The 57,219-nt window shown below is 60.1% G+C and carries 54 protein-coding genes (1 of these 54 running past the window's edge); 23 read left to right on the top strand and 31 right to left on the bottom strand.

All coding sequences use genetic code 11. The annotated features are described in order from the left end of the window. Window positions 1–30: 30 nt before the first annotated feature. Window positions 31–984, top strand: a complete 954-nt coding sequence (locus AAY24_RS13715) for a cytochrome-c peroxidase (protein ID WP_046860174.1) — start codon at window positions 31–33, stop codon at window positions 982–984. Window positions 985–1,062: 78 nt separating this feature from the next. Here the strand turns inward: AAY24_RS13715 and AAY24_RS13710 are convergent, their stop codons facing one another. From AAY24_RS13710 to AAY24_RS13690, 6 genes are all read right to left on the bottom strand, one after another. Beyond that, window positions 1,063–1,842: an amino acid ABC transporter ATP-binding protein gene (locus AAY24_RS13710; protein ID WP_046860173.1), complete on the bottom strand. Its 780-nt coding sequence runs from the start codon at window positions 1,840–1,842 to the stop codon at window positions 1,063–1,065. Between the two features lie 33 nt (window positions 1,843–1,875). After that, entirely contained in the window at window positions 1,876–2,976 is a 1,101-nt protein-coding gene (locus AAY24_RS13705) for an amino acid ABC transporter permease (protein WP_046860172.1), read from the bottom strand. A 3-nt stretch (window positions 2,977–2,979) separates the two neighbouring features. Then, entirely contained in the window at window positions 2,980–4,170 is a 1,191-nt protein-coding gene (locus AAY24_RS13700) for an amino acid ABC transporter permease (RefSeq protein WP_046860171.1), read from the bottom strand. 141 nt (window positions 4,171–4,311) lie between these two features. Beyond that, entirely contained in the window at window positions 4,312–5,331 is a 1,020-nt protein-coding gene (locus AAY24_RS13695) for an amino acid ABC transporter substrate-binding protein (RefSeq protein ID WP_046860170.1), read from the bottom strand. After that, the gene (locus AAY24_RS19250; protein WP_199930383.1) at window positions 5,328–5,483 is read right to left on the bottom strand and encodes a hypothetical protein; all 156 of its coding nucleotides are present in this window, start codon (window positions 5,481–5,483) and stop codon (window positions 5,328–5,330) included. The genes AAY24_RS13695 and AAY24_RS19250 overlap by 4 nt, the downstream gene beginning before the upstream one ends. Before the next feature lie 268 nt (window positions 5,484–5,751). After that, complete coding sequence (locus AAY24_RS13690) at window positions 5,752–6,573, bottom strand: alpha/beta fold hydrolase (protein WP_046860169.1); 822 nt, start codon at window positions 6,571–6,573, stop codon at window positions 5,752–5,754. 201 nt (window positions 6,574–6,774) lie between these two features. Between AAY24_RS13690 and rpe the strand changes: the two genes are divergently transcribed. The 5 genes from rpe (at window position 6,775) to trpD (ending at window position 11,475) form a co-directional block, all read left to right on the top strand. Then, the gene (rpe, locus tag AAY24_RS13685; protein WP_418064568.1) at window positions 6,775–7,461 is read left to right on the top strand and encodes a ribulose-phosphate 3-epimerase; all 687 of its coding nucleotides are present in this window, start codon (window positions 6,775–6,777) and stop codon (window positions 7,459–7,461) included. Then, window positions 7,458–8,138: a phosphoglycolate phosphatase gene (locus AAY24_RS13680; RefSeq protein ID WP_046860167.1), complete on the top strand. Its 681-nt coding sequence runs from the start codon at window positions 7,458–7,460 to the stop codon at window positions 8,136–8,138. The genes rpe and AAY24_RS13680 overlap by 4 nt, the downstream gene beginning before the upstream one ends. A 207-nt stretch (window positions 8,139–8,345) precedes the next feature. Continuing rightward, window positions 8,346–9,839 (top strand): anthranilate synthase component I, encoded by a 1,494-nt coding sequence (gene trpE, locus AAY24_RS13675; RefSeq protein ID WP_046860166.1) that lies wholly within the window; start codon window positions 8,346–8,348, stop codon window positions 9,837–9,839. A 2-nt stretch (window positions 9,840–9,841) separates the two neighbouring features. Next, window positions 9,842–10,423 carry an anthranilate synthase component II gene (locus AAY24_RS13670; RefSeq protein ID WP_335337175.1) on the top strand — a complete coding sequence of 194 codons (582 nt, stop codon included), beginning with the start codon at window positions 9,842–9,844 and terminating at the stop codon, window positions 10,421–10,423. Window positions 10,424–10,452: 29 nt separating this feature from the next. Next, on the top strand, window positions 10,453–11,475 hold the full coding sequence (gene trpD, locus AAY24_RS13665) for an anthranilate phosphoribosyltransferase (RefSeq protein ID WP_046860165.1): 1,023 nt from the start codon (window positions 10,453–10,455) through the stop codon (window positions 11,473–11,475). A 74-nt stretch (window positions 11,476–11,549) separates the two neighbouring features. Here the strand turns inward: trpD and AAY24_RS13660 are convergent, their stop codons facing one another. Beyond that, window positions 11,550–12,434 carry an HDOD domain-containing protein gene (locus AAY24_RS13660; RefSeq protein ID WP_082117156.1) on the bottom strand — a complete coding sequence of 295 codons (885 nt, stop codon included), beginning with the start codon at window positions 12,432–12,434 and terminating at the stop codon, window positions 11,550–11,552. A gap of 220 nt (window positions 12,435–12,654) precedes the next feature. Between AAY24_RS13660 and cysK the strand changes: the two genes are divergently transcribed. The 4 genes from cysK to AAY24_RS13640 all read left to right on the top strand — a co-directional run bounded on the left by cysK (window position 12,655) and on the right by AAY24_RS13640 (window position 17,580). Then, window positions 12,655–13,566, top strand: a complete 912-nt coding sequence (gene cysK / locus AAY24_RS13655; RefSeq protein WP_046860164.1) for a cysteine synthase A — start codon at window positions 12,655–12,657, stop codon at window positions 13,564–13,566. A gap of 233 nt (window positions 13,567–13,799) precedes the next feature. Next, window positions 13,800–15,002, top strand: coding sequence for an HD-GYP domain-containing protein (locus tag AAY24_RS13650; RefSeq protein WP_046860163.1), 1,203 nt, complete (start codon window positions 13,800–13,802; stop codon window positions 15,000–15,002). Window positions 15,003–15,013: 11 nt separating this feature from the next. After that, window positions 15,014–16,285: a putative bifunctional diguanylate cyclase/phosphodiesterase gene (locus AAY24_RS13645; protein WP_082117155.1), complete on the top strand. Its 1,272-nt coding sequence runs from the start codon at window positions 15,014–15,016 to the stop codon at window positions 16,283–16,285. Between the two features lie 23 nt (window positions 16,286–16,308). Beyond that, window positions 16,309–17,580 (top strand): HD-GYP domain-containing protein, encoded by a 1,272-nt coding sequence (locus tag AAY24_RS13640; protein WP_199930382.1) that lies wholly within the window; start codon window positions 16,309–16,311, stop codon window positions 17,578–17,580. Window positions 17,581–17,609: 29 nt separating this feature from the next. On the opposite strand, the gene AAY24_RS13635 is transcribed toward AAY24_RS13640, so the two are convergent. Further along, window positions 17,610–18,038 (bottom strand): acyl-CoA thioesterase, encoded by a 429-nt coding sequence (locus tag AAY24_RS13635; protein ID WP_046860161.1) that lies wholly within the window; start codon window positions 18,036–18,038, stop codon window positions 17,610–17,612. A gap of 297 nt (window positions 18,039–18,335) precedes the next feature. Between AAY24_RS13635 and AAY24_RS13630 the strand changes: the two genes are divergently transcribed. Beyond that, window positions 18,336–18,554 carry a tautomerase family protein gene (locus AAY24_RS13630; RefSeq protein WP_046860160.1) on the top strand — a complete coding sequence of 73 codons (219 nt, stop codon included), beginning with the start codon at window positions 18,336–18,338 and terminating at the stop codon, window positions 18,552–18,554. A 111-nt stretch (window positions 18,555–18,665) separates the two neighbouring features. On the opposite strand, the gene greB is transcribed toward AAY24_RS13630, so the two are convergent. Next, window positions 18,666–19,166, bottom strand: coding sequence for a transcription elongation factor GreB (greB, locus tag AAY24_RS13625; RefSeq protein WP_046860159.1), 501 nt, complete (start codon window positions 19,164–19,166; stop codon window positions 18,666–18,668). 103 nt (window positions 19,167–19,269) lie between these two features. On the opposite strand from greB, the gene trpC reads away from it, so the two are divergent. After that, window positions 19,270–20,070, top strand: coding sequence for an indole-3-glycerol phosphate synthase TrpC (gene trpC / locus AAY24_RS13620; protein ID WP_046860158.1), 801 nt, complete (start codon window positions 19,270–19,272; stop codon window positions 20,068–20,070). Window positions 20,071–20,110: 40 nt separating this feature from the next. Here the strand turns inward: trpC and AAY24_RS18595 are convergent, their stop codons facing one another. Further along, the gene (locus AAY24_RS18595) at window positions 20,111–20,647 is read right to left on the bottom strand and encodes an invasion associated locus B family protein (protein WP_052761246.1); all 537 of its coding nucleotides are present in this window, start codon (window positions 20,645–20,647) and stop codon (window positions 20,111–20,113) included. Window positions 20,648–20,870: 223 nt separating this feature from the next. On the opposite strand from AAY24_RS18595, the gene AAY24_RS13610 reads away from it, so the two are divergent. From AAY24_RS13610 to AAY24_RS18590, 4 genes are all read left to right on the top strand, one after another. After that, window positions 20,871–22,919, top strand: coding sequence for an elongation factor G (locus AAY24_RS13610; RefSeq protein WP_046860157.1), 2,049 nt, complete (start codon window positions 20,871–20,873; stop codon window positions 22,917–22,919). Between the two features lie 38 nt (window positions 22,920–22,957). Then, window positions 22,958–23,776: an Hsp33 family molecular chaperone HslO gene (hslO, locus tag AAY24_RS13605; RefSeq protein ID WP_046860156.1), complete on the top strand. Its 819-nt coding sequence runs from the start codon at window positions 22,958–22,960 to the stop codon at window positions 23,774–23,776. A 90-nt stretch (window positions 23,777–23,866) separates the two neighbouring features. After that, window positions 23,867–24,547 (top strand): SIMPL domain-containing protein, encoded by a 681-nt coding sequence (locus tag AAY24_RS13600; protein ID WP_046860155.1) that lies wholly within the window; start codon window positions 23,867–23,869, stop codon window positions 24,545–24,547. A gap of 195 nt (window positions 24,548–24,742) precedes the next feature. Then, window positions 24,743–25,786 (top strand): GGDEF domain-containing protein, encoded by a 1,044-nt coding sequence (locus AAY24_RS18590; protein WP_052761245.1) that lies wholly within the window; start codon window positions 24,743–24,745, stop codon window positions 25,784–25,786. A 40-nt stretch (window positions 25,787–25,826) separates the two neighbouring features. Here AAY24_RS18590 and msrA read toward each other — a convergent pair whose 3' ends face one another. After that, window positions 25,827–26,399: a peptide-methionine (S)-S-oxide reductase MsrA gene (gene msrA / locus AAY24_RS13590; RefSeq protein WP_082117153.1), complete on the bottom strand. Its 573-nt coding sequence runs from the start codon at window positions 26,397–26,399 to the stop codon at window positions 25,827–25,829. A 74-nt stretch (window positions 26,400–26,473) separates the two neighbouring features. Here msrA and AAY24_RS13585 point away from each other — a divergent pair, with 74 nt between their 5' ends. Then, window positions 26,474–27,817 (top strand): TAXI family TRAP transporter solute-binding subunit, encoded by a 1,344-nt coding sequence (locus tag AAY24_RS13585; protein WP_046860153.1) that lies wholly within the window; start codon window positions 26,474–26,476, stop codon window positions 27,815–27,817. 68 nt (window positions 27,818–27,885) lie between these two features. Here AAY24_RS13585 and AAY24_RS13580 read toward each other — a convergent pair whose 3' ends face one another. Genes AAY24_RS13580 through AAY24_RS13570 form a run of 3 tightly spaced genes read right to left on the bottom strand, consistent with a single transcriptional unit; the run spans window position 27,886 to window position 29,362 of the window. Next, window positions 27,886–28,110, bottom strand: coding sequence for a hypothetical protein (locus tag AAY24_RS13580; protein ID WP_046860152.1), 225 nt, complete (start codon window positions 28,108–28,110; stop codon window positions 27,886–27,888). 36 nt (window positions 28,111–28,146) lie between these two features. Beyond that, window positions 28,147–28,503 (bottom strand): TraR/DksA family transcriptional regulator, encoded by a 357-nt coding sequence (locus AAY24_RS13575; protein WP_046860151.1) that lies wholly within the window; start codon window positions 28,501–28,503, stop codon window positions 28,147–28,149. Further along, window positions 28,490–29,362, bottom strand: coding sequence for an HpcH/HpaI aldolase/citrate lyase family protein (locus AAY24_RS13570; RefSeq protein WP_046860150.1), 873 nt, complete (start codon window positions 29,360–29,362; stop codon window positions 28,490–28,492). Before AAY24_RS13570 ends, AAY24_RS13575 begins: the two co-directional genes overlap by 14 nt. 198 nt (window positions 29,363–29,560) lie before the next feature. On the opposite strand from AAY24_RS13570, the gene AAY24_RS13565 reads away from it, so the two are divergent. After that, window positions 29,561–30,538 carry an ACP S-malonyltransferase gene (locus AAY24_RS13565; RefSeq protein ID WP_046861312.1) on the top strand — a complete coding sequence of 326 codons (978 nt, stop codon included), beginning with the start codon at window positions 29,561–29,563 and terminating at the stop codon, window positions 30,536–30,538. Window positions 30,539–30,588: 50 nt separating this feature from the next. Here the strand turns inward: AAY24_RS13565 and AAY24_RS13560 are convergent, their stop codons facing one another. The 10 genes from AAY24_RS13560 to AAY24_RS13515 all read right to left on the bottom strand — a co-directional run bounded on the left by AAY24_RS13560 (window position 30,589) and on the right by AAY24_RS13515 (window position 43,419). Beyond that, window positions 30,589–31,035 (bottom strand): YiiD C-terminal domain-containing protein, encoded by a 447-nt coding sequence (locus tag AAY24_RS13560; RefSeq protein ID WP_046860149.1) that lies wholly within the window; start codon window positions 31,033–31,035, stop codon window positions 30,589–30,591. Between the two features lie 2 nt (window positions 31,036–31,037). Then, the gene (gene can, locus AAY24_RS13555; protein ID WP_046860148.1) at window positions 31,038–31,676 is read right to left on the bottom strand and encodes a carbonate dehydratase; all 639 of its coding nucleotides are present in this window, start codon (window positions 31,674–31,676) and stop codon (window positions 31,038–31,040) included. 69 nt (window positions 31,677–31,745) lie between these two features. After that, on the bottom strand, window positions 31,746–32,144 hold the full coding sequence (mce, locus tag AAY24_RS13550) for a methylmalonyl-CoA epimerase (protein ID WP_046860147.1): 399 nt from the start codon (window positions 32,142–32,144) through the stop codon (window positions 31,746–31,748). A gap of 63 nt (window positions 32,145–32,207) precedes the next feature. Continuing rightward, window positions 32,208–33,203: a methylmalonyl Co-A mutase-associated GTPase MeaB gene (gene meaB, locus AAY24_RS13545; protein WP_046860146.1), complete on the bottom strand. Its 996-nt coding sequence runs from the start codon at window positions 33,201–33,203 to the stop codon at window positions 32,208–32,210. Window positions 33,204–33,209: 6 nt separating this feature from the next. Further along, complete coding sequence (gene accC, locus AAY24_RS13540; RefSeq protein WP_046860145.1) at window positions 33,210–35,192, bottom strand: acetyl-CoA carboxylase biotin carboxylase subunit; 1,983 nt, start codon at window positions 35,190–35,192, stop codon at window positions 33,210–33,212. 149 nt (window positions 35,193–35,341) lie between these two features. Further along, window positions 35,342–36,874, bottom strand: a complete 1,533-nt coding sequence (locus AAY24_RS13535) for an acyl-CoA carboxylase subunit beta (RefSeq protein ID WP_046860144.1) — start codon at window positions 36,872–36,874, stop codon at window positions 35,342–35,344. 81 nt (window positions 36,875–36,955) lie between these two features. Then, a complete protein-coding gene (scpA, locus tag AAY24_RS13530) occupies window positions 36,956–39,106 on the bottom strand; it encodes a methylmalonyl-CoA mutase (RefSeq protein WP_046860143.1) in 2,151 nt (716 codons plus the stop codon). 311 nt (window positions 39,107–39,417) lie between these two features. Next, window positions 39,418–41,313, bottom strand: coding sequence for a propionyl-CoA synthetase (locus AAY24_RS13525; RefSeq protein WP_046860142.1), 1,896 nt, complete (start codon window positions 41,311–41,313; stop codon window positions 39,418–39,420). Between the two features lie 493 nt (window positions 41,314–41,806). After that, on the bottom strand, window positions 41,807–42,547 hold the full coding sequence (locus AAY24_RS13520) for an OmpA/MotB family protein (RefSeq protein ID WP_046860141.1): 741 nt from the start codon (window positions 42,545–42,547) through the stop codon (window positions 41,807–41,809). Continuing rightward, window positions 42,547–43,419: a motility protein A gene (locus AAY24_RS13515; protein WP_046860140.1), complete on the bottom strand. Its 873-nt coding sequence runs from the start codon at window positions 43,417–43,419 to the stop codon at window positions 42,547–42,549. The genes AAY24_RS13520 and AAY24_RS13515 overlap by 1 nt, the downstream gene beginning before the upstream one ends. Before the next feature lie 302 nt (window positions 43,420–43,721). Between AAY24_RS13515 and AAY24_RS13510 the strand changes: the two genes are divergently transcribed. Further along, window positions 43,722–44,153 (top strand): CBS domain-containing protein, encoded by a 432-nt coding sequence (locus tag AAY24_RS13510; RefSeq protein ID WP_046860139.1) that lies wholly within the window; start codon window positions 43,722–43,724, stop codon window positions 44,151–44,153. A gap of 70 nt (window positions 44,154–44,223) precedes the next feature. Further along, on the top strand, window positions 44,224–44,895 hold the full coding sequence (locus AAY24_RS13505; protein ID WP_046860138.1) for an endonuclease I family protein: 672 nt from the start codon (window positions 44,224–44,226) through the stop codon (window positions 44,893–44,895). 17 nt (window positions 44,896–44,912) lie between these two features. Here the strand turns inward: AAY24_RS13505 and AAY24_RS13500 are convergent, their stop codons facing one another. The 6 genes from AAY24_RS13500 to AAY24_RS13475 all read right to left on the bottom strand — a co-directional run bounded on the left by AAY24_RS13500 (window position 44,913) and on the right by AAY24_RS13475 (window position 50,428). Further along, window positions 44,913–45,539 (bottom strand): DsbA family protein, encoded by a 627-nt coding sequence (locus AAY24_RS13500; RefSeq protein ID WP_046860137.1) that lies wholly within the window; start codon window positions 45,537–45,539, stop codon window positions 44,913–44,915. Window positions 45,540–45,542: 3 nt separating this feature from the next. Then, window positions 45,543–46,865 carry a hypothetical protein gene (locus tag AAY24_RS13495; protein WP_046860136.1) on the bottom strand — a complete coding sequence of 441 codons (1,323 nt, stop codon included), beginning with the start codon at window positions 46,863–46,865 and terminating at the stop codon, window positions 45,543–45,545. Between the two features lie 31 nt (window positions 46,866–46,896). After that, complete coding sequence (locus tag AAY24_RS13490; protein ID WP_046860135.1) at window positions 46,897–48,000, bottom strand: bifunctional chorismate mutase/prephenate dehydrogenase; 1,104 nt, start codon at window positions 47,998–48,000, stop codon at window positions 46,897–46,899. A 207-nt stretch (window positions 48,001–48,207) separates the two neighbouring features. Then, window positions 48,208–48,822 (bottom strand): flavin reductase family protein, encoded by a 615-nt coding sequence (locus AAY24_RS13485; protein WP_046860134.1) that lies wholly within the window; start codon window positions 48,820–48,822, stop codon window positions 48,208–48,210. Then, on the bottom strand, window positions 48,812–49,993 hold the full coding sequence (locus AAY24_RS13480) for an alkaline phosphatase family protein (RefSeq protein ID WP_046860133.1): 1,182 nt from the start codon (window positions 49,991–49,993) through the stop codon (window positions 48,812–48,814). Before AAY24_RS13480 ends, AAY24_RS13485 begins: the two co-directional genes overlap by 11 nt. A 3-nt stretch (window positions 49,994–49,996) precedes the next feature. Then, a complete protein-coding gene (locus AAY24_RS13475; RefSeq protein ID WP_046860132.1) occupies window positions 49,997–50,428 on the bottom strand; it encodes an FKBP-type peptidyl-prolyl cis-trans isomerase in 432 nt (143 codons plus the stop codon). 296 nt (window positions 50,429–50,724) lie between these two features. Between AAY24_RS13475 and AAY24_RS13470 the strand changes: the two genes are divergently transcribed. Beyond that, window positions 50,725–51,327, top strand: coding sequence for a TrmH family RNA methyltransferase (locus AAY24_RS13470; protein WP_046860131.1), 603 nt, complete (start codon window positions 50,725–50,727; stop codon window positions 51,325–51,327). Between the two features lie 3 nt (window positions 51,328–51,330). Here the strand turns inward: AAY24_RS13470 and AAY24_RS13465 are convergent, their stop codons facing one another. After that, on the bottom strand, window positions 51,331–52,956 hold the full coding sequence (locus tag AAY24_RS13465; protein ID WP_082117150.1) for a PAS domain-containing protein: 1,626 nt from the start codon (window positions 52,954–52,956) through the stop codon (window positions 51,331–51,333). Between the two features lie 222 nt (window positions 52,957–53,178). On the opposite strand from AAY24_RS13465, the gene metH reads away from it, so the two are divergent. After that, on the top strand, window positions 53,179–56,886 hold the full coding sequence (gene metH / locus AAY24_RS13460) for a methionine synthase (protein WP_046860129.1): 3,708 nt from the start codon (window positions 53,179–53,181) through the stop codon (window positions 56,884–56,886). Window positions 56,887–57,096: 210 nt separating this feature from the next. Then, window positions 57,097–57,219, top strand: partial view of a peroxiredoxin gene (locus AAY24_RS13455; RefSeq protein WP_046860128.1) — the start only. The gene runs 342 nt beyond the window's last position; only the first 123 of its 465 coding nucleotides appear in the window; its start codon is at window positions 57,097–57,099; its stop codon lies off the right edge, out of view.

Below are 57,219 nucleotides of genomic sequence, written 5' to 3'. Positions count from 1 at the left end.
CAACGTGTAATCAGCTGCAGTATTGCTACGATGACCGCTGTTGCCGGTGTAGCCATGGCCAATGAGCCGATCTCACCCATTGCACCGGTAAAAGAGATAAACCTCGCACAAGTAGAACTCGGAAAAAAACTCTATTTTGATCCACGCCTCTCTAAATCTGGATTCATCTCCTGTAACTCCTGTCACAACCTGAGCATGGGCGGCACGGATAATCTTAAAACTTCAATTGGCCATAACTGGCAACAGGGTCCAATCAACGCACCCACTGTACTTAATTCAAGCATGAACTTGGCCCAGTTCTGGGACGGCCGCGCGGCCGACCTGAAAGAGCAGGCCGGTGGCCCGATCGCCAACCCCGGCGAGATGGCATCCACCCACACCCTGGCCATCGATGTAATCAAATCCATTCCGCAGTACGTCGTTGAATTCAAACAGGTATTCGGTGATTCGGAAATCAACATTGACCGGGTAACGGAAGCAATTGCTGAGTTCGAGAAGACCCTGATCACGCCCAACTCCCGGTTTGACCAATGGCTGCTTGGCGATAAAGATGCCATCACCGCCACTGAACTGGAGGGATACCAGCTGTTCAAGACGAGCGGTTGTGTCGCCTGTCACAACGGCCCCGCCGTGGGTGGCAGCTCATTCCAGAAAATGGGTGTTGTAGAGCCGTACAAGGCAACCAGCCCGGCCGAGGGTTTGGCCGCCGTCACCGGCAAGGATGCAGATCGGTTCATGTTCAAGGTGCCGACCCTGCGTAACGTGGAGATGACCTATCCGTACTTCCACGATGGTGAGGCGGAAACCCTGACTGAGGCTGTGGATATAATGGGCCGCCTGCAGCTGGGCAAGAAGTTTACCGACGAAGAAAACGCTAAAATCGTCGCCTTCCTGAAGACCCTGACCGGTGATCAGCCTTCATTCCTGATGCCGATACTGCCGCCTTCCACGGATAGCACACCACGGCCACAACCTTTCGATTAATAGCGGCCACACACAAAACAGGCCCGACATTGTCGGGCCTGTTTTTTTATGGGCAATATAAAACTGCAGTGAAAGGTCTCAGTGCTGCAGGATCTGACTGAGAAACAGTTTAGTGCGGTCTGACTGGGGATTGTTGAAGAACTCGTGAGGTTCATTCTCTTCGATGATCTCGCCGGCATCCATAAAGATCACCCGATTCGCCACCGTTTTGGCGAACCCCATCTCATGGGTCACACAGAGCATGGTCATGCCACTTTCCGCCAGTTCGATCATGGTATCCAGTACCTCTTTGATCATCTCCGGGTCCAGCGCTGAAGTAGGCTCATCAAACAGCATAATTTGTGGATTCATGCAGAGGCTGCGGGCAATCGCCACACGTTGCTGCTGACCACCGGAGAGTTGACCGGGGTATTTCTTCGCCTGCTCCGGGATCTTCACCTTCTCCAGGTACTGCATGGCCACGGCCTCCGCCTCCTTGCGTGGCATCTTGCGCACCCAGATAGGCGCCAGGCAGCAGTTCTCCAGAACGGTCAGGTGCGGGAACAGGTTGAAGTGCTGGAACACCATGCCTACCTCCTTACGCACCTGATCGATATGTTTCACATCATCGGTAAGCTCGGTGCCATCGACGATAATCTGCCCCTGCTGGTGCTCCTCCAGCCGGTTGATACAGCGGATCATGGTGGATTTACCGGATCCTGACGGGCCGCAGATCACAATCCGCTCACCCCGGGTTACCGACAGATTAATATCTTTCAGGACATGGAACTGGCCATACCACTTGTGCACACCTCGCATCTCGATCGTAAGGTCGGCGGAATCCGCTGCGGGGCGGGTTGCTTTGTCGGTCTCAGACATAACGTGTCTCCAACTTATGGCTATTCATTGTGGTTATCGGGCATGGCCGGTATGCAGTTTCTTTTCCAGCGCCATGCTGTAACGCGACATACCGAAGCAGAAAATCCAGAAGATACTGGCGGCGAAAACGTAACCCTCGATGGAGAATCCAAGCCAGTCCGGATCGGCGAACGCCTGCTGGATAATCGCCAACAGATCGAACAGCCCGATGATCAACACCAGGGTGGTATCCTTGAACAGGGCGATGAAGGTGTTCACGATGCCCGGTATAACCAGCTTCAACGCCTGGGGCAGGATAATCAGCCCCATGCTCTGCCAGTAACTGAGGCCCAACGCCTCGCCCGCTTCATACTGGCCTTTCGGTATCGCCGCCAGACCGCCCCTGACCACTTCGGCCATATAGGCCGACTGGAACAGGGCAATACCGATCATGGCCCGTAGCAACTTATCGAAATTGGTACCTTCGGGTAGGAACAGGGGCAGCATCACCGAGGACATGAACAGCACCGTGATCAGCGGTACACCACGCCAGAACTCGATAAATACCACCGAGACGGATTTGACAATGGGCATCTTGGAACGCCGGCCCAACGCCAGCACGATACCCAGTGGCAGCGACGCGGCGATACCAACACCGGCCAGAATCAGGGTCAGGCTGAGGCCGCCCCATTTGCTGGTCTCAACCGGCACCAGACCAAAGTAGCCGCCGGAAAAGAGCACGAAAATAACGAACGGATAGACCAACAGAATAAAGAGTGCCAGCTTACCCTTGTGGTTAAATTTCTTGATGAACAGCGGTATGGCCAGCAGGATCAACAGACCAAAAGCGAGATTGATTCGCCAGTACTCCGATTCGGGGAAAAAGCCGTACATGAACTGATTCATGCGCACCTTCACAAACACCCAGCAGGCACCGGTGGTTGCGCTACAGGCCTCCCGGGTATCGCCCACCCAGGTGGAGTCGACGAAAACCCAGTTGATGATCGGCGGTACCGTCAGATAGATCAGATAGATGGCAAACAGGCTCAGCAGGGTATGCAGTGGCGAAGAGAACAGATTGCTCCTCAACCAGCCAAGCACGCCGACACTCAGGGTAGGTGGCGGCAGATCGGGATGGGGGGTATGCACGCTCATGGATTACCTCTCCACCAGTTGGATACGTTTGTTGTACCAGTTCATGAACAGGGAAATGGTCAGACTGATCGCCAGGTAAACTGCCATGGTCATGGCGATCACCTCCACCGCCTGCCCGGTCTGGTTCAGGGTGGTACCGGCAAAGACCGCCACCAGATCGGGATAACCGATTGCGGTGGCCAGGGATGAGTTCTTGGTCAGATTCAGATACTGACTGGTGAGCTGCGGAATAATCACCCGTAACGCCTGGGGGATGATCACCAGACGCAGTGTGGAAGCGGGGCGTAGACCGAGGGCATGGGCCGCCTCGGTCTGTCCATGACTGACCGCCAGGATACCGGAACGTACCGCCTCAGCGATAAAGGCACCCGTGTAGATACTCAATGCCACCAGAAGCGCCGCCAGCTCGGGAATAATCACCATACCGCCGGCCATGTTAAAACGCTGCAATACCGGGAAGTCCCAGCTCAGCGGACTGCCTGCCAGTAAGAAAATCAGCATGGGCAAGCCGATCACCAGCCCGATCGATGCATAGATAGAGTGGAACTGCTCCCCCGTCGCCTCCTGCCGTTTACGTGCCCAGCGGATCACCAGGATACTGGCCACAATCGCCACCGCCAGCCCGACCATCACCATCCAGAACCCCTCGCCGAATACGGGACTGGGCATATAGAGACCGCGATTGCTGAGATAGAAGGTGTCGTTCAGAATCAGGCTTTGCCGGGGACCGGGGAGGGGACGCAGTACGGCGAAATACCAGAACATGATCTGCAACAGCAGGGGGATATTTCGAAACACCTCTATATAGATGGTGGCAAGGCGAGAAATGATCCAGTTACGCGACAGGCGCGCAACACCCATGATGAAACCGATGATGGTGGCAAAGAAGATGCCCAGCGACGCGACCAGCAGGGTATTGAGCAAGCCGACCAGGAAGGTGCGGCCGTAGGTATAGGTCTCGTCGAAGGGGATGAGGGTCATCAGGATACCGAAGCCGGCTTCATTATCCAGGAAGCCGAAACCGGTGCTGATACCGCGCTGCTCCATGTTATGGAGGGTGTTCTGGAAGATGGTGTAGCCGAAGAAGCCGATACCTGCGACCAGCAGAATCTGAAAAAACAGCGACCGGACTGCTGGCCGTCTCCAGAGCGCCGGCTTGGCTAGCTCCGGCACTTTCCGATGTTCATCCGCCATATAAATACCTTTCGGGCAGTTAAGGCAAGTTAGCTACAGGGCGGAGAGCGATGCCCTGTAGCTTCCACAGCGCCCGGGAGGCGGATTCAGCGTCATCCAGTAATCTGGTCCGCTCAAACCCGTCCTCGCCGGGCACACTGACTAGCGGATAGGTGGAGCGTACTGCAGACCACCCTTGTTCCAGAGCGCGTTCTGTCCACGAGCAATCTTAAGCGGACTACCCTGGCCTACGTTACGCTCGAAAGCTTCTCCGTAGTTACCCACCTGCTTGATGATGTTCACAGCCCAGTCATCGGCGAGACCCAGGCCACTACCCTTGATACCTTCGAGTCCCAACAGACGCCGGACATTCGGATCATCACTGGACATCATCTTGTCCACGTTGCCGGAGCTTACACCCAGCTCTTCAGCATTAATCATAGCAAACAGTGACCAGCGAACGATTTTGTACCATTCATCATCACCCTGTGCGGTAACCGGACCCAGTGGCTCCTTGGAGATCACTTCGGGCAGTACAATGGCACCGTCTGGATTACCCAGTTTGATACGCAGTGCATAAAGCTGGGACTGATCCGAGGTGAGCGCGTCACAACGACCGGAGTCAAACGCCTTGACGGTTTCATCCGACGAATCAAAGGTCACCGGGGTGTACTTCATGTTGTTGGCGCGGAAATAGTCAGCCAGATTCAACTCAGTGGTGGTGCCCGCCTGGATACAGAACGAAGCGCCATCCAGTTCCAGGGCGCTCTTCACACCCAGGTTCTTGTTAACCATGAAGCCCTGGCCATCATAGTAATTGACACCGGCAAAGTTAAGTCCCAGTGATGAATCACGGGTCAATGTCCAGGTGGTGTTACGGGACAGCATGTCGATCTCGCCAGACTGCAACGCAGTGAAACGTTCCTTGGCGGTCAGTGGTGTGTATTTAACCTTGTCGGCATCGCCGAACACGGCAGCTGCGACAGCGCGACAGACATCCACATCCAGGCCAAACCAGTTACCTTTCTCATCAGCGCTGGAGAAACCAGGCAGACCGGTACTCACTCCACACTGTACAAATCCTTTCTTCTTCACCGAATCAAGGGTTGCGCCGGCAAAGGCGTTGGTTGACATAACCGCAGTCAGGGTGACTGCAGAAGCGATTGCATGAATTTTCTTCATGGTACGGTTTTCTCCTTGTGAGAGATATTGTTGACATCGGTAATGATGTGTTCCGGCACGTGCAGCTTTTCTGCCCAGTCCCGCGCCAATCCCTCCGGCGACGGTGACATCGCACCACCCTCCACGCCAAATATGATCAGACGTTTATCCAAAAACGTTAAAGTACTGATCTATGGCATGGCAAAGTCAAATAAACTCTAGCCCGCTGGCGTGAGATCTGCAAGCTTATTCGCAAATTCAGCCGACAACAGACGTTGAACACGCAACAATCGTTGCGGAGAGCTTAGCCCAAAGTATCAACGCCCGCTCTGGACACCAGGAATCCAGACCAGCAGTTCCCAAGTGCCCGATTCAATTTCCAGCGCGTCCCTGCGCCAGCCGTATCCCATTGAAGCGTTCCGGTTACAACTGAAATAAACCCTAGTTTGTGTTTACGTTAACGTCAAGATTATTTTGCTGCACCTGCACATCAGCCGCTATCCGCCCTAACCAGGCACGCACTTCAGCCAGCAAGGTATCATCCAGACCGGTAAAAAAATGGTCCGCCCCGGCAATCTGGCGTTGTCTGTAGCCCGGATTCTCTGCTAACCGGGCCGCTCTGGCCCGCTCCGGGCCACTCTGCAGCACCGCATCCAGATCCTGACTACCGTAGATATCCAGCAAAGGCAGTTGCAGTTTTCCCAGGGCAGCAAGGGTGCTGTCTCCCGGCCCCTCTTTTCTGGCAGAGAGCCCGATCGCCACGTATGCCTTCACCTCCTCAGGCACCGTCTGGGCCAGATATTCGACACCCATGCGTGCACCCAGGCTGTGGCCGACCAGCACGATATTGGTCACGTCCTGCTGTTTCAGGTATTCCACTGCGGCGGTGATGCGCGGAAACGCCTCGGGAATCAGCTCGGTATAGACCCAACCGGAAGCGTCGGCGGCGGCGATGGGCAACTGGATGGAGAGCGTCTTCCAGCCATAGCCGGGCAGTCCGACACGTAACGGATGGATCACATCGGCCCAGTCAGGATGGGCTCCCCGACCATGCAGGAGAATCACCGCGCCGTGGCTGTAAGTGGACTGTTCCTGGGTATAAAGGGTGAAGAAATCATTGCCGTCTGCCTGCAACATCACAGGTTCCCCCACCACCAGTCCATCACGAATCTCTGCGGCGATGCGTCCCTCCCGCGCCAGATCTGACGCCCAGAGCGGACAGGCCAGCAGGAGCAGAATGGGCAGTAAACACTTGATCTGCATAGTACCTCCGTCAGGTAGTAAAACGACCGGCACGCCCCCGGACCGATCACAAAAAAGTTCTTAAGATAATTTTATAGACACTATAAATATTGCTTCTCAATCAATATCTTACAAATTTTTCTGGTGAAATCTCGCGACGCTTGCGGTAGAGTGCCTCCATTCATAATTCGACAGGCCATCAGGCCACACGGGAGATTGTCCATGACCGATTACAAAATAGCGCCCTCCATCCTCTCCGCTGATTTCGCCAGACTGGGAGAGGAAGTTGACAATGTACTGGCTGCCGGCGCCGATATTGTGCACTTCGATGTCATGGATAATCATTATGTACCCAACCTTACGATCGGCCCGTTGGTATGTGAAGCGCTGCGTAAACACGGTGTCACGGCGGATATCGATGTGCACATGATGGTCAAACCGGTGGATCGTATCATTCCCGACTTCGCCAAGGCCGGCGCCACTTACATCACCTTCCACCCGGAAGCGAGCGAACACGTGGACCGCTCACTGCAACTGATCCGGGATCACGGCTGTAAGTCGGGACTGGTTTTCAACCCGGCCACACCACTCAGCCACCTGGACTATGTGATGGACAAGATCGACATGATCCTGATCATGTCGGTCAACCCGGGTTTTGGTGGTCAGAGTTTCATCCCTGCCGCGCTGGACAAATTGCGTGCCTGCCGGCAATTGATCGATGCATCCGGCCGGGACATCCGCCTGGAGATCGATGGCGGCGTCAAGGCGGACAACATTCGTGAGATCGCCGCTGCCGGTGCCGATACCTTCGTCGCCGGCTCCGGCATCTTCGGCAATGCCCAGGCGTCCGATCCCCATCACTATGACACCATCATCGGGCAGATGCGCGAAGAGCTGGCCAAGGCATGAGCTCCGGGCTGCTGAAAAGACCCCGGCTGATTCTGTTCGACCTGGACGGCACCCTGGTGGACAGCGTACCGGACCTGGCCTACTGCATCGACGGCATGATGGGGCAGCTCGACCGTCCCGTCTGGGGTGAAACCCGGGTGCGGGAGTGGGTCGGCAACGGCGTGGAGCGGCTGGTCAAGCGCGCCTTGGTCGGCCAGTTGGAGGGGGAACCGGACGACAGCGAATATGCCCTGGCACTGCCCCTGTTCATGGACCTCTACAGCCGCCACAACGGCAAGCGCTCCCGGCTCTATCCGGGCGTAAAGCCGGCCCTGGAACGATTGAAGAGCGCCGGTTACACCCTGGCTTGCGTCACCAACAAGGCGGACCAGTTCACCCGGCCACTGCTGCAGGCCTTGGGCATCTACGACTATTTCAGCCTGATCACCAGCGGCGACACCCTGCCCCGCAAAAAGCCGGATCCGTTGCCGCTGCTGCACAGCGCCGAACAGTTGGGGGTCGGCCCGACGGAGAGCCTGATGGTCGGCGACTCATCCAACGACGTAAAAGCGGCCCGGGCGGCCGGCTTCGCCATCGCCTGCGTACCCTACGGTTACAATCATGGCGTTGACATCCAGCTCTCCCAGCCGGATAGGGTGATCGATTCGCTGGAACAGCTCGGCGATCTGTTCGAATAGGGATGCAGCGGGAGCGGCCAACCTACTCCCGCTGCATTCGCACTGGATAGTTACGTCATAATCGATTATCGTAAGCCCACGAATTGAGACAACAACAAATCCTTCCGCATGCTCCACCACGAAACAGACAAGACAGGAACACGATGGCGTTGGTAATGCAGCGCACCCCTATTTCTGTCTTTTAGTTTTGCTTGTGTGGAGAGGCACATGACACCCGAACAGTTTGAACAGCTGGCCAACCAGGGCCACAACCGTATCCCACTGATGTGCGAGGTACTGGCCGACCTGGACACCCCCTTAAGCGTCTACCTGAAACTGGCCGATGCCCCCAACTCCTACCTGTTGGAGTCGGTGCAGGGTGGCGAGAAATGGGGCCGTTACTCCATTATCGGACTTCCCTGCCGCACCCTGTTGCGGGTCACCGGGCACACCATCACCATCGAGACCGATGGTGAAGTGGTGGAGTCCCACGAGGTGGACGACCCTCTCACCTTTATCGAATCGTTCCAGCAACGTTACCGGGTGGCCAGCCATCCCGACCTGCCCCGTTTCACCGGTGGCCTGGTGGGCTATTTCGGCTATGACACCATCCGTTATATCGAACCCAAACTGGCCCACTGCCCCAACCCGGACAACATCGGCACCCCGGATATTCTGTTACTGCTATCGGACGAAGTGGTGGTGTTCGACAACCTGCGTGGCCGACTCTACGTCATTGTGCATGTGGACCCGACCAGTGGCGGCACTTTCGAATCCGGCCGCCAGCGACTGCGCTCGGTGGTGGAGCGGATGCGCGAGTGCCTGCCGGAGCAGCCATTGCGCCAACGTCACCAGATCAACGAGGCTGACTTCATCTCCGGCTTTACCGAGCAGGGCTTCAAACAGGCGGTGGAACGGATCAAGGCCTATATCCTGGACGGCGACTGCATGCAGACGGTGATCTCCCAGCGCCTGTCGATCCCCTATCACGCCGAACCGCTGGATCTCTACCGGGCCCTGCGCGGACTCAACCCGAGCCCCTACATGTACTTCTATAACCTGGGCGATTTCCATATCGTCGGCTCCTCACCGGAGATCCTGACCCGGCTGGAGGATGGCGAAGTAACGGTACGCCCGATTGCCGGCACCCGGCCCCGGGGCCGCACCGACGCCGAGGACCAGGCCCTGGAGCAGGAGCTGCTGGCCGATCCCAAGGAGCTGGCGGAGCACCTGATGCTGATCGACCTGGGCCGCAATGACGCCGGCCGGGTGGCCAAAACCGGCAGCGTCCGGCTGACTGACAAGATGATCGTGGAGCGCTACTCCCATGTCATGCACATCGTCTCCAATGTGAGCGGCAAACTGAAACAGGGCATGAACGCCATCGATGTCCTGCGTGCCACCTTCCCGGCCGGCACCGTCAGCGGTGCGCCGAAAATCCGCGCCATGGAGATTATCGACGAACTGGAGCCGGTCAAGCGGGGCATCTATTCCGGCGCCGTCGGCTACCTCTCCTGGAACGGCAACATGGATACCGCCATCGCCATCCGCACCGCCGTCATCAAGGGTAAGCAGCTGCATATCCAGGCGGGTGCCGGGATCGTGGCGGACTCCCAGCCACAGCAGGAGTGGGATGAGACCATGAACAAGGGACGGGCGGTGTTCCGCGCCGTGGCGCTGGCCGAAGCGGGCCTGGAAAACAACCGTTGCGGGGAGGCATAGCCGTGTTACTGATGATCGACAACTACGACTCCTTCACCTACAACCTGGTCCAGTATTTCGGCGAGTTGGGGGCGGACGTGCAGGTACGCCGCAACGACGACATCACCCTGGACCAGATCGATGCCCTGCAGCCGGATCATCTGGTGATCTCCCCCGGTCCCTGCACCCCCACCGAGGCGGGTATTTCGGTAGCCGCCATTCAGCGCTTCGCCGGGCAGATCCCGATTCTCGGCGTTTGCCTGGGACACCAGTCGATCGGCCAGGCATTCGGCGGGCGGATTGTCCACGCCAACGAGGTGATGCACGGCAAGACCTCGCTCATCTACCACGCCAATGTGGGCATCTTCAAGGATCTCACCAACCCCTACACTGCCACCCGTTACCACTCGCTGGTGATCGACCGGGAGAGCCTGCCGGACTGCCTGGAGATCACCGCCTGGACCCAGGATGCGGCCGGCGGGGTCGACGAGATCATGGGTATCCGGCATCGGGAGCTGAACGTGCAGGGTGTGCAGTATCACCCGGAATCGATCCTGTCCGAACACGGCCACGATCTGCTGCGCAATTTTCTGGACAACAAGTAAGAGCAAAATTCATACAGAGGGGAAACGCTATGGAGATGCCACAGGCGATCAATCAGGTACTGGCCCACAAAGACCTCTCCACCGAAGAGATGTCCAGCGTCATGCGCACCATCATGACCGGTGGCGCCACCCCGGCGCAGATCGGCGGGTTCCTGATCGGACTGCGCATGAAAGGCGAGTCGGTAGGTGAGATTGCCGCAGCCGCCGCAGTGATGCGGGAACTGGCCAGCGGAGTCAGTATCGCCGACCTGCCCCACACCGTGGATATCGTCGGCACCGGGGGCGACTGCTCCGGCACCTTCAACATCTCCACCGCCTCCATGTTTGTCGCCGCGGCAGCCGGCTGTAACGTGGCCAAGCACGGTAACCGCTCGGTCTCCAGCAAGTCCGGCGCGGCCGATGCCGTGGAGGCGGCCGGTATCCGGCTCGACCTGACACCACAGCAGGTGGAGCAGTGCGTACGCCAGGTGGGGGTCGGTTTCATGTTCGCCCCGGGCCACCACAGCGCCATGAAGCACGCCATCGGCCCCCGTCGGGAGATGGGCACCCGGACCATTTTTAACGTGTTGGGCCCGCTGACCAATCCGGCCGGGGTTCCGAACCAGCTGCTGGGTGTATTCAGTGAAGAGCTGTTGGAGCCGATCGCCCAGGTGCTGCAAAAACTGGGCAGCAGGCACGTGATGGTGGTCCACTCCCGGGACGGCCTGGATGAGATCAGCATCGGCGATCGTACCGAGGTGGCGGAACTGAAAGAGGGGCAGGTGCGCCGTTACAGTATTCAGCCGGAGGACTTCGGCCTTAAAAGAGCCCCCGTTGATCAGCTACACGCGACTGATGCCGCTGCCAGCCTGGATATCATCCGCAAAGTGCTGGACAACCAGCCCGGCCCGGCCCGGGATATCGTGCAGCTGAATGCCGGCGCCGCCATCTACACTGCCGGGGTCGCCGACACCCTGCAGGCGGGCATGGAGAAGGCGGCCCAGGCGATCGCCAGCGGCGAGGCGAGAAACCGGCTCGACCGGCTGGTGATACTGAGCCAGAGCTTCGACTGACGCCTGGCAGGGTTCCCACACCCCGACAGCTGGTTGGGAAAACTCCGCCCGCCGTGGCGGAGTGGATTGCCGATCTACTCGCTGACCGCAAAGATCCGGTACATCGCCTCGATCATCTCACCCGACACCGTATCGGTCACCTGCACCACCTGGGGCCGGGAGAGACCCACCAGATCCCAGGCAGCCGGAGCAATTTTCCCGAAGATCTCCTCCATCAGCAGATCGGTATTCAGCCCGTGGGTGATCCAGGCGGCCAGGTGCAGAACAGCCACCTGCCGGGCCAGCGACTGTCCCTCTTCCGGGTGTTGAAGCAATTCAAATGAAGTGACAAAACTCTGCGGCAGTTTCCAGGCTTCCATCAACCGGGCCCCCAGCTGATTGGCGTCGCAGCCGATCAGTTCACGCTCCAGGCGATAATAATCCAACAGATCATCACCGGATCCGGCCAGTGCCTGCCGGCACGCCTCGGGAAAACGGTTGAACAGGATCAGATGGCCGATATCCAGCAGCAACCCCCGTACAAACAGGCTCTCGGTCTCCCGCATGCCGCTGGCCTTGGCCAGCTCACGGGCCAGAAACCCACACATCACGCTGCGATACCAGAAGGTACTCATGTCCATCAACTCGTTGGGCACCCCGTCAAACGCCTGGGCCACGCTGGTGGCCAGGGCCAGGTCGTGGATCTGGCTGGTACCGAGAATATTCACCGCGCGGCTGATGGTCTCCACCTGCGAAGGCAGACCGTAGTAGGCGCTGTTGGCAATGCGTAACAACCGGGCGGCCAGTGCCGGGTCCAGCGACACCACATCCGCCACATCCTTCATGCTGCTATCCTCTGCGGACATCACCTCCCGCAGACGGGTATAGGCGGCCGGCAGGGAGATCAGGGTCAGGGAGTCCTGAACCAATTGATCAGCGGTGTGGAGCGCATGGGGTAGTGCGCCGCTACTCATTGACATGATTATCTCCTGCTCTGGTTTCCGGAATTCCAACCTGGGTTATCGGCCAACTGCGACAAATCCTTTGTGCAGGCGGTCGCACTTTTATACTTTCGTAGCAATATAGCACCCCACCACTACCGCTCCACAGAAAACCCGCTATTTTCCCATGGACTGATCCCCGGACAGATACCCGGGAAATAGGCTATTATCCCTGGCTCGTTAACAGCCGGCCATCCCGATGAAATACGACAATATTCTGCAAACTATAGGAAATACCCCCGTTGTTCGCCTGAACAGCTTCACCGACACCCTGGCGGCTGAACTCTGGGTCAAGCTGGAGAGCTTCAACCCCGCTGGCTCAGTCAAGGATCGACCGGCCCTGAACATGATCGAGTGTGCCGAACGGCGCGGCGACCTGAAGCCCGGCGACACCATTATCGAACCCACCTCAGGCAATACCGGCATCGGCCTGGCCATGATTGCAGCCCAGAAGGGTTACCCCTCGGTGTTCGTGATGGCCGAAGACATGAGCGAAGAGCGCAAGACCATTCTGCGCGCGTTCGGCGGTAAACTGGTGCTGACACCGGCGGAGCAGGGCACCAAGGGGGCCATCGAGGAGGCCCGGAGACTGGCGGCGAAAAACGGCTGGTTCTTTGTCGGCCAACATTTCAACGCGGACAATCCCGAAGCCCACCGAGGCACCGCCGATGAGATCTGGGCCGACTTTGGTAATCAGCTGGATGCCATTGTCTGCACCACGGGAACCGGTGGCACCATCTCCGGTATCGGCAAGTACATGCGCCAGCACAACCCGGACATTGAGATTATTGCCACCGAACCGGCCGATTCCCCCATTCTCTCCCAGGGCATCGCCCGCAAACATAAGATCATGGGCACTGCCCCCGGCTTTATTCCGGATATCCTGAACACCAAAATCTATAACCGGATCTACCCGATCACCACCGAGGAAGCCTACCAGACCACCCGGAACCTGGCCCGCCAAGCGGGTATTTTTGCCGGCATCTCCTCCGGCGCAGCGGTGGCCGGGATGCTGAAAGCGGCACGGGAAGAGGCATTTCGCGGCAAAGTGCTGCTGGCCATGCTGCCGGACACCGGGGAGCGTTACCTGAGCACCGATCTCTGGAGCTGACCGGGCGCCACAACCCGCACCATAACAGCACCTCGCCTGGCTCCACTCTAAGTGGTGACCAGAATTTATTTCTGCGCTAGAATAGGGCAACCCGAGCGGAGACACAGCACCCCACAGCAACAGCTCCTGGATCAAGTGCCACCGGAATTCACTAGCAACCCAGCACCAGGACGCCCAAACAGACGATGACCTCACTGGTCCTAAAAGTCCGCGTAAATGACCTTCAGCCAGGCATGTTTGTCTCCAGTCTGGACCGCCCCTGGCTGGAGAGCCCCTTTCCCGTCCAGGGGTTTCCCGTCAAATCGACCCGGGACCGTGACGAACTGGGTGAGTTCTGCAACTCTGTCTACGTCGATGTCAGAAGGAGCCGGATTGCCTCAATACCAAAGCATATCCTCAGCCAGAGCGAACCGGTCGATCCTGCATCCAATTCGGCGCAGATCTATGCATTGACCCGCCGCCGGCGTCCCACCCCCTATCCCAAGGCTACTTCCAGAAAAGAGGAGATGCGCCGGGCAAAAACACACTGCCAGGCCATGGAGTCGGTCTACCTGACGCTACAGCACGATGCGCGCAACAACAGGGGAGTCAACCTGCCGGAACTGAAAAGCGCCATCGAGCCCATGGTCCGGAGTGTTGTACGCAACCCGGATGCCTACATCTGGCTGACACATCTGAAAAGCATGGATAAGTACGATTATCACCATGCACTCAGCTGCGCCGTGTTGGCGGTCGCCTTTGGTCGGCACCTGGGTCTGCCGATGGCCCAACTTAACGCACTGGCCACGGGTTGTTTTCTGTTCGATATCGGCAAGGCAAAACTGCCCGGGAAACTACTGAATAATACACGCCGCCTGACCAGAGATGAGTTCGAACGGGTAAAACAGCACGTGAATTTCAGCCTGGATATACTCGGACAGACCAGGGGCATCGACAATCAGATACGGGCCATGATCCAGACCCACCATGAGCGCTACAACGGCGGCGGCTACCCGGCCGGCCTGTCCGGCGACCAGATCCCCCTGTTCGGGCGTATTGCCGGCATGGTGGATGCTTATGATGCGATCACATCGCAACGTCCGTACTGCCAACCCATACCCGCCTATACAGCCATTGACCTCCTCTATCAATGGCGCGGAATCGATTTTCAGTCCGAGCTGGTGGAACAGTTTATTCAGGTGGTGGGTATCTATCCGGTTGGCAGCCTGGTGGAGCTCAGCAATGGCACTGTTGGTGTCGTGATCTGTCAGAATGAGCACCTTCGCCTGCACCCCCAGGTGATGATCCTGCTCGACAGCAAAAAGCAGCTGCTGGAGGAGTTTTACGAGATCGATCTGCGCAACGGACTGGATGATCAGGATCCGCACACCCTCAGCATCACCCGGGGCCTGCCACCGGGCGCCTATAAGCTGGACCCCCGTCTCTACTATTTCTGATTCTGAGTCTTGTGAAACAGTCAATATTAAATCCGTTGCAACTGCTCGGTCGCCTGGACGTGCTGATCGACTCCGCGCCCCGACAGGGGGCATTGATCCTGATCCGGCTGCATGGACTGAAGCGCATCAGCAGCATTTTTGGCGCCCGGGCTGTTGAGCAGATCATTGCCGATCTGGCAAAACAGATGAAACGGTCGCTGCGGCCGGACGACAACCTGCTGAGATCAGGGAGATTCGAGCTGGTTGTGCTGATTGCCGGGTTGGTTAATCAGGGACATGCCAAGCTTGCCGCCAACAAGTTGGCCCGGATTCTGGAGACACCCGTCGAAATCGGCGAGACAGTGCGTAAAATTCCCTTTTCAATTGGCGTCTCGCTGACACCGGACCAGACCCGCGAATCTGAACAGCTTTTGCGCTATGCCGATATTGCCAGCATCGCGTCCAAAATCACCCGAACCCCCTACCAGCTATACAATCACGACGACCTGGAAGGGATTGTCACGGACTGGGACATTGAGGGGGATCTGGCAAACGCCATCGCCAGGCACCAGCTGAGCCTCGACTACCAGCCCAAGATCAGATCCGACACAGGTCGATTGATCGGTGCCGAGGCGCTGATGCGCTGGCACCATCCGGTCCACGGGCCGATTCAACCGGACCGCTTCATCCCGGTAGCGGAAAATATCGGAATCATGCCGAAACTGACCTGGTGGTGCCTCAACACCGCCCTACGGGAACGCCTCGAGTGGGGTGAAGCAGCCAGCCACCTCTCGGTGGCGGTCAATATATCGGCCCTGGATCTGACGGATGAACGATTTATCCGGTCAGTACGCAACGCCCTGGGAATCTGGGACACGCCTCCCGAACTGCTGACCCTGGAGATCACCGAGAGTTCGCTGATGAAGGACCTCGCCTCCAGCATCGACATTCTGAATCGGCTCCGCTCCTGCGGCGTTCGCATCTCGATCGATGATTTTGGCACCGGTTACTCCTCCCTGGCCTACTTCAAGCAGCTCCCGGCTGACGAACTGAAGATCGATCGATCCTTCGTCATCAACATTCTGGAGGACGACCTGGACCAACACATTGTCAGCACCATTGTGCAGATGGCCAGGAAGCTTGAACTGGATATCGTCGCCGAGGGAGTGGGCTCTGAGGCGATCCAGGCGCGGCTGATAGAACTTGGTTGCAACCTGATTCAGGGCTACCATATTGGAAGACCGATGCCACAAGTGCAATTTAACGCCTGGCTTCGTGACGGGATCGATTGGCAGTTCTTGTGAACCTCGGGAGTGATCAGACCGGCATGCCCGAAACCAACTATCTACAACAGGTTGCCGAACTGGGTGAAATGCAGACGGTGGTCTGCACTGAACACATCCAGTCCGTCGATGGCGCCAGGTTGCTGCCCAAGGGCGCCAAACTGAACCGCCAAGTCATCAAACACCTGCTGAACCACAAACTGCTCAAACCAATCGATCTCACCACGCGGATCGAGGACGCGGTAGACCAACAGACCCTGATCACCCTGGGACGCAGCCTGATGGAGCGTGACTCCGAAATGGGTACACTGCTGCGGATGATGCGGGGCGAGAAGTTTGTCCGGCAGAGCTGCGCCAGAGTCCACCTGGAACCCCCCATCCAGAATAAACTGACCGTGGCACAGAAACTCCATCCGGAGCTGCTGGAACACAGTTTACGGGTGATGCTGGCGGTTACCGTTATCGGTGAACAATTGGGACTTTCCGAACAGGAACTGGAGGTACTGGCAACCGCCGGTCTGCTGCATGACCTGGGGGAACTGCATCTGGGTATCGTGGATCTGCCACTGGAACAGAACTTGAACCTGGAGCACTGGCAACAGGTCCGCAGTCACCCGATCGTTGGTGCCATGATCCTGCAACAGTTTCCGGCCTATGCAAACCATGTGGCCCGGACCGTACAGGAGCACCATGAACGGACCGATGGCAGCGGTTATCCTTACGGGCTCAATGGCACCGCCATGAGTCGCACCGGCCGCCTGCTCTCTTTCGCCGAACTGGCCATCGGCGCCCTGAAAAAATACTCACTGAGGCAGTTGAGCAACATTATCAAATCCAACCTGGATGCACTGGATCCACAACCGGTTGGGGTATTTCTCAACGCACTGCGCCAGTTTCAAACGCAGATCACGGTCGCGCCGAGTGAAGCGAGAGATGAGAACATTGTCTCCCTGTTCAAGCTGGTGGCACAGCTGGTATCCAGCGCTGAAACCATTTCCGAATCCTTCAAGTCCACGCCTGGAAGCATTCAAACCTGTCTGCTGGGGCCGGTGGTGGGGAACATCCACCAAACCCTGCGACGTGCCGGCTTCGACCTGCACAACACGGAAGCCACCCTGGCCATGATCAACAACGACCAGGAGACCTTCATCGAGCTGGAAGAGCTGCTCATGGAATCGGTCTATCAACTGCGCAAGGCGCTGTTGGAGATGGAACGGCATAACGGCGGCCGGGATGGGGACAATCAGGCCATTATCCGGCAATGGGTCGCCGATGCGGAACAGCATCTCGACACGGCCGCCAACTTACTGAGCTGACCGCAGACTGCCTGGTCGGTCAGCCCATCTCAGCAATCCCGCAGCATCGCCTCCCGTATCGGTTCCGGCACCGGCATCGGCTGTTGGGTCTGACGATCCACATAGACATGCACCCAATGGCCGGTGGCCGCCGCTTCATCCTCGCCCTGACGGAACATGGCCATGGCGTAGATCACACTGGTGCGTCCCACCTTCATGACCCGAACCCCCAGATCCAGTACATCGGGGAAGCTGACCGCCCGCAGAAAACGGCACTGGCTCTCGGCCGCGTAGGGGATCACCGGATCCTGCATCCAGTCCAGCCCGGCATCGGTCAGATACTGCACGATCAACGCCTCGAACAGACGATAATAGATAACGTTGTTCAGATGTCCGAACTGGTCATTGTCATTCCAGCGGGTCGGGATGGTGTAGAAATAACGGTAGTCGTCGCGCTTCAGCCATTCATTGTTGATCATCGGGGATTCTGCTCGCTTGCTGCCATCCTGCGATTGCGGCACCGCGTCGGGCAGCCGAAAACCGCATGAAACAGGGGTTAATTATGGTTTTCAATCGGCCGGACAGAATAGTCTCATCCCCTACCGGCTGGCAAGGGCGACCGGCAATCAGGGACCATCTGTTCCGGTCGGGATGGGTACCGCAGTACCGTAGCAACGGATAGAATTTCTCCTACCAGCCCCTTTGGCAGTGTGCCACCATGGGAAACCACAGTTCCATCAGCTGCGCGCTGATGCCACCAAAGCGAGGAACCAGCCATGCCTTATGTGAATATCAAGATCACCAACGAGGGGGCCAGCGCCGAACAGAAGGCAGCCCTGATTGAAGGCGTAACCCGGCTGTTACAGGAGACCCTGAACAAAAACCCGGCCACCACGGTAGTGGTGATCGAAGAGGTACCGACCGATAACTGGGGCATCGGCGGGCGGCCGGTTACCGAGTTGCGCCGGGAACAGCGACAGGCCGGCCAGCCATAACGCGATCAGCGGCCACGCAACAGATCAGCGTGAAATCCCCACGGGTAGCCGCCGCTATCTGCTGTTTGCCCCTGCACATATCAGCCGGGCCAGGTGCGGCCGGCGACCAGGCTAGTTAAGCGGATAGCTCACCGACACCACCCAGTAGCGCCGCTCGCCGCCGGGGGTCTGTACCTGCACCTCGTCATCCACAGATCGCTTCAGCAGCGCCCGGGCCAGCGGGGCGTCCATGCTGATCCAGCCACGCTCCGGATCAAACTCATCCGGCCCCACAATGCGGTACTGATACTCTGCACCAGCCTCGTCCTCCAGGGTCACCTGGGCTCCGAAAAAGATCTGTTCGGGATTGGACGGAACCGAATCCACCACCTGCAGATCCGGCAGGCGTTTCTGCAGATAACGGATACGTCGATCCAGCTCCCGCAGCTCCTTCTTGCGATAGATATACTCGGCATTTTCTGAACGGTCCCCCTCGGCCGCCGCCGCCGCCAGTGCCTTGGTTACCTCGCGACGGCGCACCCAGAGGGCTTTCGATTCGGTTTCCAGGCGCAGATAACCCGCCCGGGTGATATAGGGGGACTGTTTCGGTTGGGGCGGTCGATAACGACCCATGGTAGTCTCACCTCCAACAACGACCCGGCAGTGCCGGGGTTAATTCAAATTCGAGAACGTGTACACTAAGCGGCCCGATACTGTTTACCAGAGAAGATTGCCCATGAGCAATACACCCGACATCCTGAAAAAGATCGTTCAGCGCAAACGGGAAGAGATCAGCCAGCGCCAGGCAACACTGCCCCTTGAGCGCCTGATCGAACAGTTGGCCGAAAGCGACAACCCGACCCGGGGCTTTGCCCGGGCCATCGCGGATAAAATCGACCAGGGCGGGGCGGGGGTAATTGCCGAGATCAAGAAGGCATCACCCAGCAAGGGGGTGATTCGGGCTGACTTCCGACCCGCCGAGATCGCCGCCAGTTACCAGCAGGGGGGGGCTGCCTGTCTGTCGGTACTGACCGACGTGGATTTTTTCCAGGGCAGCGACGCCTACCTGCAACAGGCCCGTGCCGCCTGCAGCCTGCCGGTGATACGCAAGGATTTCATTATCGATCCCTATCAGGTCCATGAAGCACGCCTGATCGGGGCCGACTGCATCCTGTTGATTGTCAGCTGCCTGGACGACGACACCCTGCAGGAGCTGAATACACTGGCCCACTCGCTCGGTATGGATGTGCTGGTGGAGGTGCATGATGCGGCGGAACTGGAGCGGGCCCTGACCCTCAACAACCGCCTGATCGGTATCAACAACCGTAATCTGCGCACCTTTGACGTCTCTCTGGACACCACTCTGGAACTGCTGGCACAGATTCCGCCCGGGCACATCGTAGTCACCGAAAGCGGCATCCACACACCGGACGATGTACAGCGTATGCGCCGGCACGGTGTTCACGCCTTCCTGGTTGGCGAGGCCTTCATGCGCGCCGACGATCCCGGCGAGAAGCTGGGCGCCCTGTTCCGCTAGGCCCGCGGCTGGTTTTGCGGATCAGGAACGCCCCGGGATCCTATTTCTTCAACGAATCACTGGCCTCGCTGAAGCCCTTCAGGGAGACCTGCATGCCCAGCGCCTTGTTCTGGGAGTTGGCAAACGCGACCTTCAGTTTGTCACCCGCTCTCATCGCCTGCAGCAGTTCATCACTCACCGACAGGCTGGCACGGCAACCATCCGCGACGCAGATATTATAGGCCACCTTGGTGGCCTCACCCACATCATCCACCTGCACCTCCATGCCCGCCATCAGGGAGACACCGAGCGGCGTGGTGAACACCAGAACCGGCCCGCTGGCGAGAGGTGGATAGCCAAAACTGACATGGAGTATGGTCTGATTGTTCTCTTTCAGGCGCAGACGCTGGAAGATGAGACACAGCTCTTCACCATTCGGCAGTGTCTCGCAACGCCGTCCCCAATCATCGAAAGTCTGTCCCGCCTGAGCCCCGTCCGTTGTCGCATCGGCCTGGTTCTCCTGGGCCAGCGCCCCGCCGAAGGGCAGCAGAGCCGCTACCAGGGTAATAAATAGAATCGCACGTCCGCGCTGCATCATAAGCTGTTTCTCCCAAACTGCCGTGTATCCTGAATAATCAAAGCCGTATCCGGTTGAAATCGGCGTTATTACATCATACTGCATCTGGGTTAATTGAGGGGTGAAATTATCTGGCCGCACGCATTCCGGAAAAAATTAATACCGATTCTGGGCTCAGATATTCCACATTGCCGCCGAGTCGTTTAGTCTTGCCTGGGTAATTTCACTCGCTGCAGCCGGTCCCATGAAAAACAGCCCTTCCATCGATAAAGTCCGCAATATCGGCATTGCCGCGCACATTGATGCCGGCAAGACCACCCTGACAGAGCGTATCCTGTTCTACACCGGCGCGCTGTACAAAATCGGCGAGGTGCATGATGGGGCGGCCCACATGGACTATATGGCCGAAGAGCAGAGCCACGGCATCACCATCACATCGGCCCTGACCAAGGCGACCTGGAACGACTGCCTGATCCAGATTATCGACACCCCCGGACACGTGGACTTCACCATCGAGGTGGAGCGCAGCATGCGTGTGCTGGACGGCTGTGTAATCGTGCTGGATGGCGTGCGGGGGGTTGAACCGCAGACCGAAACGGTCTGGCGACAACGCTCAAAATTCAATCTCCCCTGCCTCTTTTTTGTTAACAAGATCGACCGGCCCGGGGCCAGCTTTGAACATGTCCTGACCACGATCAGCAAACGGCTTGGCGCCCGTCCCCTGCCGGTGACCGTGCCGCTGCCGGAACAGAACGCGGTAATTCACCTGATTGAAGGCACCCTGATCCGCTTCTCCGGCCAACATGGTGACCAGCTGGAAACCAGTCCCTGCGATGGGGCGCTCTGGGCGTCCGTGGCAGACCACCGGGAGACCCTGCTGATGGGGATTGCCGAGACCGATGATCTGTTTGCCGATCAGGTGCTGGCCGGCGAAGAGCCGGCCCCGGAGCAGATCTGGGCGGCCCTGCGTAGCGCCACCCTAAGGGGCGAAGTGTGTCCCTGTTTTGGCGGCTCCGCACTGCGTGACCTGGGTATCCAACCCCTGATCGACGGCATGACCCGGTTGCTCCCCGCCCCCCTGGAACGGCCCGCCGCCACGGCCTGGCTGCCGGATGGCTCCACCACCACCATCGAGATGGAAGACGATCAGCCCCTGGTCGCCCTCGCCTTCAAGGTACAGATGTGGGATGGGCGCCGGCATGTGTTCGCCCGCATCTACCGGGGCACCCTGAAACCGGGCGACCAGGTCCGCTTCAGCCGGGCCGACGGCAGCATGGTACAGGAGCACGTGGCACGGATTTTTGACGTGGATGCGGCCCGGAAAACCCGTATCGACATCGCCCACGCCGGGGATATCGTGCTGCTGGCCGGGTTGCGCCACGCCGCCACCGGCGACACCCTGTGCCACCCGGATCACCCGCTGCTGCTGGAGCGTATCGACACCCGGGAGCCGGTACTCAGCCTGGCGGTGGAACCGGCCTCATCCAGTCAGGAGGAGAAGTTCCTGGAGGTGATGGGCAAGTTGCAGGAGGAGGATCCGACGCTGCAGTTTGGTGAAGATCCCGACACCGGCCAGAACCTGCTCCGGGGCATGGGGGAACTGCACCTGCAGATCATCATTGAACGACTGCAACGGGAATACAACCTGGAGGTCAGAACCGGCAAACCGGCGGTGGCGCTGCGGGAAACCATTACCCGGCAACAGGAGCTGACCCAGCTGTTCCAACCGCCCGCCGACCCGGCGCGCAAGGATTCACTAAAGGCCCAGGTAACGGTGCTGGTCAAGCCCCTGCCGCGTGGCACCGGTCTGGTCAGGCATTGCCAGCCCACCGTCCTACCGGAGGGCAGCCAGCTGACCGCCCAGCAGCAGGAGGCGCTGGAGCAGGGTATTCAGTTCGCCCTCGGCGGCGGCCCACTGGAAGGGGCACCCCTGCAGGACCTGGAGGTGAGCATCACCCAGGTGGAACTGTTCGGTGCCCAATCCACACCGGAAGCCCTCACCTCCGCCACCGCCCGCGCTCTGCGCAAGGCCCTGGAGAGTGCCGGGCCGGCGCTGCTGCAACCGATCATGAAAGTGGAAGTGATGGTGCCGGAGGAGAATCTGGGTACGGTACTGGGGGATCTGCAGTCCCGCCATGCCCTGATCCAGGATACCGACCGCACTATCGATCAGGCCACCATACACTGCGAAGCCCCACTGGCCAGTCTGCTCGGCTACACTACCGAATTGCGCAGCATGACCCAGGGCCGCGGACAGTTCAGCACCCTGTTCGAACGCTTCGACATCGATTAAATCACCCTCTCAGCAGCGGATCACTTAACATAGCCAGCATGAACAGCCAGGATCAGCTCCACCGTTTTCTGTTTGAGTCGCTTAATATTCGTGGCGAAATCGTCCAGATGGACGCTAGCTGGAAGGCGGTACTGGAGCGCTATGCCTATCCTGCTACGGTCCGGGACCAGTTGGGTCAGGCCATGGCCGCTGTCATCCTGCTCTCCGCCACCATCAAGTATGATGGCTCTCTGATCCTGCAGGCCCAGGGCAAAGGGCCCCTGCATACCCTGGTGGCCCAGGCCACCCGGGAACGGACTGTCCGGGGTCTGGCGCGCTGGGAGGGAGACCCGCCAACCGGTGATCTGGCCTCACTGTACGGTAACGGCCAGATGATGCTGACCGTGATCAACCAGGGCGGTGACCGCTACCAGGGCATTGTCGGTCTGGAAGGCAGCACCCTGGCGGACGCCCTGGAGCGCTATTTCAACGACTCCGAGCAGCTCGCCTCACGCTTCTGGCTGGTGGCGGATGGCGAGCGGGCGGCCGGCCTTTTTCTGCAACAGCTGCCAGCGGAAGGCGACAGCCAGGAAGGGTGGCAGCGCATCGGCCTGCTGGCTGATACGGTTACCCCGGAGGAGCTGTTGAATCTGCCCGTCCAGACCCTGCTGCACCGACTGTTCCATGAAGAGCAGGTGCGCCTGTTCGAGCCGGAACCGGTCGCCTTCCGCTGCACCTGCTCGCGGGAGCGGATTGGCGACTCCCTGCGCGCCATGGGCCGGGAGGAGCTGCTAGCCATCCTGGAAGAGCAGGGAGCGATCGATGTGGACTGCGATTTCTGCAACAAACACTACCAGTTTGATGCCGTGGATGTGTAACAGCTGTTTATTGAGGGTGTGCCGATCAGCACCCCCGACCAATCCCAGTAACAGCACCATCTCCGGCTGACACCCCAGCAAGGAGCCAATATGAACTTCCGATTTCTCGCACTGCTACTGACCCTGATCGCCGGCCCGGCATTCGGTGACCAGCCTGCCCTGACCTATGACCGGATCAACCTGGCGGTTTCAGCCGGTGAAGAGGTGGATAATGACACCCTTAGCGCCACCCTGTTCGCCCAGCAGGAGGGGAAAGATCCTGCCGAGCTGGGCAAGCGGGTCAACAGCGCCATCAAACAGGCGGTGGAGAGCGCCAAACAGCATGCCGGCATCAAGGTCCAGACCCTGGATTACCAGACCACGCCGATCTATCGCAACAATACCCTGACCGCCTGGCGGGTGCGCCAGTCAATCCGTCTGGAGAGCCGGGATGCGGCGCTGATCGCCCAGTTGATCGGCCAGTTACAGAGCGGACTGAGCATCGGCAGTATCAGCTATGACGTATCCCCCGAACAGCGCCAGCAGCTGGAAGCGCGCCTGATCAGCCGGGCCATCCAGCTGTTCCGGGAGCGGGCGTCACTGATCAGCCAGGAGATGGGACACAGCCACTACCGGCTGGTGCAGATGGATATCAACACCGGCGGCGTTTCACCCCGACCCTATCCGATGCGGACCATGGCCCTGAAGGCAGAGTCGGCCCCCACCCTGGAGGCTGGGACACAGCGGCTAGAGGTGCATATCAACGGTACCATCGAGCTGAAAACGGAGTAGGGTAAACCTCCCGGCCTGGCCCGTCGCCAGGATACAGCCGACGGACCGGTTGCCGGGCTATTCAACATCAATGGCTGTTTTGTGGGAGAATGCCTCCCCTCTAGCAGTAATCCACGGACCGGATCATCCTGGCCAGGGCAGGCGCTTAGCAGACTCGCGGTTTACCGCAAGCACCACAACCGGGCAGGTGAGCCGATGGATACGCAAAACGAGATGAATCCCTATACGGATGATTTTGACAAGGCGTCAGAACATCTGCGCCAGGCCCTGGCCCTGCTCTCCAAACATAAGATCCCTCCGTCGCCGCTGAACTACCGCATCGGCTACGACGCGGCGGCCGGGCGAAACGAACGGCTGCGCCAGGAGTTTGAAAACCGGCTGAACAGTCCCGCCGGGATCTCCCAGGAGGCCCTCTGGCAACTCTATGCCAACCATTTTCTCCAGGATGACGAGACCCTGGAGCAGTTGCGTAAGGATCTGCGCATTCTGATCACCTCACTACAGCAGGAGTTCAGCCGGGCCGGCGGCAACATCGCCGGGTATGCGGACACCCTTAACCGGTTCGCCGGCATTCTGGAATCGGAGTCCTCTATTGTCCAGATTACCGCCGAGGTACACCGCGTCATCGAGGATACCCGGCACATGGAGCGGTCCCAGACCCGGCTGGAATCCCAGATGTCCGGGGTGATGCAGGAGATGGAGAGCATGCGCCAGGAGCTGGAGCAGGTCAGACAGGAGTCACTGGTGGATGGCCTGACCGGCGCAGCCAATCGCAAAGCGTTTGACCAGGTTCTGAATCAGCGCCTGGAGGCAGCCCCGGAGCAGAACCTGGCCACCTGCCTGCTGCTGGCGGATATCGACCACTTCAAGCAGTTCAATGACAACCACGGCCACCTGGTGGGCGACAAGGTGCTGCGCTATGTCGCTTCCATCCTGCTGCGGTGTGTAAAAGAGACCGATACGGTGGCCCGCTATGGTGGGGAGGAGTTTGCCCTGATCCTGCCGGACAGGGACATTGACGCAGCCAGGCAGGTGGCAGAGCAGATCCGCCGGGAAGTCTCCTCCGCCAGCCTGGTCAACAAAAGCCGTGGCGAGAACTACGGCACCATCAGCATCTCCATCGGTATCGCCCTGCTGCAACCGGACGACCAGCCTGAGGATCTGATCCAGCGGGCGGATCAGGCCCTCTACCTGGCCAAGAACCGGGGCAGAAACCGGGTTGAATATGTAGAGACCTGAGTCCCGTCAACCCCGCTCAACCGATCCGTCCGGGCTCCCCTTAAACCCACTCCGGACACGCCACCCCGGTACCCCCCAGGCCGCAATAACCACCGGGATTTTTTGCCAGATACTGTTGATGATACTCCTCGGCATAATAGAATACCGGGGCCTCCAGGATCTCCGTGGTTATGGCGCCGAAACCCCGCGCCGTAAGCACTTCCTGGTAGGCATCACGGGAGGACTCCGCCGCACTTCGCTGGGCGGCAGTGGTGACATAGATACCGGAGCGGTACTGGCTGCCGATATCGTTGCCCTGGCGCATCCCCTGGGTCGGGTTATGGCTCTCCCAGAACAGTTTCAGCAGCCCGCTATAGGGGATCTGTTCGGGATCAAACAGCACCTGCACCACCTCCGCATGGCCGGTGGTCCCGTTACAGACCTCCTTGTAGATCGGATCAACCGTATGTCCGGCCGCGTAACCAACAGCGGTGCTGTAGACCCCCGGCGTCTCCCAGAAACGCCGCTCTGCGCCCCAGAAACAGCCCATGCCGAACAGGGCACGCTCCAGCCCATCGGGAAACGGTGGCAGCAGCGGATGACCATTGACGAAGTGTTTATTGGTTATCTGCATGGTGACCTCGGTAATCTGGGTTATAGTGGACGACAGAACGATTAACAGCCCTGGATTGATATCAGGATAGTGTCTTGAGTAAACAACGCAAGCCCGGAAAGGGCAAGGATCAGCTGGGTATTTTCGGCCCGGCCGTACTGCTGGTCATACTGGGTTTCATACTGGCCTACCAGTTCGTCCAACCGGCCCCCCCGGACCATATCCGGCTGGTAACCGGCCAGACAGACGGCGCCTACTATCTGTTCGGCCAACAGTATCGCAAACGGATGCAGGCGGAGGGTATCCAGCTGGAGGTGCTAGCCAGCGCCGGATCGATAGACAATATCAAGCAGCTCGCACAGGGTGATGCGGAAGCGGCCCTGGTGCAGGGCGGCACCACCGGCAATACACCGGAGGAGGCCCACCTGGTATCCCTGGGCAGCCTCTACTTTGAACCGATCTGGCTGTTTCACCGCAAGGAGCTGCCGATCACCCGGCTGACCGATCTGCAGGACAGGTCAGTGGCCATCGGCTCGCCGGGCAGTGGCACCCGCGCCCTGGCCCTGCAACTGCTAGCCGACAATGACATCAACCCGAGCAACAGCCCGCTGCTGGAATTGACCGGCCGGGCGGCGGCGGACGCCCTGCTGGAGGGGCGTATCGATGCCGCCTTTCTGGTCGCCTCGCCCATGTCCCCGGTGGTGCGCGCCCTGCTGGATGCGGAGGATATCCGCCTGATGAGTTTTGCCCGCGCCGAAGCCTATACCCGGACACACCGCTTCCTCTCTGCCGTGGTTTTGCCGGAAGGGGTGATCAATCTGAAGCGCAACCTGCCGGATCGTCCGACCACTTTATTGGCCGCCAGTGCCAACCTGGTGGTCCGGGACGATCTGCACCCGGCGCTGGTGGATCTGCTGCTGCAAGCCGCCCAGGGGGTTCATGAACAGGGCGGCTGGTTTGAACAGAGCGGCCAGTTTCCGGCCCCGGAGTACCTGGTCTACCCCTTGAGCAGCGCCGCCGAACGCTTTTACAAATACGGCCCCCCGCTGCTGCAGCGCTATCTGCCGTTCTGGGCCGCCACCCTGGTGGATCGCCTGAAAGTGATGCTGCTGCCGTTCCTTGCCCTCATGCTGCCGCTGGTGAAGATCATGCCACCCATCTACCGCTGGCGCATGCGCTCACGCATCTATCGCTGGTACAAGGAGGTGCTGGCAATTGATCACCAGTTATTCAAACCGACGGCAGATCTGAACCAGGCCCGGGCGGCATTGGCCCGCATCGAGTACGAGGTCTCCCATATCGAGATCCCGCTCTCCTACGCCGAAGAGCTGTACGACCTGCGGCTGCATATCAGCCTGATTCAGCAGAAACTGGAACGACTGGCAGTGGAGGGAGAGAACGCCCCCGCAGCGGGGGAAGTGGAGAGCCAGTCGATCTGAAAGCTGTCCGCCACGGGCCACCACCTGATGACCCAGGGATGGCCCGTGGCGTTGCATAACAGCCGGGCTTATTTGAGTTCCGGCCCCAGTACGAAATCCAGGGAACTGAATCCCTTCGCCTCCAGTGCGTCCTCAATATCGTCCCAGGTGAACTCGGGATTGGCCTCCTCGGCGGCGGCGATCACACCGGTGGCGTGGCGAAACGCCTCATGGGACTCCATATCTTCAGGAATTTTCACCAAACGGATCTGCCCCGGCTCCTTGCTTGGCAATACCATTACATTGCAATTCATCAAACAACGCTCCTCTGATTATCGGGTCCGGCACACTCAGTCAGGCGCCTTTTCCCGCTCACTGGCACAGCGGATACAGAGCAGTGCCGCCGGATCGATCTCCAGGCGATTCTGCGCAATATCTTCGCCGCACTCTACACAATAGCCATATTCATCGTCATTGATACGACGCAATGCCTGCACAATACGCTTCAGCTCGCCCGCCCGCCGCCGCTGGTTCTCCTGGGACATCGCCTGCTGTTGCAGAGCGTCCATGCGCGACAGGCGTCCCACCCGGGTCTGATCCAGCTCCACCGTACCCGCTGCGGCCTCTGCCGTATCCGCCACCGTCAGCAGTTCCGCCTGGCGCTCCAGCAGCAACTGGCGGAAATGCGCCACATCAGGAGCGGGCATGGATCACCTCGTGCATGGCCAGCAGCCGTTGCGCCTCTTCCACGTGCAGATTCTCCACCAGCCGGCCATCCACCACGCAGACCCCCCGGCCGGCCTGCTGTGCCTCCTGCCAGGCGGTAATAATCTGCCGCGCCTGCTGTAATGCATCGGGGCTGATACCAAAGGCCCGGTTAGCCGGTTCAACCTGCCTGGGGTGGATCAGGGTCTTGCCATCAAAGCCCATGTCCCGCCCCTGTTCACAGGCCGCCACAAAACCGGCCTCATCCTGCAGATCCAGGTAGACCCCATCCAGGATCTCCCGGTCATAGGCGCGGGCCGCCAGTACACAACGGCCCAGGGTCAGTAGCAGGCCCTCCCGGCCCGGGGTGTGCCGGACCCGCAGCTCCTTGGCCAGATCGGAAGTGCCCATCACAATCACCTGCACCCGGGGATGGGCCGCGATGGCGTCAATCTGCAGGATGCCCCGCGGCGTTTCGGCCATCACCCAGAGCGGCAGATCGGCCGGCCCACCAGCGCTCTCCAGCGACGCCGCCACCCGGTCGATCATCTCGGGACTCTCCACCTTGGGCAACAGGATCGCATCGGCACCGGCAGTGGCCAGGGCGGCGATGTCCGCCGCCCCCCAGGGGCTCTCCAGGCTGTTGATGCGTACGATGCGTTGACGATAGCCATAATCATGCCCGGCCAGGGCGGTCCGTACAGTCTCCCGCGCCTGCTCCTTGGCATCCGGCGCCACCGCATCCTCCAGATCGAGAATCAGGCCATCGATCGGCAGGGCAGCAGCCTTCTCCAGGGCGCGACGGTTGGAACCCGGGGCGTAGAGCACGGAACGGAGCGGAGTGTAGGATCTGGATGTCATTACCAAGCCTGTTGGATAGAGAGATCATGGGATTAAACGGGAGAGCCGCTGCGGTCTGATGGGTAATCGGCCCCGCGCCACCCGACGTGCGCTCTATCCTACCCGAACCCCTACTGGTGACAAGGGCAATGCTTGTCCTGATTTACGGAAATGTCTATCCTTCCCGCTCCCGATTCATCCACTGAAAAGAGAGACAGCATGTCAGACACCGAACAGCGCACCCTATTTATATTCCCCGGCCAGGGCTCCCAGTACACCGGCATCGGCAGCGACCTGTGCGCTGAATTCGCCTCCGCCCGCCAGGTCTATGAAGAGGCCAGCGAGGTGTTGGGCTATGACATGGCCAAGCTCTCCCTGGAGAACCCGGACGACCGGATCAACCTGACCCGTTACACCCAGCCGGTGCTGCTGACCCATCACATCGCCTGCCTGACGGTCTACCGGGAGCTGGCGGAGACGCCGCTGCAGCCAGTGGCGGCCGCCGGCCACAGCCTGGGGGAATACAGCGCCCTGGTCACCGCCGGTGTGCTCAGTTTTGCCGATGCCCTGAAACTGGTGGCGCGGCGGGGTGAACTGATGGGCGATTTCGGTGAGGGTGAAATGGCCGCCCTGACCGTGGACCTAGAGACCGCCCGCCCCCTGGCGGACAAGCACTTCTGCGGCATCGCCGGTCTCAACCTGCCGGACCAGACCGTGGTAGGCGGCGCCGGGACCGACCTGGACGCCCTGGCGGCGGAGATGGCGGAACTGCTGCCCAAGAAGAAGGCGGTACGACTCAAGACCGAGGGCGCTTTCCATACCTACTACATGGTGGAGGCGGCCCGACGCTTCCGGGAGGCGTTGGCCGAAGCCACCTTCTCCGCCGCCAACCTGAAGGTCCTCTCCAACTACACCGGCGGCTTCCACGAAGACGATGCGGAAACCATCAAGTCCCGGCTCTTCTTCCAGCTGTTCCACCCGGTCAACTGGGTTGGTTGCATGCAGAGCGCCCTGGATGACGGCATCAATCTGTTCGTGGAGTTTGGTGGCGGCATTGGCAGCGGCGAGGGGCCGGCCGAGAAGCGGCCCAATCTGGAGGGGATTATCAAGAAGTTTACCCGCCGGGCCAGCCCCCGGCCTGACTATATAGCGGCCATCAACCTGGCCACTATCCGCACTGCGGCAGGGGTTGAATGAACGGCTAACCGGTTGCCCGGCCGGCCGGGCGACCGGCTGGGCCGGTCGATTCAGACGGCGGCGGAGTAACTGCCGACAAAGCGTACCGCGACTTTCTCGCCCACCAGGATCTCCGCGGTCAGCTCCAGCCGGCTCCGTTTGCCGGCCCGCAGACTTTCAATAAAGGTCTCGTAACTGCCATCATCCGGCAGACGGCAGCGCGCCTTGATCTCGCCCCGCACCGGCAGGCTGTAGGTAATCCGGGCATCCCCCAACACGCTGTGGGCCGGCACCCCCTCATCCTCGAACTTGAGGTGCAGCATACCCCAGCAGACCACCGCGCAGATGCTGTAGAGACTGCCACCGAAAGCGGTACCGTGGATGTTGATATTGGGCTCGAAGTCGGCCAGAAACAGCAGCTCCCGACCGTCGTGCTCCTCCACCCGGACCCCCATGGTGCGGGTCAGGGGGACTTCACGATGCAGGGTCTCTTCAAGCAGGGCAAGGCGTTGTTGCATGATTACTTCACCGATTTGTGGCGGTAGACAGCCGGCAACTGGCCCGCCGCATCGTAGCTGACATCCAGGTCGCGCAGGATGCCATCCCGAATACTGTAGATCCAGCCGTGCACCGCGAGCGGCTGACCGCGACTCCAGGCGTCCTGCACAATGGTGGTGTGGGTCAGGTTGGCCACCTGCTGGATCACGTTCAGCTCGCACAGGATGTCCACCCGCTCCTCCTGGTCGAGACAGTTTTCAAACCGCTCCTGGTGCTGGTAATAGATATCCTTGATATTGCGAATCCAGTTGTCGATCAACCCCAGGGGGCGGCTCTCCAGCGCCGCCGCCACACCACCGCAGCCGTAGTGCCCCACCACCATGATGTGCTTCACCTTCAGCACCTCCACCGCGTACTGCACCACGGTCAGGCAGTTCAGGTCGGTGTGCACCACCATGTTGGCCACGTTGCGGTGGACAAAAATCTCCCCCGGCAGCAGGCCGGTGATCTGATTGGCCGGCACCCGACTGTCGGAGCAACCGATCCAGAGATACTCCGGTGACTGCTGCTTGGACAGCTTGTCAAAGAAGGCCGGATCTTCCTCCTTGATCCTGGCGGCCCATTCGGCGTTATAGTCAAACAGCTGTTCAATTTTGGGCATGGTTATCTCGGCTCTGGCTGGTAATGGGGGCCAGTATCGATGAGTCTGGCAGGCTGGGCAAGACCAAACTCAGGCCTGCTCCAGTTCCACCAGGGTGCCGCAGAAATCCTTCGGATGCAGAAACAGCACCGGCTTGTTGTGGGCACCGATCTTGATATCGCCCAGCACCCGTGCTCCGGCCTGTTTCATCCGTTCGGCAGCCGCCTGAATATCTTCTACCTCGTAACAGACATGGTGTACCCCGCCACCCGGATTCTTCTCCAGGAACCTGGCGATGGGGGAGTTTTCACCCAGCGGATGGAGCAGCTCGATCTTGGTGTTGGGCAGCTCCACAAACACCGTAGTCACCCCATGTTCCGGCAACGCCAGGGGTTCAGAGACCCGGGCGCCCAGGGTATCCCGGTAGATGGCGGTGCCCGCCGCCAGGTCCGGCACCACGATGGCCACATGGTTCAGTTTTCCAATCATCTGTATAACCTCGCTATAAAATGGGGGAGCGGATACCCGGTAGATTCAAACCCGCGGGACCGGTCAGTCCGACAGACGGTCGTCGTGCAAAAAGGCTTCCAGCAGTTGCGCCGCCGCCAGGGTGGGGGGCAGACTCCCCGCCACCACCGCCTGCTCCAGACGGGGGATCAGCTGCGCCACCCGTTGGTCCTGGCGCAACGCGGCCAGCAGGCTCTCGGCGGTCTCATTCCACATCCAGGACTTGGCCTGCTGGGCCCGACGCTGGGCCAGTTCACCACTCTCGGTCAGTACCTGACGATAGCGGCAGACGATCTCCCACGCCTCGGCGATGCCACGCTTCTCCAGGGCCGAGCAGGTCTTTACCGGCACCTGCCAGTTGCGGGTGCGGGGGTGCAGCAGTTTCAAAGCATGAATATAGTCGCTGGCGGAGTGGTTGGCGGTGGCCGCCATCTCCCCATCCGCCTTGTTCACCAGCACCAGGTCGGCCAGCTCCATGATGCCGCGCTTGATGCCCTGCAGATCATCCCCGCCACCGGGCAGCAATAACAGCAGGAACATGTCGGTCATGTCGGCCACCGCCGTCTCCGACTGGCCGACGCCGACGGTCTCCACAATCACCACATCGAATCCGGCCGCCTCGCACAGCAGCATGGTCTCCCGGGTACGCCGGGTCACACCGCCCAGGGTCTTGCCCGCCGGCGAGGGGCGGATAAACGCCTCCCGGTGCCGGCTGAGCTCCTCCATGCGGGTCTTGTCCCCCAGGATCGAGCCACCACTGATAGCCGAAGAGGGATCCACCGCCAGCACCGCCAGTCGGTGGCCCTGTTTCAGGATATGCAGCCCCGCCGCCTCGATAAAGGTCGACTTACCCGCCCCCGGCACGCCACTGATACCGATGCGGATGGAGTTGCCGGCGTGGGGCGTCAACCGCTCCAGCAGGGCATTGGCCAGGATCCGGTGATCGGGCCGGGTCGACTCCACCAGGGTGATGGCCCGGGAGAGGGCTCGCCGCTGGCCCGCCAGGATGTCACGGGCCAGACTCTCTGCATCAAACGCCATCCAGGATCACTCGAACTCGATAATGACCTGGTCGACCTGCAGGCTGTCACCCACTGCCGCCTTGATGGCGGATACCTTGGCATCCTGTTCGGCGCGCAACACGTTCTCCATCTTCATCGCCTCGATCACCGCCAGCTCTTCGCCTGCCTTGACCTCCTGGCCCTCGGAGACCGACACCTTGACCAGCAGACCAGGCATGGGTGAAAGCAGGAACTTGGAGAGGTCCGGCGCCTCTTTTTCCGGCATCAGGGCATGCAGCTTAGCGGCACGGGGGGCCAGCACCAGGGCATCGGTCTGATTACCCCGATGGAACAGCCGCAGCCAGGCCCCTTTACGCTCAACCTGGAAACAGACCGACTGGCGGTTGATGGTTGCATGCAGCAGCAGTTGGCCCAGCTGCCACTCGGTGGTAACGGTGTAACTCTCCCCCTCGTACTCCACCTGGAAGCCCCCATCGGCCGACACCACCGTCACCGGGTGCTGCTCGCCGTTAATGACCACCACCCAATCATCGTGTACCCGGCGCTCATGGCCACGCAGCTGGCCACTGATACGGGCAGCCCGGTCCATGTACTGGCGATGCACGATGGCGGCAATCACCACCACCTTGGCCGGATCATCGTGTGGCACATAGGAGGCGTCAAAACCGTCCGGAAACTCTTCCGCAATAAAGTTGGTGGTGAGCCGGCCCTCGATGAAACGCGGATGCACCATCAGGGCGTTCAGGAAGCTGATGTTGTGCTGTACACCCCGGATACAGTAGGCGTCCAGGGCGTCCTGCATGCGGGTGATCGCCTCGTTGCGGTCGGCGCCATAAGTGATCAGCTTGGCAATCATCGGGTCATAGAACATGGAGACCTCGCCCCCTTCAAAGACGCCGGTATCCACCCGCACATTATCACCCACTGGCGGTTCATACTTGACCAGTCGGCCGATGGAGGGGAGGAAGTTGCGGAACGGATCTTCCGCGTAGACCCGCGACTCCATGGCCCAACCGGTCAGCTTCACATCTTCCTGCTTGAGCGGCAGCTCCTCACCGTCGGCGACCCGGATCATCAGTTCCACCAGGTCCTGTCCTGTAACCAGTTCAGTGACCGGGTGCTCCACCTGCAGACGGGTGTTCATCTCCAGGAAATAGAAGTTGCGGTCGGCATCCACAATGAACTCCACCGTGCCGGCGGAGCGGTACTGCACCGCCTTGGCCAGCTGGACCGCCTGCTCGCCCATCTTCTGCCGGGTCTCTTCGTCGATAAAGGGGGAGGGCGCCTCTTCGATCACCTTCTGGTGGCGCCGCTGGATAGAGCACTCCCGTTCCCCTAGGTAGATGACGTTGCCGTGGGTGTCCGCCATCACCTGAATCTCGATATGGCGCGGCTCCTGAATGAACTTCTCGATGAACACCCGCTCGTCACCGAAGCTGGAACGGGCCTCGTTGGTGGCACGCTCAAACCCGTCGCGACACTCCGCCTCGTTCCAGGCCACCCGCATACCCTTGCCGCCGCCACCGGCGGATGCCTTGAGCATGACCGGATAACCAATTTCGTTGGAGATCTCCACCGCATGCTCGGCGTCCCGCACCACGTCGGTATAACCGGGTATCACGTTGACTCCGGCCTTTTCCGCCAGGTTCTTGGAGGTGATCTTGTCACCCATGCTGTTAATGGCCAGGGTCGCGGGACCGATAAAGGCGATACCCTCTCTCTCCAGAGCCTCACAGAAATCAGAGTTTTCCGACAGGAAACCGTAGCCTGGATGCACCGCCTGGGCGCCCGTGTCACGACACGCCTGGATAATGCGCTCCATCACCAGGTAACTCTCTGCAGAGGCGGACGGGCCGATATGCACCGCTTCATCCGCCATTCTCACATGCAAGGCGTCGCGATCGGCATCGGAATAGACCGCTACGGTCTTGATGCCCATTTTGCGGGCGCTCTTGATCACCCGGCAGGCGATCTCCCCACGATTAGCTATAAGTATTTTATTAAACATGTTTTATGTCTCTGTTCGTTAGCCGAAACTGAACCCGTTCAATCCCGACTCGCCATATTGTGTAGGGTGGACACGCCGTCTGTGCCCATGCGGCGTCTGCCCGGACTGCTGCAGCAGCGCCCGTTGCGGACCCCGCAGAATCGGATCCCTTACAACGGGATATTGCCGTGCTTGCGCCAGGGATTCTCCAGCTCCTTGTCTTTCAACATGGCCAGGGAGCGGCAGATACGCTTCCGGGTGCTGTGGGGCATGATCACATCATCAATAAAGCCACGGCTGCCGGCGACAAACGGATTGGCGAACTTCTCCCTATACTCTTCGGTACGGGCGTCAATCTTCTCCTGGTCACCCAGATCCTGACGGAAGATGATCTCCACCGCGCCCTTCGGTCCCATAACAGCGATCTCAGCGGTGGGCCAGGCCAGGTTCACATCACCGCGCAGGTGCTTGGAGGCCATCACGTCGTAGGCACCGCCATAGGCCTTGCGGGTGATCACGGTGATTTTCGGCACCGTGGCCTCTGCGTAGGCGTACAACAGCTTGGCGCCGTGCTTGATGATACCGCCATACTCCTGGCTGGTGCCCGGCAGAAAGCCTGGCACATCCACCAGGGTCACCACCGGAATATTGAAGGCGTCACAGAAACGCACGAAGCGCGCCGCTTTCTTCGAGGAGTCGATATCCAGACAGCCCGCCAGCACCATCGGCTGGTTGGCCACAAAGCCGACCGTGGAGCCCATCATGTGGCCGAAGCCGGTGATGATGTTGCCGGCGTAATCCGGCTGGATCTCGAAGAAGTCGTTGTCATCAACGATCTTGGTGATCAGCTCCATCATGTCGTAGGGCTTGTGGGGATCGGCTGGGATCAGGGTATCCAGGGAGGGGATCTTGCGATCGGCCGGGTCATCGGTCGGCCAGACCGGCGGCAACTCCTTGTTATTGGATGGCAGGAAGTTGACAAAGCGGCGCAGCATCAGCAGCGCTTCCACGTCGTTATCGAATGCCAGATCGGCCACGCCGGACTTGCTGGTGTGGGTCAGGGCACCACCCAACTCCTCCGCCGTGACACTCTCGTGGGTCACGGTCTTGACCACGTCGGGGCCGGTGACAAACATGTAAGAGGTGTCCTTGACCATGAAGATGAAGTCGGTCATGGCCGGAGAGTAGACCGCCCCACCCGCGCAGGGACCCATGATCATGGAGATCTGGGGAATCACGCCGGAGGCGAGCACATTGCGCTGGAACACATCGGCATAGCCGGCCAGGGACTCCACCCCCTCCTGGATACGGGCGCCACCGGAGTCATTCAGACCGATCACCGGTGCGCCGACCTTCATGGCGTGATCCATGATCTTGCAGATCTTCTGGGCATGGGCGCCGGACAGGGAGCCGCCGAACACGGTGAAGTCCTGGCTGAAGACAAATACCAGTCGACCACTGACAGTGCCATAACCGGTCACCACCCCGTCGCCGGGGATCTTCTGCTTCTCCATGCCGAATTCGGTACAGCCGTGCTCCACGAACATATCCCACTCTTCGAATGAACCGGGATCAAGGAACAGTTCAATGCGCTCACGCGCCGTCAGTTTTCCCTTGGCATGCTGGCTGTTGATGCGTCTCTCACCACCGCCATTCACTGCGGCCGCGCGCTTCTCATCGAGCCGGCTAATCATCTCTTGCATGAATCTCTCCTCAAGCTTGAACGGTGGTATCGCCACCTGACGTCTCCCCCCGGGACGGGGGAGATGTTTAATCCTGTACCCCTAGATGCCCTGACGACGGCGAATAAACGCCAGCATTTCCGCCGCCGAGGCCGGAATATTGGTGCCCGGCCCGTACACGGCCGCCACGCCCATCTCCAGCAGGGCCGGGTAATCCTGCGGCGGAATCACTCCACCGCAGACTACCAGAATATCCTCCGCGCCCTCATCCTTCAGCGCCTGCAACAGGGCCGGCACCAAGGTCTTGTGACCCGCCGCCAGGGATGATACACCCACCACGTGCACATCGTTTTCCGCCGCCTGGCGCGCCGCCTCTTCCGGGGTCTGGAACATGGGACCGATATCCACATCGAATCCCAGATCGGCATAGGCGGTGGCGATCACCTTGGCGCCCCGGTCGTGCCCATCCTGGCCCATCTTCACCACCAGCATACGGGGACGGCGACCCTGCTCCTCGGCAAAGCGAGCGATCTCCTGCTTGATCTTGTCAAAAGCGTCGTCACCATCATAGGCGGAGCCGTACACGCCGGACACGGAACGGGTGATTGCCTTGTGCCGGTTATACACCGACTCCAGGGCATCGGAGATCTCGCCCACCGTGGCCCGGGCCCGGGCAGCATCCACCGCCAGCTCCAGCAGGTTACCGGAGCCATCCTTCGCCGCCGCCACCAGGGCATCCAGCGCCGCCTTGTGGGCGGTTGCATCACGCTCGGCACGGATGCGCTGCAGGCGGGCCACCTGGGCCTCCCGCACCGCAGTGTTGTCGATGTCCAGCACGTCGATCTCCGGCTCTTCCTCCAGCTGGTACTTGTTGACCCCGACGATCACCTCTTCACCCCGGTCGATGCGGGCCTGGCGCAGTGCGGCCGCCTCTTCGATACGCAGTTTCGGCATACCGGATTCAACCGCCTTGGTCATGCCACCCAACGCCTCCACCTCGTCAATCAGCTTGCGCGCCTCCTCTACCATGGCGTTGGTCAGGCTCTCCACGTAGTAGGAGCCGGCCAGCGGATCCACCACCTTGGTGATACCGGTCTCTTCCTGAATCACCAGCTGGGTATTGCGGGCAATACGGGCCGAGTTGTCGGTGGGCAGTGCCAGCGCCTCATCGAAGGCGTTGGTGTGCAGCGACTGGGTACCACCCAGCACGGCGGCCATGGCCTCGATGGTGGTGCGCATGATGTTGTTGTAAGGATCCTTGGCGGTCAGGCTCACCCCGGATGTCTGACAGTGGGTGCGCAGCATCTTGGAGCGCTCATCCTTGGGCTGGAAGTGCTTCTCCATCAACTCGGACCAGAGCAGTCGTGCGGCACGCAGCTTGGCCGCCTCCATGAAGAAGTTCATGCCGATGGCGAAGAAGAAGGACAGGCGCGGGGCAAACTGGTCCACATCCAGCCCCTTGGCCAGGGCGGCGCGCACATATTCCAGGCCGTCGGCGATCGTGAAGGCCAACTCCTGCACCAGGGTCGAACCGGCCTCCTGCATATGGTAGCCGGAGATGGAGATGGAGTTGAACTTGGGCATATGCTCCGCGGTGTAACCGATAATATCCGCCACGATACGCATGGAGGGTTCGGGCGGATAGATATAGGTGTTGCGGACCATGAACTCCTTGAGGATATCGTTCTGCAGGGTACCGGCCAGCTTTTCCGGCGGCACCCCCTGCTCCTCGGCCGCCACGATGTAGCTGGCCATCACCGGCAGTACGGCACCGTTCATGGTCATGGAGACGGAGACCTTGTCCAGCGGGATGCTGTCGAACAGGATCTTCATGTCCTCCACTGAGTCGATCGCCACGCCGGCCTTGCCCACGTCGCCCACCACCCGGGGATGATCCGAGTCGTAACCCCGGTGGGTGGCCAGGTCAAAGGCCACCGACAAGCCCTGCTGTCCCGCCGCCAGGTTGCGCTTGTAAAAGGCGTTGGACTCTTCGGCGGTGGAGAAACCGGCATACTGGCGTACCGTCCAGGGACGCCCCGCGTACATGGTGGCGCGCGGGCCCCGCATATAGGGGGCAAAACCCGGCAGACTATCAACATGCTCCAGGCCCGCCAGGTCAGCCGCCGTGTACAGCGGCTTGATCCCGATTCCTTCCGGCGTCTGCCAGTTCAACGCCTCCAGGGGACGTCCACGCAGCTCCTTCTCGGCTTGTTTTTTCCACTCTTCCAGGGTTGGTTTTGGCTTGTTGGCCATGGCAAATAACTCCCGAACAGGGTTGCGGCGCAGCCCTGCCCAATTAACTTCCGGCAGCGGTAGCGGCCGGTTTGAGGTCACACAATTCGATCAGGAGTCCGCCGGGACTAACGCCGCGATACGGGTGACAAAGTGGACTTTGCCTATCCCGGCCTCTTGGTTGAATAGTGGTGCTGTTCAGCCAAAAGACCGGGCAGCTGTCCCGCCCAACCGCCAGGGCAACCGGGGGCGACCCTGACGATTGACCGGTCGAGACAGATCAGACAAAGCGACTTCGACCCGCCGCAACCGGTCAGGCCCGCGACAGTCTCCTATTGATGCTTGGCGTAGCCAATGCGGATCAGCGCTTCGGTGATCTCGTCCAGGATGGCGGGATCATCGATCGTGGCCGGCATCTTGTAACTTTCACCATCGGCGATCTTTTTCATGGTGCCACGCAGGATCTTGCCGGAACGGGTCTTGGGCAGGCGATCCACCACCACCACTTTCTTGAACGCCGCCACCGGGCCGATTTTCTGACGAACCAGTGCGATCAGTTCACCAACGATCTCCTCTTCCGGCTGCTCCACTCCCGCCTTGAGCACCACCAGTCCGACCGGCAGTTCGCCCTTCAACTGGTCGGCGGCACCGATCACGCCACACTCGGCGACGGCTGGATGGGAGGCCAGCACCTCCTCCATGCCACCGGTGGAGAGCCGATGACCGGCGACATTGATGATGTCGTCGATGCGGCTCATGATCCACAGATAACCATCCTCGTCCTTGTAGCCGGCATCGCCGGTGAGATAGTAGCCTTCGGTTGCACTCAGGTAGGAGTCGAGGAAACGTTGATCATTCTGCCACAGGGTCGGCAGACAGCCCGGCGGCATGGGCAGCTTGATCATGATGCGTCCGATCTCCCCGGCCGCCTCTTCGTTACCATTCTCATCCAGGATACGCACGTCATAACCGGGCACACAGACGGTCGGGGAACCCGGTTTCACCGGCAGCTCTTCAATACCCAGGCAGTTGGCCGCAATACCCCAGCCGGTCTCGGTCTGCCACCAGTGGTCGATCACCGGTACGCCGAGCTGTTTCTGGGCCCACTCCAGGGTGTCCGGGTCACAGCGCTCGCCAGCCAGGAACAGCGCCTCGAAGCAGGACATGTCGTACTTTTTCAGGTATTCCGCCTCCGGGTCCTCGCGACGAATGGCGCGGAACGCGGTGGGCGCGGTGAACAGGGTCTTCACCTTGTGCTCTGAAATCACCCGCCAGAAGGCGCCCGGATCCGGAGTACCGATCGGCTTGCCCTCGTAGAGAATAGTGGTGGCACCCTGTAGCAGCGGCGCATAGACGATATAGGAGTGACCGACCACCCAGCCCACGTCGGAAGCGGCCCAGAACACATCACCCGGATCGACGTTATAGATGTTCTTCATGCTCCACTGCATGGCCACGGCATGGCCGCCGTTATCACGCACCACGCCCTTGGGCACACCGGTGGTACCGGAGGTGTACAGAATGTAGAGCGGATCAGTCGCCTCCACCGGCACACAGTCGGCCGGCTTTGCTGCAGCGGCGGCGCTTGCCCAATCCAGGTCGCGGCCTTCCTGCATGGTGGCGCTGACCTGGGGGCGCTGATAAATCACAGTGTGATCCGGCTTGTGGGTGGAGATATCGATCGCCTCATCCAGCAGCGGCTTGTATTCAATCACCCGGCTGCCCTCGATACCGCAGGAGGCGGAGACGATCACCTTCGGCTTGGCATCATCGATCCGGGTTGCCAGCTCCTTGGAGGCGAATCCGCCGAACACCACCGAGTGGATCGCGCCCAGCCGGGCGCAGGCCAGCATGGCAATAGCCGCCTCGGGAATCATGGGCATGTAGACGATGACCCGATCACCCTTGGTCACACCCTGGTCACGCAACACACCGGCAAACTGCGCCACGGCATCGCGCAGTTCAGCAAAAGTGTAGGTCTTCTGACTCTGGGTTACCGGACTGTCATAGATCAGCGCAGCCTGGTCGGCCCGCCCGTTCTCCACATGACGATCGAGCGCGTTGTAGCAGGTGTTCAGTTCGCCGCCGGCGAACCAACGATAAAACGGTTTACGGCTATCATCCAGAACCTTGCTCCACGGCTTGTACCAGTCGATAGCAGCGGCTTGCTCCCCCCAGAAACCCTCCGGATCTTCCATTGAACGTGCATAGATCTCTTCGTAGCTCATAAGTCTCTTCCACAGTTGGTGGTAAATACTCAGTCTGAGATCGCCCCAGACCATGCCGATGTGTTAATTGTTTCGCATAGATTACGTTTGCGTAAAGGAAAAATAAACAGCCAAGTGCTTATTTCAAAGGATTTTTTAAAAAAAACCGGATCTTTTAAGGCAATCCCTAACAACTGCGAATATATTTGCAGCCAGCCTTTTTCAATGTGAATTATGAGAATCGGAAATCGGCACCGGTTCCCCTTGTAAAACCTCCCCGGCAGAAACCCGAAACCCGACGCTGCATCAAGCGTACTGCCGAAATATAGCAAAGATAGCCATCACCTGAATCCTTCTATCTGACGCTGCGCCGCACAAACTCACGGCACCCGCAGAGCCTCCAGATCACCGACCTCGCCCAGGCAAGGATGAGTGCCTTTGACCGAATGGCACCGGCCATCTCACCCGGGCGTTCCAACCAGACAGATCAGCCGGCCCTGGAGGCATAGCCGACTCACTCCTCCGGACGCTGCAGTATCAGACTGACACGCCGGTTGCGCGCCCGTCCCTCAGGCGTACTGTTGTCCGCCAATGGCCGGGTATCGGCATAACCCACGGCTCGCATACGCTCGGCGGGAATGCCCTGGGTCAACAGAAAACGTAACACCCCGGTGGCCCGCTGCGAAGAGAGCTCCCAGTTGGACGGGAACTGGGCATTGGCGATCGGCGTGGGATCGGTGTGCCCCTCGATGGACAGGCTGTGGTCACTGGCCACCATCAACAGGGGGATCAGCTTTTCCAGCACCGCCCGCCCCGCTTCTGTCAGTTCCGCCTGGCCCAGCTCAAACAGGATCCGTTCGTTGATCTGCAGGTTGACCTGGGTGGCCGAAACCTGGACATCCACCGCCTCCTGCAGCCCCTGGTCGAGCAGGGCATCGCGGTACTGCTCCTGCAGCTGTTGTGTTGCCGTATCGACAGCCGGATCCCCGGGGACATCGGCCTCGGGTTGTGGCGCCTCCGGGGCGGCGGTCTGCGTCACTGCCTGGTTTGTGTTGGGTGTACTGGAGAGCGCCCGGGCCAGCGCTTCATACTCATCAGCCGAATAACTGGAGTAGGCGAGCAGCACCACGAACAGGCACAGCATCAGGGTCATCACATCCAGGTAGATGATCAACCAGCCACCGTCTGATTCATCCGGCAGTGGCTCATCCTCCCATCGGGGTGGTGGCGGCAGATGGGGACGCCGGCGATCCATCAGCGCGCTCTCCCGTCCCCGGCCGCCACGCCATCGTTCTCCGCCTCGACCCGCTGTTCAATCTCCTCCAGGGAGGGGGAGTGGATCTCGTCTTCGTACTGAGCCACAAAGGAGTTGAGGGTCTCCCGGATGAAGCTCGGATTGCGCTTCTGCCCCAGCATACTGATCCCCTCCAGCACCATGTACATGAGCATGACCCGCTGCTCAGTGCGCCGCTCCAGCTTGATCGCCACCGGCTTCAACAACAGATTGGCCAGAATGATGCCATACAGGGTGGTGGTCAGGGCGATACCCAGATTCAGGCCCACCACCCGGAAATCGGCGCTATCCATCGACTGCAACATATTGACCAGGCCGAGCAGGGTACCGGCCATGCCAAAGGCGGGAGCGAAGGCCGCCATGGAGCGGAACACCTGGGCCTCGCCCCACTCCTGGCGCCGCAGTTTGAAAATACGCCACTTCAGCAGGGCATCGATATCACTGGGCGGGGTACGGTCGATCACCAGCTGGATGCCGGTGCGCAGAAACGGGTTGTTGATGCGAGTCAGCGCATCCTCTATGGCAGAGAGCCGGCCATGACCGAGCAGAATGGATACCCGTACAATCTCTTCAATCTCCCGATCCACCGGCAACTCATGGTGTCGCCAGATGAGCCGAAAGCTGCGGTAGACCTGGCGCAACTCTTTCATGGGGTAGCTGATAAAGGTGGCGGCAATGGTTCCGCCGATCACGATCAGCAGCCCCGGCAGATTAAGAAACACCCCGGGTTCATCTGCCGACAGCAGCACGGAAAACACGATCAACAGCATGCCGGTGGCAATACCCACCAGGGTGGAGCTGTTGAGATCCTTACGCGGCGGTAACAACGCCATGTGACATCCCCTTGGCGAAAATCCAGTTCGATTATGGAGGCACCCGGGTTGACCTGAAACGATCCGCAACCGCCCATATGAACAGCGCATCGCCATGCGCCTGCGTCAACCTGACCCTGTTTTCCACTCCCTCGGCCCAGTGCCCCGACCAACTATAGTGCCTATTTAAAACGGATGCCATGCATGCCGGGGATCGCGCAACCTGGAAATATCTGTTTTACTTAAACCAATCGCCCCGTTCAGTCCGCCAGCGGTCAACCACGGGGTGGTCGTGATTATTGGCCATAATGGAGGATGCAGTAATGACATTGAATGATGTATTACGGAACAAGCCTGATGGCGTCATCACCGTCCCTGCCAGCACGGACTTGCTGGAGGCGATCCATACCATGTGCGACCGCAAGGTGGGCGCCCTGCTGGTTAAAAGCGAGGATGACAAGCTGCTCGGCATTGCCACTGAGCGGGATATTCTGCGTTACTGCTCCGCCAACAAGGGCCAGTTGCAGGGGGCCGTGGTGAATGACGCCATGACCCGCAAACTGGTAGTCGCCACCCCCTCTACCAGCGTGGATGAGGCGATGACCCTGATGACCCAACACCACTTCAGACACCTGCCGGTACTGGAAGATGAGGTTCCGATCGGCATGATCTCCATTGGGGATCTGGTGAAGGCTCAACTGACCGATATCACTGTCGAGGCCACTTACCTGCGGGAATACATCAACTACTGCTGATCTGTACCCGGTAATTTCTCGCTGTGGGCGAATCCTCGCCCGCAGCCCACCAACAGCAACTACTAAGGCTATGCAAATCAACACTTTCCGAATCGGGGCACTGCTGCTGTCGCTGCTTTTTTTGCCCCTGTCAGCGCCCATCCAGGCGGCTGGACAGCAGTTTTTCAAAAGCTATTTCGATGCCCTGCCGGTGTTCTGGCAGCGCATCTACCCGGAGGGTGGACGAACCCTCTACTGCGATGACAAGTTCGGCGCCTACCACGGTCGCGGCATTAACATCGAGCACGTTTTTCCCATGGCCTGGGTGATGCGCGAAGAGGGCTGCCGCAGCCGTAAGCAGTGTCGCCAGACCAGCCAGCGCTTCAATCGCATCGAGTCTGACATGCACAATCTCTATCCGTCCCGGTCCGATATCAACCGGGTGCGCAGCAGTTTTCCTTTTGGCGAAATAGCCGGCGAGAAGCGTGAATTCGGGCGTTGCGACTTCGAGTTTCACTCCCGTCAGCGAGTGGTTGAACCGCGCCCGGCCAGTCGCGGCAACATCGCCCGTGCCCTGTTTTATATGCATGACACTTACGGCCTGAAACTCTACCGGCGGCAGGCGACCCTGATGAAAAAATGGCACCGGGAAGATCCGCCGGATGCCGAAGAGCGCCGACGCAACGAGCTGATCGCCAAGCATCAGGGAACCCGCAACCGGTTTATCGATAACCCCGGCGCCGTCGATACATTGAAGTTTTAAGCGCCCCGCAGGATGGCCTACTCCCGGCCCAGCAGATCCTCCAGTTGCGCCAGTACCGGGGCGGGATCGCAGTAGTCGTAGGTCAGGCGTTGATGCCGGCCCCGCTGCTCCAGGATCAGGGAGGGAAACCCATCCGCGCCGATTGACCGACCCAGCGCCATCTCCTGCTCCAGCTGCTGCTGGGTGGCCGGTGCATTCAGATCCCGGGTAAATCGCTCCCCATCCAGGCCAATTTCGCCGGCCAGTCCGATCAGGGTGGCGTCGTCCGAGGGGTTCATGGCGTGCAGGTAGTAGGCCTGCTGGATGGCCAGAATCATCGCCGCCTCAGCTGCCCCATCCTGTTGGCGCGCCGCAATCACCGCGCGACAGGCCGGGTAGGTGGAGCGGCGTGGCTGGCAACGGCTCCAGAAATCAAAGTTGAAGCGGGTGCCCGGCACCCGCTGTTCAATAGTGTGCCAGGTGTTCTGCAGATAGGTCTGCATCTGGCGCGGCATGGGTTGATCACTGTCCGGTGCCAGCCCGCCCAGCAACCGCACCAGCGTCACCCCTAGCGGCAAGGCCTGAAAAATCTGCGTCGCCACCGGTCGAAAAGCCCAGCACCAGGAGCACATGGGATCATGGACATAGTAAAGTCTAGGGGTCATAGGTCACCGGGCAGTCTCATCAACGACGCTCTTCTCCCATCGCAACACTTCCGCACGACTGATCTTTCCCAAGGGGACATAGAGAGTCATCTTACCGCCGTAGAGCCGCTGCTCCAGCTCCATCCGGTTGTTGTTCAGCCCCATCAGAATACCCCGCTGGGGCTCATCCCGATCGCTGGCATACAGTCGTGCATGGCTTCCGACATAGCGACCCAACTGCTCCACCGGGGTTTCCATAAAACGGGCCCGCGGGCGGGCGGGTGGCGGTGATACCGAGCTGGCCGCCTGTGGTGCCTCTCCGGTGGCGCCCGATGTCACCTGGTCCAGCAGTTCGGTGAACGGTTTGTCTCTCTTCGGCAGGCTGAAACTGAGATCGGTGACCGGCTGATCATTCACGCTCAGACCTATCCCCAGCTGCCTGACCAGCTCCTGTGGCTGATACTGTTGCAAACGGGCCGGACTGAAGCTCTTGTCGGGGACAGCGGTAAGCAGTAGTTCACCGGGCCGGCTGACCAGCTGCCGCAGCGCTTTGCGCAGTCCCTCTCCCGGCACAAAACCCAACTGCTTGCCGAGCTCGGGGGGACGGACCGCAAACAACTGCTCGATAAACGCGGCGGGTGCCAGGCCGGACTCTTTGGCACAATAGTTGACCGCGCCCCGCATATAGTCGGGATCAATTCGATACAGCAACGAAAAACGTTCCATCTGCGGCATTTTCGCTCCATTCATACCCACCAGGCCGGCCAGGGTGGTCTCCACGCTCAAAGCGGCCAGACCATCCTGATAATAGCCCATCTGCAGGGTCAGCTCCCCGGAGCGCCGGTCAAGGTCGTAGCGCAGCCGAACATCGGCCATCCGCTGACGGAATCCCAGACGTTCAATCTCGGTCTGCCAGATCAGACCACCCAGGGTGCAGAGATCGGGCGGGGAACTGCTGCCAGCCGGATGCCAGTAGTCCAGGTAACCACCCAACAGCGGTGTGCTCATGCGACGGATCTGGAGCTGCGCTCTCTCCGGTGGCTGATCCGGTTTGAAGCCAGTCAGCAGACTGAGCAGAAACCCCGGCCCATCACCCTTTAACTCCACCTGCTCGACCTGGATACCGACCAGTGCTTCCCGGGGGGTCAGGGTAATGCCGTTGACCGCCACGCTGCCAGCGGCCAGGCTGGAGCCGATGCCGTCATACTCAAGGGAGGCAAAGGGTGCCACTATGGCACCCAGACGATCCATCTGATTCTTGACCTGGTAGTAGACCGCCCCTTTCAGGGCGCCATATGCCACCAGGCCCACTACACCGGAGATCAACAAAAGCCGTTTCAATTTCACTGGTCATCCCTCTTCAGCATGCTACCCTGGTTCAGGGGCGATCTTCCGGACGTCGCGCCAGAAACGCCTTGCCCTGAGCCATCAGATCGACAAAGCCCTGTTCATCCCCATCCAGTACCCGGCCCGCCACCTGGGTGACGGCATTCAGCAGAGTCACCAGGGCACGGGGGCTGTGGGCATTGAGAGACTGGATCTCAAAGTAGAGATAGGGGTTCTCCTCCGCCACCCGGCTGGCCACATCCATCTGTGCATCAAAAGTACTGCTGGAGAGTGTCGCCAGCGCCTCCACCTGCTCACCGCTCTGGGACAGGGCATTGAAAAAGGCGATATTGACAGCGTGGGAGAGTCCCAGCACGTAGGCCATGGCCCGGTCATGACCATCCAGCGACATGTTCACCTGCTCCACCATGGTGGAGGCGAACAGCTCCTGCACCACTGCCGTGGCCTGGGGATCTCCCAGGTCGACGAACACCACATTGCGCCCGGACAGCAGCTCCGTATCGGGGCCGAACATGGGGTGGATGGAGGTGACATGGCAGCCGGCCGCCCGCAATTTTTGCAGCGCCCCCGCCAACGGCCCCTTGAGGGAGCTGATATCAAACACCGTGCCACTCGGCTGGCGTTCGGCCAGCTGTTCCAGCACATCCACTGTTTGATGGATCGGTGCGGCCACCACGATCAGGTCGTGGGTCAGGGGCGACTCGGCCAGGGAAGGGAAGCGGACATGGGTGGAACGGGCCGGTTGGGGATCACAGATCTCCACGCTGTAGCCCTGGGCATCGAGAAAGCGGACAAACCACTGTCCCATCTGACCGGAACCGCCAATCACCAGCGCCCGCTTGCCGCTGCCCACGCCCTGGGAAGTGACCTTGTCCAGCTCCTGGGCCGCCAGCGAGGCGCGAATCAGCAGCCGGAACATCTCCTCACCGACATCCTCATCCAGTCCGACCCGCCTGGCGGTACGGCGAGCCAGCTCCAGCACCTCCTTTTCCCGTGCATAGTCCCGGGTGCCCCGTCCGGCGGAGGATTTGACCCGACCGATCTCGGCCACGATCGCCTGGCGGCGCGCCACCATCTCCAGCAGCTCAACATCCAACCGGGAGAGTTGCTCCCGCAACGCCTGTAGATCTTTCATACTGCCCTTACCTGTCCGACACCACCGGATGCTGTGCCCACAACCGGCGTCTGATTAGTACAAATTTCTCGCAAAGCGGCCCGTAAAGCAAAGTGGGCCACCCATTCAATGACCACAATCACATGACACTCCGCCGGCAACCGAGGGCCCGGCCAATCCCCTGTGCCCGAGGACCCCTGCCAGCCCAACCATGCCGTGCCCCGGAGCTCATTCCGGCCGGGGCACGGTCAGAATCTCACCGCCGCTGATGTACTCCCGGGCACCCAGTCGACCGAGCGGGTCCAGACGATCGGCATGGATCTTGAGCCGCCCGCAGGAATCCTGTTCAGCCACACCGTCTTCGATATAGAGATGGGTCAAACGGCCAAAAATCAGCGCCTGGGGCACCGGTCCCAGCTCCATCACCTGGTACAGCTCGCAGGCCATGGCCAGACGGCAGTCCGCCAGCCGGGGCAACCGGGAGCCGGGGAACTCCGTCAGCGCCAGGCCCAGCCGATCCACCTCCGATTCACCCGCCGGCAGGGTCGCGGAACTGGCGTTCAGGGGATCGAGCTGATCACTGCTGGCGATATGCACCACGAAGGCGTTGCGTGCCTCGATATTGGCCCGGGTATCCTTGGGCGTACCGTCCGGTTTCCTGCCCAGGGAGAGCATGATCAGCGGCGGTTCACTACAGACCGCGTTGAAGTAGGAGAACGGGGCCAGGTTATAGTCACCCGCCGGGTTCTCGGACAACACCCAGGCAATGGGCCGGGGAATAATCGCCTGGGTCATGGCGAAATAGGTATCTGAAGCGCTCAGGGTATCGAGGTCAATAATCATTACGACAATCCAGACTGATCAGGGGGACATACATCTCGTCAGGTGACAGACCGCCATGCACACCGACATGACTCAGGGGTTGTTCACCGGGCAGTTCACTGGTAATCACATAATTCTCTTGCATGGCCAGGGCGTAGTGGCCGATCCGGTCCCGCAGGCGCGGATGGGCCTTGCCCAGCCCGAATCGTCCTTCACGCAACAGCTGTTCACTGTGGAACAGGGTGGCCACATCGCTCAACTCCTCCTTCACATAGCGCTCAAACTGGTCCGTGCGATCCGGATGTACGTAACAGAATGGCAGTCGGGGTTCACCACACAGGGGCATCATCAGGGCGTCCGCCAGCTCGGGATGATCGGCGGCCCGCAGGGTCCTTGCCGGGGTGGTGTCGATAAAGCCGTGGTCCGCCGTCACCAGCAGCTGGGTATCGCTACCCCGCAGCCGTTCCAGCAGTTGAGCAAAGCCCTGGTCCAGTTCAGACAGATGTTGCGCCACTGCCGCGCTCGCCACCCCGTGCTCATGGGAGAGGCTGTCGAACTGGGGCCAGTAGGCGTAAATGAAATTGCGCTCCTTACCCGTATCCACCGCGGCACGGATACCCTTGAACAGGCCCTGCACACCACTCCGGTGAGGATAGGGACGCACCCGGCCCCGTCCGGTGAAGGCCTGGTTGAAGGTGCTGCCGGCAATCCAGTCCGGAATCACCAGATGGCTCTGTGCCGTCAGCCGGTCGTAGATGGGGGGCACGTTGGTCAGTTGCCGGGGATTCAACACCTGTCCGTCTACTGGCATGCGTCCCAACCGGGTGGAGTAGGGCAGCACGGTCAGAACGGCACCCACCTCGGCAAAATAGGTGAACCAGCCGGTCAGGCCGTGTTGCTGGGGCGGCAGTCCGGTCAGGAAAGTGGGGATTGCCGTGGTGGTGGTGGATGGACAGACCGAAGTCAGTGAATCCACGCAGTGGCTGAACAGCACACTCTGCGGCGCATACTCCTTGAGGTGATGATAGCCCAGGCCATCCACCACCAGCAGCACCAGATTGCGCACCCGGCCCAGCCGCTCACCATCCAGTTGGGTAAGCGGCTGGTAGCCGGTCTCCCAGCCCCCCATTGCCAGGGCAATGGAGGACATGAGATTGGCAATACTGCCACCATGATAATCAGGGAAAACCATGGCTCAGGCAGCGATCTCCACCAGTTCCAGCTCAAAAGTCAGCGCCTTACCCGCCAACGGATGGTTGCCATCCAGGGTCACACTGTTTTCCGCCAGCTCGCTCACCACCAGGCGGAACACCTGTCCGTCCGGTCCCTGGGCCTGCAGCTGCACACCGATGGCCAGCTCGATATCTGCCGGGATCTGTGCCCGATCCACTTCCTGCACCAGCTCGGGCTGATGTTCCCCGTAGGCCTGTTCAGGAGGAATCTGTACGGTTTTGGTTTCGCCCACGGTCATGTCAGCGAGGGCCTGCTCGAAACCGGGTATAACCTGCCCCTCGCCCAGCGTAAACTCCAACGGCTCACGGCCTGCAGAGGAATCAAACTGGGTACCGTCCTCGAGAGTTCCGGTGTAGTGAACTTTGACCGTCTGGCCTGGTTGAGGTGTAGACATGGGTTGTCTCCTTAATGTTTGCGTCATTGTAAAGGGGCAGGCTAGCAACGCCTGCCGGTCCGCCTTGAAAGATTGTTACCACGCGGTCATACACCGCCGGGCCGGTTTTCACATATACCCTTCCCTGCCCAGGCAATTGGCCGGACATGGAGAGGCGCCGCTAAAGTGCGGTCTATGCAAATCCCACCCTGACAGGGCACAAACAGGGTCAACAACCCGGTGTTCCCGACTATGTTGGGGGACAAAGCCGTTTTATCATGGCATGATTTCCGCCCCAATGCCCACCCGAAGCTGTTATGGCACTCAGAAAATCGAAAAAGGCCTCCCGCAACCAGGCCATCCTGCGCTACAAAAAACAGCGCCAACGAAACCTGCTGGCGACACCCGGACCGCACCGGTTTGCCCTGGTACTGGATCATCTGAAGGCTGGTTTCAATGTCCCGAAGATCTTCCGCAGTGCCGAGGCGTTTGGCGCCCGGGAGATACACCTGATCGATATCGGCATGTTTGATCCGGCCCCGGGCAAGGGCTCATTCAAGAAAGTGCCGGCCCGCTTCTATGAGCAGTTCGAGCAGAGCTATGCCGAGCTGAAATCACGGGGCTACCAGCTGTTTATTCTGGAGGCAGGCAGCGGAGAGTCCCTGTTTCAGGCCAAGCTACCGGAGAAGTGCGCCTTTGTACTCGGCCACGAGGAGCGGGGCATCAGCTTTGATCCGGCCGACTATCCGGATATCGGACGCCTGAGCATCCCGCAGTTTGGCCAGGTGGAGAGCCTCAATGTGAGCATTGCCGCCTCTATCGTCATGTACGAGTATGTCCGTCAGCACGGCGACCCTGCGGCGGCGGTCACGCCACCCGCAGTCGGGGACAGCCTGCGCAGAAAGGGCAAACGGGATTAACGGTCAGTTGCTGCGGGCCGGCCGGAAGATCACCACCGCTCCGGGCATGTCGCCGCCATTGGCGATCGGGTAAGCGGAGTACTCCACCGCCAGACGATAACCCTCGCCGTGCCAGAACACGCCATCTTCAACATGGGCCTGGCGGCCCTGGTGATAGGCGCCGTAGAGCGGCGACTCATCCTCCGGATAGGGGGTCTCGTCCGCCCGGGTGTGCTGAACCAGATCATGGAACTTGGCTCCGGTCAGCTCTTCCCGGGTGTAGCCAAGCATCTCCAGCGCGGCCGAATTGGCAAAGGTGCAGCGTCCCAGGCCATTGAGTCCACAGATACCATCTCCGGCCGATTCCAGCAGCAGTTGCAACTGGTGATGCAGGTGTTTCAGCTCCCGGGCGGTCTCTTTCTGGGCCGTTACGTCCAGCCCGATACCACCCACCATCTCGGTTTCACCGGTTTGACCAACAATGGGAAACCGTATCATCTGCCACTGGCTGGGCCGTTCGCCCCAGGGGTGAACCTCCGTGCTCTCCACCACCCGTCCCGACTCCAACGCCATGCGTTCATCCTGCGCCCAGGTGGAGAGATCCCGGTCCGGCCAGATCTCCGCCGCGCTGCGGCCCAGCACCGCCGCCTCGTTCAAATGGTTGGTCCGTTCCCAGGCCGGATTGACGAACAGGAACTGTCCGGCGGCGGACTTCATATAGGCGATGCCGGGCAGGTGTTTCATAAAGGCCGCGAAGCGTTCATTCACTTCACGGATCTCACCGGTACGCAACCGTACCTGACGCCGCAGCACCATCACACCGCCGGCCAGCAGCAGCAACAGCAACAGCAGTAACAGCAGCACCCAACGCAGCCACTCGGGGATTTCCGTCTTGTCCTTGTCCCGGAACCAGCGTTCCTGGGCCTGGTAAAAAGCAGATGAGCGATCACCTTTCATGCGGGTCAAATGGTAATCGAGCCGCTGAATCAGCTTGGCATTGGGGATCTGGCCTTTCAGCGGCGACAGGGCGATACGGATCTCAGAGGGGTTAAAAATCACCGAGGATTTGATCAGGGGATACTGCTTGAATCCGGCCAAGTCAAACGTGCGTGGCACCAGTCCCGCGTCCACCGGGCCATGATCCACCCAGGCCAGCACCGATTCGTAGTCCCCCACCTCGAGAAACCGTACACGGATATCAAAACGGGCCGCCAACTCCTTGAGGTCGGCAAAATGGGGATCACTGGAGAGCGCCACTACCGTCTTGTTTGCCAGGTCCAGGGGCGACTTGATCACATCCTTGCCGGCCATGACGATCTGGCCCCAGTTCACATAGAGGCTCTCCCGGTTATAGTCGAGCCGGCGCTGTTTGGCCTCGCTGGATGAGATCGGGGTCAGCATGTCGATCTCCCCCAGAGACAGCAGGTTGTTGCACTCATCCCAGCTGCAGGGGACATACTCCAGATCCCAACCCTCTTCGACTGCCATCAGGTCCAGCAGATCCACCACAAAGCCCTGAACTCCGCCCTGATCATCGACCAGCGAGAGAGGAGGTTTATCGTGAATCCCAACCCGAACCACTTCCGCTACTGCCGGGCTACTGGTGTTGACAACCAGAAACAGCAGTAGCAAATACCTTATTAGCGACATATTTCTTATGCTTTATTAGCTGACCGCGACAGAAGATAAAGTGTATCCCTTTCCGACTCCATAATGGATTATTTTCTTGTGACAGGTCAAACAAACTCCCTTTTCCGGAACACTTTTTCCTTTAACAACAACAATTAACCGCCTTTCACAGCCACTGTCTCCACTTCGGCGCCAGCGCGTCCTATAATAGCCGGTTCCGTCTACTTGGCTACTGAGCGCTCCATGAACCGACCCGAAGACCGAATCGCACAACTCCACTCCCTGCTGCAACAGCGCATTCTGCTCCTGGATGGCGCCATGGGCACAATGATCCAGCGCCACGATCCCCAGGAGTCGGACTATCGGGGCGAACGTTTTGCCGACTGGCCCTGCGATCTGAAAGGCAACAATGACCTGCTCTCCATCACCCAGCCGGAGTTGATCGGGGGCATCCACCGGGCCTATCTGGAGGCCGGTGCGGACATAATCGAAACCAACACTTTTGGTGCCAATCGCATCTCTCTGGCGGACTATCAGATGGAGTCCCTGAGCCAGGAGATAAATAGCGCCGCCGCCCGGCTGGCCCGGCAAGCGGCTGATGCGCTCAGCACCCCGGAGCATCCGCGCTTTGTGGCCGGAATACTGGGCCCGACCAACCGCACCTGCTCCCTCTCCCCGGATGTCAACGATCCCGGCTTCCGCAACATCACTTTCGATGACCTGGTAACTGCCTATGCAGAAGCGACCCGGGGGCTGATCGAGGGGGGCAGTGACATCATCCTGATCGAGACCATCTTCGATACCCTGAATGCCAAGGCAGCCATCTTTGCCGTTGAGCAGGTGTATGAGGAGGACGGAGTGCGGCTGCCGGTAATGATCTCCGGCACCATCACGGACGCCTCCGGGCGCACCCTCTCCGGCCAGACCACCGAGGCGTTCTACAACGCTCTGCGCCATGCCCGCCCTCTTTCCATCGGCCTCAATTGCGCCCTGGGGCCGGACCAGTTGCGCCAGTATGTGGAGGAGCTGTCCCGCATCTCGGAGACCCACGTATCGGCCCACCCCAACGCCGGGCTGCCGAACGAGTTCGGCCAGTATGACCTGGGGCCCGATGAGATGGCCCAACAGATCCGCGAGTGGGCCACCAGCGGCTTCCTGAACATCGTCGGCGGCTGCTGTGGCACCACACCGGAGCATATCCGCGCCATGGCAGCGGCGATCAACGGCCTGCCACCGCGCCAGTTGCCGGAGATTGAACGGGCCTGCCGGCTGTCCGGCCTGGAGCCCCAGACCATCACCCGGGACAGCCTGTTCGTGAATGTGGGCGAGCGGGCCAATGTCACCGGCTCCATCAAGTTCAAGCGGCTGATCATGGAAGAGCAGTACGACACGGCGCTGGAGATCTGCCGTCAGCAGGTGGAGAACGGCGCCCAGATCATCGACGTCAACATGGACGAGGCGATGCTCGACTCGAAGGCGGCGATGATCCGCTTCCTCAACCTGATCGCCACCGAACCGGACATCGCCAAGGTGCCGATCATGGTGGACTCCTCCAAGTGGGAGGTGCTGGAAGCGGGTCTCAAGTGTATCCAGGGCAAGGGGGTGGTGAACTCTATCTCCATGAAAGAGGGGGAGGAGAACTTCCTGCGCCAGGCCACCCTGATTCGACGCTATGGCGCCGCCGCCGTGGTGATGGCCTTCGACGAAGAGGGGCAGGCAGATACCCTGGAGCGCAAAGTGAGCATCTGTACCCGCGCCTACCGTCTGCTGACCGAACAGGTGGGCTTTCCACCGGAAGATATTATTTTCGATCCCAATGTGTTCGCCGTCGCCACCGGCATCGAGGAGCACAACAACTACGGCGTCGACTTTATCGAGGCGACCCGGCAGATTACCGCCACCCTGCCCTACGCCCTGGTCTCCGGTGGCATCTCCAACGTCTCCTTCTCGTTCCGGGGTAACAACCCGGTGCGTGAAGCGATCCATGCGGTGTTCCTCTATCACGCTATCCGGGCCGGTCTCACCATGGGCATTGTCAATGCCGGACAGCTGGCCATCTACGACGACCTGCCGGCGGAGCTGCGGGAACGGGTCGAGGATGTGATCCTGAATCGCCGTCCTGACGGCACTGAACGGCTGCTGGAGATCGCTGAGAAATACCGGGGCGATGGTGCCGTGGCGGAACAGAAAGAGGATCTGGCCTGGCGTGGCTGGCCGGTGGCTAAGCGCCTGGAGCACGCCCTGGTGAAGGGCATTACCGAGTATATCGAAGAGGATACCGAGGCGGCCCGCCAGGAGGTGGAACGCTCGCTGGAGGTGATTGAAGGGCCCCTGATGGACGGCATGAACCGGGTCGGCGATCTGTTTGGCGCCGGCAAGATGTTCCTGCCCCAGGTGGTTAAATCAGCCCGGGTCATGAAGCGGGCGGTTGCCTATCTGGAGCCCTTTCTGCAGTCGGAGAAAAGCGTCGAAAACAGTCAGCCGGTGGGTCGCATTCTGCTCGCCACGGTGAAAGGAGATGTGCATGACATCGGCAAGAACATTGTCGGCGTGGTCCTGCAATGCAACAGCTATGAGGTGATCGATCTGGGTGTCATGGTGCCGGCCGAGACCATTTTGCAGAAGGCGGCGGAACACCAGGTTGACATTATCGGCCTGTCCGGTCTGATCACCCCCTCCCTGGAGGAGATGGCCCATATCGCCCGGGAGATGGAGCGGCTGGGGATGCGCATCCCGCTGCTGATCGGCGGCGCCACCACCTCTCTGATCCACACCGCGGTGAAGATCCATCCGCGCTACAGCGGCCCTTCGATCTACGTACCGGACGCCTCCCGCGCCGTGGGTGTGGCCAGCAACCTGCTCTCCAGCGATCGGCGGGACGCCTATATCAGCCAGGTAGAGAGCGAGTACGCCGACGCCCAGGCCCGCCGCACCAGCCAGCAGGAGAACCGCAACCTGATCCCCCTGGCGGAGGCACGGGCCAACCGGATACCGATCGACTGGAACAGCTACCAGCCACCGGTTCCGGCCAACACCGGCATTCACCTGCTGGAGGATATCGACCTGGCCAGCCTGGTGCCCCTGATCGACTGGACCTTCTTCTTCCACGCCTGGGAACTGCGGGGCAGCTACCCGAAAATCCTGCAGGATGAGCACAAGGGCGAGGAGGCGCGCAAGCTGTTTGCCGACGCCCAGGCGATGCTGAACCAGATCATCGAGCAGAAATGGCTGCAGGCCAATGCAGTGATCGGCATCCTGCCGGCCAGCAGCCATGGCGATGATGTCACGGTCTACCAGGACGAGGCACGCACCGAAGTCGCCGCCCGCTTCCATTTCCTGCGCAAGCAGGGCAAACAGCCGGCGGGTCGCTACAACGACTGCCTGGCCGATTTTATCGCCCCGCAGGAGAGCGGCGTGAAAGACTATATCGGCGGCTTTGCCTGCAGTGCCGGCATCGGTATCGATCAGAAGGTGGCGGAGTTCGAGGCGGCCCACGACGACTACAGCGCCATCATGCTCAAGGCGCTGGCCGACCGGCTGGCCGAAGCGCTGGCGGAACTGCTCCATCTGCGGGTAAGGCGGGAATTCTGGGGCTATGCGGCCGATGAGGCGCTGGAGACCCGGGAGCTGCTCAAGGAGCGCTACCAGGGCATTCGACCCGCCATCGGTTATCCGGCCACCCCGGATCACACCGAAAAGCGCACCCTGTGGAACTTGCTCGACGTGGAGGAGCAGGCCGGCATCTGGCTGACTGAATCGATGGCCATGGTACCCACCGCGGCAGTCAGCGGTCTCTACTTCAGCCACCCGGAGGCACGCTATTTTGCCGTCGGCAAGCTGGCCCGGGACCAGGTAGCGGACTACGCCGAACGCAAACAGATGACGCTGGACGAAGTGGAACGCTGGCTGGCGCCCAATCTCGGTTACGACCCGGAGGTCGCCTCAACTTGATCAATCAGCCCGAATCGGGCTGGGACAAAACCGTCCCGTTAAGCGCTGCCAGGCGGGTGGAACGACCTGCCACACGCCCACCTGAGACAGCTCCGCAAACGAACCCCGTTCGGCCCGGATTACACTAACAAACTGGAGGTTGACGTACCGCAGGAAGGGCAATAGATTCAAGGGCCAAAACAAGAGTGACCTGACCCCTGAGGAGGAACCATGCTGAAAGTCGGCGATCCCGCGCCGGATTTTGCCCTGCCCAACGCGGACCTGGAAAAATCCGAGCTCAGTGACTATCTGGGCAAGCGCAATCTGGTGCTCTATTTTTACCCCAAAGACAAC

Origin of the sequence: Sedimenticola thiotaurini, assembly GCF_001007875.1 — a bacterium.
Taxonomy (GTDB): domain Bacteria; phylum Pseudomonadota; class Gammaproteobacteria; order Chromatiales; family Chromatiaceae; genus Sedimenticola; species Sedimenticola thiotaurini.
Note: the sequence above shows the minus strand (reverse complement) of the source record. Positions and strands in the feature narration are given on the sequence as shown.

What these genes read in the sequence shown, in the direction of transcription:
- AAY24_RS13635 (WP_046860161.1), bottom strand. Translation starts at nt 18,038, where the DNA reads ATGATCAACAATGAATGGCTGAAGCGCGACGACTACCGTTATTTCTAC.
- AAY24_RS13695 (WP_046860170.1), bottom strand. Translation starts at nt 5,331, where the DNA reads ATGAAGAAAATTCATGCAATCGCTTCTGCAGTCACCCTGACTGCGGTT.
- AAY24_RS13470 (WP_046860131.1), top strand. Translation starts at nt 50,725, where the DNA reads ATGGCACTCAGAAAATCGAAAAAGGCCTCCCGCAACCAGGCCATCCTG.
- mce (WP_046860147.1), bottom strand. Translation starts at nt 32,144, where the DNA reads ATGATTGGAAAACTGAACCATGTGGCCATCGTGGTGCCGGACCTGGCG.
- hslO (WP_046860156.1), top strand. Translation starts at nt 22,958, where the DNA reads ATGAACAGCCAGGATCAGCTCCACCGTTTTCTGTTTGAGTCGCTTAAT.
- AAY24_RS13710 (WP_046860173.1), bottom strand. Translation starts at nt 1,842, where the DNA reads ATGTCTGAGACCGACAAAGCAACCCGCCCCGCAGCGGATTCCGCCGAC.
- AAY24_RS13515 (WP_046860140.1), bottom strand. Translation starts at nt 43,419, where the DNA reads ATGGCGTTGTTACCGCCGCGTAAGGATCTCAACAGCTCCACCCTGGTG.
- accC (WP_046860145.1), bottom strand. Translation starts at nt 35,192, where the DNA reads ATGTTTAATAAAATACTTATAGCTAATCGTGGGGAGATCGCCTGCCGG.
- AAY24_RS13715 (WP_046860174.1), top strand. Translation starts at nt 31, where the DNA reads ATGACCGCTGTTGCCGGTGTAGCCATGGCCAATGAGCCGATCTCACCC.
- AAY24_RS13630 (WP_046860160.1), top strand. Translation starts at nt 18,336, where the DNA reads ATGCCTTATGTGAATATCAAGATCACCAACGAGGGGGCCAGCGCCGAA.
- trpC (WP_046860158.1), top strand. Translation starts at nt 19,270, where the DNA reads ATGAGCAATACACCCGACATCCTGAAAAAGATCGTTCAGCGCAAACGG.
- AAY24_RS13480 (WP_046860133.1), bottom strand. Translation starts at nt 49,993, where the DNA reads ATGGTTTTCCCTGATTATCATGGTGGCAGTATTGCCAATCTCATGTCC.
- AAY24_RS13580 (WP_046860152.1), bottom strand. Translation starts at nt 28,110, where the DNA reads ATGAATTGCAATGTAATGGTATTGCCAAGCAAGGAGCCGGGGCAGATC.
- msrA (WP_082117153.1), bottom strand. Translation starts at nt 26,399, where the DNA reads ATGCAGATAACCAATAAACACTTCGTCAATGGTCATCCGCTGCTGCCA.
- AAY24_RS13510 (WP_046860139.1), top strand. Translation starts at nt 43,722, where the DNA reads ATGACATTGAATGATGTATTACGGAACAAGCCTGATGGCGTCATCACC.
- AAY24_RS13705 (WP_046860172.1), bottom strand. Translation starts at nt 2,976, where the DNA reads ATGAGCGTGCATACCCCCCATCCCGATCTGCCGCCACCTACCCTGAGT.
- meaB (WP_046860146.1), bottom strand. Translation starts at nt 33,203, where the DNA reads ATGGCGTTTGATGCAGAGAGTCTGGCCCGTGACATCCTGGCGGGCCAG.
- cysK (WP_046860164.1), top strand. Translation starts at nt 12,655, where the DNA reads ATGAAATACGACAATATTCTGCAAACTATAGGAAATACCCCCGTTGTT.
- AAY24_RS13660 (WP_082117156.1), bottom strand. Translation starts at nt 12,434, where the DNA reads ATGTCAATGAGTAGCGGCGCACTACCCCATGCGCTCCACACCGCTGAT.
- AAY24_RS13535 (WP_046860144.1), bottom strand. Translation starts at nt 36,874, where the DNA reads ATGCAAGAGATGATTAGCCGGCTCGATGAGAAGCGCGCGGCCGCAGTG.
- AAY24_RS13640 (WP_199930382.1), top strand. Translation starts at nt 16,309, where the DNA reads ATGCCCGAAACCAACTATCTACAACAGGTTGCCGAACTGGGTGAAATG.
- AAY24_RS13475 (WP_046860132.1), bottom strand. Translation starts at nt 50,428, where the DNA reads ATGTCTACACCTCAACCAGGCCAGACGGTCAAAGTTCACTACACCGGA.
- trpE (WP_046860166.1), top strand. Translation starts at nt 8,346, where the DNA reads ATGACACCCGAACAGTTTGAACAGCTGGCCAACCAGGGCCACAACCGT.
- AAY24_RS13650 (WP_046860163.1), top strand. Translation starts at nt 13,800, where the DNA reads ATGTTTGTCTCCAGTCTGGACCGCCCCTGGCTGGAGAGCCCCTTTCCC.
- AAY24_RS13465 (WP_082117150.1), bottom strand. Translation starts at nt 52,956, where the DNA reads ATGTCGCTAATAAGGTATTTGCTACTGCTGTTTCTGGTTGTCAACACC.
- AAY24_RS13505 (WP_046860138.1), top strand. Translation starts at nt 44,224, where the DNA reads ATGCAAATCAACACTTTCCGAATCGGGGCACTGCTGCTGTCGCTGCTT.
- AAY24_RS13485 (WP_046860134.1), bottom strand. Translation starts at nt 48,822, where the DNA reads ATGATTATTGACCTCGATACCCTGAGCGCTTCAGATACCTATTTCGCC.
- trpD (WP_046860165.1), top strand. Translation starts at nt 10,453, where the DNA reads ATGGAGATGCCACAGGCGATCAATCAGGTACTGGCCCACAAAGACCTC.
- AAY24_RS13560 (WP_046860149.1), bottom strand. Translation starts at nt 31,035, where the DNA reads ATGCAACAACGCCTTGCCCTGCTTGAAGAGACCCTGCATCGTGAAGTC.
- metH (WP_046860129.1), top strand. Translation starts at nt 53,179, where the DNA reads ATGAACCGACCCGAAGACCGAATCGCACAACTCCACTCCCTGCTGCAA.
- AAY24_RS13690 (WP_046860169.1), bottom strand. Translation starts at nt 6,573, where the DNA reads ATGCAGATCAAGTGTTTACTGCCCATTCTGCTCCTGCTGGCCTGTCCG.
- rpe (WP_418064568.1), top strand. Translation starts at nt 6,775, where the DNA reads ATGACCGATTACAAAATAGCGCCCTCCATCCTCTCCGCTGATTTCGCC.
- can (WP_046860148.1), bottom strand. Translation starts at nt 31,676, where the DNA reads ATGCCCAAAATTGAACAGCTGTTTGACTATAACGCCGAATGGGCCGCC.
- AAY24_RS18590 (WP_052761245.1), top strand. Translation starts at nt 24,743, where the DNA reads ATGGATACGCAAAACGAGATGAATCCCTATACGGATGATTTTGACAAG.
- AAY24_RS13610 (WP_046860157.1), top strand. Translation starts at nt 20,871, where the DNA reads ATGAAAAACAGCCCTTCCATCGATAAAGTCCGCAATATCGGCATTGCC.
- AAY24_RS13680 (WP_046860167.1), top strand. Translation starts at nt 7,458, where the DNA reads ATGAGCTCCGGGCTGCTGAAAAGACCCCGGCTGATTCTGTTCGACCTG.
- scpA (WP_046860143.1), bottom strand. Translation starts at nt 39,106, where the DNA reads ATGGCCAACAAGCCAAAACCAACCCTGGAAGAGTGGAAAAAACAAGCC.
- AAY24_RS13520 (WP_046860141.1), bottom strand. Translation starts at nt 42,547, where the DNA reads ATGGATCGCCGGCGTCCCCATCTGCCGCCACCACCCCGATGGGAGGAT.
- AAY24_RS13490 (WP_046860135.1), bottom strand. Translation starts at nt 48,000, where the DNA reads ATGAAAGATCTACAGGCGTTGCGGGAGCAACTCTCCCGGTTGGATGTT.
- greB (WP_046860159.1), bottom strand. Translation starts at nt 19,166, where the DNA reads ATGGGTCGTTATCGACCGCCCCAACCGAAACAGTCCCCCTATATCACC.
- AAY24_RS13575 (WP_046860151.1), bottom strand. Translation starts at nt 28,503, where the DNA reads ATGCCCGCTCCTGATGTGGCGCATTTCCGCCAGTTGCTGCTGGAGCGC.
- AAY24_RS13565 (WP_046861312.1), top strand. Translation starts at nt 29,561, where the DNA reads ATGTCAGACACCGAACAGCGCACCCTATTTATATTCCCCGGCCAGGGC.
- AAY24_RS18595 (WP_052761246.1), bottom strand. Translation starts at nt 20,647, where the DNA reads ATGATGCAGCGCGGACGTGCGATTCTATTTATTACCCTGGTAGCGGCT.
- AAY24_RS13700 (WP_046860171.1), bottom strand. Translation starts at nt 4,170, where the DNA reads ATGGCGGATGAACATCGGAAAGTGCCGGAGCTAGCCAAGCCGGCGCTC.
- AAY24_RS13570 (WP_046860150.1), bottom strand. Translation starts at nt 29,362, where the DNA reads ATGACATCCAGATCCTACACTCCGCTCCGTTCCGTGCTCTACGCCCCG.
- AAY24_RS13600 (WP_046860155.1), top strand. Translation starts at nt 23,867, where the DNA reads ATGAACTTCCGATTTCTCGCACTGCTACTGACCCTGATCGCCGGCCCG.
- AAY24_RS13500 (WP_046860137.1), bottom strand. Translation starts at nt 45,539, where the DNA reads ATGACCCCTAGACTTTACTATGTCCATGATCCCATGTGCTCCTGGTGC.
- AAY24_RS13525 (WP_046860142.1), bottom strand. Translation starts at nt 41,313, where the DNA reads ATGAGCTACGAAGAGATCTATGCACGTTCAATGGAAGATCCGGAGGGT.